Below are 57,162 nucleotides of genomic sequence, written 5' to 3'. Positions count from 1 at the left end.
TTTTATCGCATCGGCGGACATTCCCCGGTGCGGGTGGACGTGCGTATCATCGCGGCGACCCACCAGGATTTAGAGTCTTTGGTGCAAAAAGGGCAGTTCCGCGAAGACCTGTTCCACCGCCTTAATGTTATTCGTATTCATCTGCCACCGTTGTCACAGCGGCGGGAAGACATTCCACAATTAGCTCGGCATTTTTTGGCCCAAGCAGCTAAAGAGATTGGGGTAGAAGCGAAAATCCTCACCAAGGAAACTGCCGCAAAATTACAGCAGTTGCCGTGGCCAGGAAACGTCAGACAATTGGAAAACACCTGTCGTTGGCTGACAGTAATGGCGTCAGGGCAAGAGATCCTGCCACAAGACCTGCCACATGAACTGTTCAAAGAACCGATCGCGCAAGCCAGCGGCAATGGTAATTCGCTGGACTGGCAAAGTGCCTTACGTCTGTGGCTGGATCAGCGTCTATCTCAGGGAGAAAACGATCTGCTGACAGAAATCCAACCCGCGTTTGAGCGTATCTTGTTGGAAACCGCCTTGGAACATACACAGGGCCATAAACAGGAAGCCGCGAAACGCTTGGGTTGGGGACGGAACACGCTTACCCGTAAACTTAAAGAACTATCGATGGACTGATAATAAGACCTAGCCGGCGACGAACGCTGGCTAGGTTTTACCTGAGATATGCATTATTTGGTGAGGGCCCAGCTTAAAACCGATCACTCTTGCCGCGCTACAGCTTGAATCTATTTACGATGGTCACAAGTTGGCCGTTTACTTTTTCAATATCGGCGGCATTGGCTGAGGATTCCAACCCCACAGTTTCAAGTTCAGACACAATACCGCTGATGGTATTCATGTTGTGACTGACTTCTTTAGTAACACAGCTCTGCTCTTCAGCTGCTGTGGCGATTTGGCTACTCAGATCATTGATATTATTTATAAAAACAGTCAATGAATCCAAGCTGTTAGCTACTGCATCTGACTCTACAGCGGTTTCCTGGCAGCGTTTTTTTGTCTCTTCCATCGAATTAACGACTTGCAGGCTTCCCGACAACAGATTTTCGATTGCCTGTTCGATTTCGGCCGTACTTTCTTTAGTCCTATTGGCCAGTTCCCTTACTTCATCGGCAACCACGGCAAAACCACGCCCCTGTTCCCCGGCTCTCGCCGCCTCAATGGCAGCGTTTAATGCCAGCAAGTTAGTTTGCTCGGCTATCTTGCCGATAACGTTGAGTACAGTGCTGATCTCTGTCGTATGTGTATTCATTTCCTGCACATATTGAGACGCCTGTTCAACATCGGCGATGAGTGCTTTGACCGCCTGCTGAGATTTGGCAACAATGGTTTGAGACTCTGCACTCGTTTGATTGGCATCATCGGTCAGCTTAGCAGTGTTAGCAGCATCACCCGCCATCGAATTAGCCGTTGCGTCCATTTCCTCGATAGCCGTGGCAATCTGCTCAGTTTCTTGGACATGGCTATTCAACATGCCACTATTATTATCCGCTAATTTTTTTAATTGCCGAACATTTGCATGCAATGTCTCAGTGGAGTTTTTCACTTCACACATCATTTCTTGAAGATTGGCAATAAATGTATTTATTCCTTTGCAAATTTCGCCTATATCATCATTTGCCATAATCTTAAGACGTTGCGTTAAATCTCCATTACCACTTGATAAATTAGAGACCATTTGCCGTAGAGAAATAATTGGACGATATAGAAAATTAATAACAGCCAATGCAATTAAAACACATATAATGGTTGATATAACGGTTACCATTATTGCATGTTGCCGCGCTGTTTTTAGTGCAGCAAATGCGGTTTCTTTTTCTAAGCCGACTACCACATACCATTTTTTATCCCCAACATTGATACGCTGAGAGAAAAGAATTTTATCAGTACCATTCACTTGATATTCAACCATTGCATTATTATTGCTAACAACGTTCAGCGCGGCATCTTTAAACCAAGGGTAACTGGTGGCAGTTTTTCCTGTTTCCACTAACGTTGAAGATGATGCAAGCAAGGTGGTGTCTTGATTTAAAATCACAACGACTGCATCCTGCATTTCATCAGAAGGCTTAAATAATTGATTCAAAAATGATAATTTTAAATCTACCGAGACAACACCGCCTTTGATTTTCTTAACGATAGTAATCCAATAAACGCCGTCAGTTCCCAGATACGGTTCAGTGATAGTGACAGCAGAGGTAGCGAGAGCATCCTTATACCAAGGCCGTTCAGTCACATTTCCTTGATATTTATGATCGGGCCAATGATCGTCGGTCTGGTTCCAATAACCGTCACCGTTATCAAATGCCACAATGGCACTACCAGAGTTCATTGCGGCAGCAATTAATTTAGTGAGTGCGATTATTTCAGCTGTGGTGCCGTTAATTCCAGTGTCATGAAAGTTTTCGGATATTTTGCTAATACCATCCACTTTCTCGTTAATCATTGTTTCAATGACTTCAGCTCGGCCATTAACATAGTCTCGGCTTTGCTTGATAATATCATCCGTGAGGGCACTTTTTTGTTGAAAATAAGCAATAACGCTTGCTGCAGAAACGGATATAGCCACCAAGAACATAATGGCGATCATTAGTGTTCTTTTCAAACCCATATTCATCATCAAAGCCACCTCAGTATATAAGCTTGCCATCTTATAAATCACGGGATTTTGATACTCATACCGAGTATTTTTACACGAGTATCCCGTTTAGTTTAGGCCATATTGGGACGTGATGAGTTTGCTATAGTTTGAACATCATCAAATATATCGCATTAAGGTTATCGTTCTTCCACAACATCATCAGGATCTTGGTGAATGATCACTTCAGCACTGGGGAATGACTCAAGAATGCGATTTTCAGTTGCCACCGCGATTTCATGGGCATCATGTAGTGACAGATCGCCATCCAGTTCTAGATGTAACTGGATAAAAACCGTCTGACCAGACTGCCGAGTTCGTAGATCATGTGCCCCCAATACCCGTTTATCCTGGCGGGCAATGTCTAAGATTTGTTGGCGGGTTGCTTCGTCTAATTCTCGATCCAACAATGCTTGAATAGCACGATAGCCAAGTCCCCAAGATTGGTGGCCGATATAAAGGGCAATCAACACTGCAAACAGACCATCGGCCCACCACCAGCCATATTGTGCCAGTACCAGTGCGAGCAATACGGCGCCATTCAGAAACAGATCGGATTTATAGTGCAGCGAATCGGCTTCAACCACGCTGCTGGCAGTTGCAGCTAGCGCCTTTTTCTGGATTAACACCAGCGCCAGAGTCAGTACTATCGCGATAACCGATACGATGATCCCAACCGTTGCATGCTGCAATGGTTCTGGCGTTATCAAGCGCCCGCCACCATGCAACAACAGCAAGAAGGCGCTCCCCATAATAAAAGCGGATTGTGCCAGCGTCGCTAGATGTTCAGCTTTACCATGACCATAACGATGATCATGGTCGGCAGGGATCAGGGCGTAGCGAATGGCAATAAAATTAACCACCGATGCCATAACATCGGCAATCGAGTCCGTCACAGATGCCAGCATACTGGCCGAGCCAGACCACAGCCAAGCCAGTAATTTGATCACGATCAGCGTTGAAGCCGTTGCGATTGCGGCACGACTCGCCAGCTTTACCCAAAATGCGTAATGAGAACTTGGTGTCATCTAACAGGCTCAGAAAATTAACATTCACTGAGCCTATGTTAACAGAGTTTAGTCGTCTTGGTCTGTGTTCCACATGGGCATTTTTTCTAGCTGTTTTTTGAGGTTAGCCTGCTGTTCTGCCGTCAGCAGCTGGTAAATCTGATGATGCAGTTTCATACGTTGTAACTGCTGCTGTGTACGCCATTGCTGTTGCTGCTCAATCAGCTTTTTCGCCTTGGATTCATCAAATTTAGCGGCAGTCATCACCGCTTGCATAGCCTGATGCCGAGCGCTACGTTCTGCTTTCATGCTGTCGCGCTGGGCGTCAAAGAGTTTTTTAATGGCGGTTTTCTGCTCATCAGTCAGATCCAACTGATGCAGTGCAATAAACCCCATGTGATCCCACCCCATGCCCATGCCACGCTGGAAACCGCGGTGCATAGCGCCAGGCATTCGCTGCCCCATCATCCCCATACCTTGCCCGCGCATCATCCCCTGTCCCATATATTGTGGACAGGGACAAGTGGGCGCGGCTGACGGAGTCACATCGGCTTTATCGGCCTTGTCAGTATCTGCCGCAAAGGCGCCTGTTGCCCAAAGACTAGACGCTGCGACTAACGCTACCATACCGGTTTTAAGATGTTTAACCATTGCTCTATTCCTCCTATTGCGAAGCTATTCCCATAGTGAATACATTAATTTTATATCCTGCATCGTAATCGTGGATAATTAATGGGTAAATGACTGTAAATAAAACGTTATCCCGCTGAAAATCCGCATCTTTACCCAGACTTACACTGCATGACTACAATTGACTGAGAAATAGGTATACTGCTGAGCAGTATGCAAATGAGTGGCGTGAGGCAGGAAAATTCACTATGAGCCGAATTTTGTTGGTCGACGATGATTTGGCACTAGCAGAACTGCTGGGGCAATTGCTTGAACTGGAAGGTTTTGAGCTAACCATGGCCCACGATGGTCAAGTCGGGCTAGACATGGCGCTGGCAGAAGATTTCGATATTATTTTGCTGGATGTCATGCTGCCAAAACTAAGCGGTTTTGCGGTATTACAGGAACTGCGCACTAAAAAACAAACGCCAGTGTTGATGCTGACCGCTAGAGGCGATGAAATTGATCGCGTGATTGGCTTAGAACGCGGTGCCGATGACTATCTGCCAAAACCGTTTAATGACCGGGAACTGGTCGCCAGGATCCGCGCCATCATCCGTCGCGCCAACACACCGCTGCAAGAGCGACATCACAATAATGAACTGGCGTTAGGGGACATCAAAATGGATCCAACCCGTCAGGAAGCCTATTGTAATGAACAGTTGTTGATGCTCACCGGAACCGAGTTCAGCCTGTTATTTACGCTGGCACAGCAGGCGGGCGAACTGATCAGCAAAGATGAACTCAGTGAAAAGGTGCTGGGTAAAAAACTGATGCCCTTTGATCGCAGTCTGGATATGCATCTGTCTAATCTGAGAAAGAAATTGCCAGAACGTGCAGATGGTCGGCCACGGGTCAAAACAATCCGTGGTAAAGGTTATATCTGGCTCCCTTAATGTCTGCTTTCTTTCTACCTAACCGTCTGTTTATTAAACTGTTGCTAGGTTTCTGGCTGTGCAGCAGTTTAATTATTTTAGCGGTTGGCAGTCTGCCATTATTACAGCAGAATCATGAAGCGGGTGACATACCACCGCCGATAATGAATCTCCTGCAACGATCGGTAGAAAAACTGCAACGTGCCCCTGAACGCTTACACAATCGACAAGCACTGTTTGAGCCGCCTCGGCCACTGGAGGAACTCAGCCGCCAGGATGCAGCCACCGCGACCAAGTTCCCGAGACTTGACCCGCCCCGCCGCCGCAGGAATCTGGCAGAACAGCCGTTTCATCTGTTTGTGTTTGACGCCCAAGGACAACTGATTAACAGCCCTAAACTCCCACCTGCGGTACGGAATAATTTACTGATGATTGCGGCGCTGGAACGCAATAATCCACGGGCCTTCAGCTTTCGTGATGAAATGTTTTTCGGGCCAGTCCCTTTCAGTGCCAATGGCAATGACTACCGGCTATATGGTGGCTTGCCTGGGCCACATCGGCTGCCTTGGTTCTTCTTTTTATTGAACACAAGTTGCTAACGTTGTCACTGGCAATTCTATTGTCTGGGGTGTTATGTGCGCTGCTGGCATGGCATTTAGGTAAACCACTGAAGTCCTTAAAATTGAGCGCTAATGCCTTAGCTCATGGCGATCTCACCAACCGCGTGGATGATGCCACCTCTAAACGCCACGATGAGATAGGCGAATTAGGGATCGCCTTTAATAGTATGGCGGATGCCATCGAACGCATGGTCAACAGTCAACGGCGCTTGATTAGCGACATCTCGCATGAACTACGTACCCCTTAACCCGATTACAGCTGGCGCTAGCGTTAGCGCGTAAAAAAGGGGTCGCAGGAGAAGAAACTGAACGCATAGCTTATGAAGCAGATCAGCTGGGGCAGATGATTACTGAGTTATTGGAATTGTCGCGAGTCACCCTTAAGACACCAGAAGAACAAGTCACGGTAGGTTTGGCGGAATCCTTGAGCCAGGTGCTGGATGATGCGGAGTTTGAAGCCGCTCAGCGGGAAAAAACATCAATATCCAAATTCCGGAAGAGTTATTAGTGCCGCACTATCCTCGACCTTTATCGCGTGCCATTGAAAATCTGTTACGTAATGCCATCCGCTATGCCGCAACGGCAATCACCCTCAGCGCCCACGTGGAAAACCGCGAGGTGGTAATCATCATTGCCGATGATGGTCCAGGAATAGACGAACAGGAATTGCAGGCGATTTTTAAACCCTTTTATCGTCCGCAGTCCGCCCGCGATCGCGAAACCGGTGGCTGGGGATTGGGGCTAGCGATTACGGAAGCGGCGGTCACCGCACATCATGGCACTATCAACGCGCGCAATCGCCCCAGTGGTGGGCTTGAGGTTACCATGCGATTACCGCTGACAAGCCAAGCCTGAGCTGTCAGGCCCTTTTCGGACAAACCACCCGCAGGGGCCGCAAATGATACATCACGACCGCTGGATGACTAAAAAAGCCCACTTCCCACGGATTTTTACAGATAAACTGTTCTTTGATCTGTTCAAATAACGGGGAGTGCTTAGGGACTTGGTACATCTCGCCGCTAATGATGCTGTAGTTCCACTCAATCGCCACCTCAAAAGCAAACGTCGCTCGCCCATCGATAGCAAAATAACAGCGATTATCCCGGCTCAGTAGCTGCGCCTTAAACGTCTCTGGAAAGGTGATCAGGAAAATATCATCATCAACCGATGACAAAAATGCCATAACCGTTGAGTGCGGTTGGCGCTCTGCGCGCGTCAGCAATACGCCGATTTTATTATCTTGTTCGCGGAGATCCATCTGCGGTGCTTGTTGTAACGGTGACACAGGCAATTCGTCAGCTTGTCGCTCATCCAGTGGATACTGATAATCCGCAGCCCGATATTCCTTTACAACCGATGCGCCATAAAACACTTGGTACTCTTGCGCGCTTATCCTGACTTCGTGAGGCGCAACCTGACTGACCTTGCCTTTGTAGGACAATCGAAACACTTGCAGCTCCGCATCATATTCAGAGACACCAGTGCGATTATCCAGATGCAGTGTGACCCAAGCGCCAGCGTCCAATTGATGCCCTTTGGGAAAGGTCACAGTCAGTTCGGTATCACTGTGCACATGCACACCACAGATATAAACATCCATGCCATTGGTGGACGCGCCATATGTTCCCAAAACCCCCAATACCCGCTGACCAATCAGCTCTGAAAGCGTTCGCACTGCCATAATCCTGCTGGTTACCTCACTAAAACCAAAATCTTGCGGGCTAATATGACACGCTCATCAACAACAGGCGAGCTGTTACCTGCAAACAATTGCTTTTATAATGCCTAGGTTTTTTAGCAGTCGGCCACACTTATCATGTTTCACATCGCGTTATATGAGCCTGAAATCGCTCCAAATACTGGAAATATCATCCGCTTATGTGCCAATAATGGCAGCCAGTTACACTTAATTGATCCACTGGGATTTGATTTAGAAGAGAAAAAATTGCGCCGCGCCGGACTTGATTATCGCGACCTGACCTCAGTACACCGCTATGCCAACTTCGATGCGTTTAAACAGGCCATGGCGGGTAAGCGCATGTTTGCCTGCACCACCAAAGGCAGTCGCCCCCACTCAGAAGCACAATATCTGCCAGATGATGTACTGCTGTTTGGCCCCGAAACTCGCGGCCTACCGTTATCCATAATTGAATCACTCCCCGCCGCACAACGTATCCGCATTCCTATGGTGGCGAATAGTCGCAGCCTCAACTTGTCTAACGCCGTGGCCATCATCAGTTATGAAGCCTGGCGCCAACAAGATTACGGTGCCGCCCGCTAACGCTTCTCCGAACGCCACGATTTTGATAAGGTGCTGATTACCAGGCGCCTTATCAGGAAGTGGCGGAATGAGTAAACTGAAAAGCCGCATCAAAATCCAGCATCAGCTCAGTTTTGCCGGTGATTATAGTTGTGAAACCGTTGCGTTTTTCAACGAGCACATACTGGTACTGCGGCTGTGGGATCAACAAGCCAGCCAACCCTTGTTACAGTTTCGCCGCACCGAGGATCTGCAACTGCTGCTGTCGCTACCGCTAGCTGAATATGACGGCAGCCAGATCTTTTGCCGCTGGGGCGAAGGGCTGGCACTACTTGGCAAAACCGGACTGTGGTTTTGGCCAAGCATTGCCGAACAAGACGCCGAATTTTATCCGTTACATAACGGCGAAGTGCTACAGCAACAACTCAATGGCCAACAGTACCAATTTACGCCGTTACAAATGTTAGCCCTCGATGAGCAACAGTTGCTGCTGAGAATGAGTGGTGCCAATAATCGCAGTGGCCGTGCGATTTCTTGGCTGTTTGTCAACGAGGATGGTGACAGTCATATTGTTAACCGTTTCAAAGAACTCGATGACCCGGAGATCCTCCAGCTACCCGAATTGGCACAATCGTTACCCGAGCTTGCCGCGTTAGCGGTCAACGAGCACACCATTTGGGGATTGTGTTATCCAGCGCCTAGCGGCAAACAGCCAACTGCAAGCGCTAATATATTGGTGCCCTACCAATATCGGCTGCCTAAAAGCCTACTGGGTTCGTTATCAAAACTGCTAGGAGCGGGTCAAAAACGCGAACTGCTGCTGCAGCCGGGGCTACAGACACTTGCGGCCGGAAGAGCTTGTTTCAGTGAGAATCACCAGTGGTTATGGTTACAGCCTAAAGGCAAGAGTAGCTTAGAGTGTTATGCCATTGGCAGTAGCGTGAATCGGCATCAGCTTAGTCTAACGCCGGCGCAGAATCTCGGCGACATCAACAAACGTCAGGCACGCCTGAGTTTCTGGGACGCAACACAGTTTCTGGTACACAACAGTTCGCAGCTTAATCTATGTGAAGTGCTGTTGCCCGTTAAGAGTTGAGATATCAAGCAAGTTAAAGCAGACATTTTCTGAATAGCGCATAAAAAACGCCGACACATGGTCGGCGTTGCTCAGCCTGACACTATAGCTCAGTCACCAAAACCAACCGCTTTGATATCCAGTTGTGTTACCTGACCATACTTGGCGGCAATCGGCGCAATCTTGGCCGCATTACCAATCAGCACAAACTGTAACTTGTCTTGCGGGAAATAGGTATTGATCAGCCGTTTGGTATCCGCCACGGTTAGACTATCAACCCGTTGCTGAAAGTCATTGATATAAGAGGCATCAAAACCGTAGACATACATATCGGACAACAAACCTGCCAAAGCACCATTGGTTTCATAACGCGGTGGGAACTGTCCCTTAACGTAGGCTTTCGCCGATGCTAGCGTTGCCGCATCAATCCCCTGTGTCCATAATTTCTGGTAGGTTTTCAGCGCTAGATCAATGGCCTGCTCTGTTGATGATACCTTGGTAAAAGTGCTGATCCTAAACAAGCCGGCATCGCGAAAACTCTCGAAACCAGAGCGCGCACCATAAGTCAGCCCGGAGTTCACCCGCAGTTCATCGTTGAGCCACGAGGTAAAACGCCCACCAAGAATGGTGTTCACCACGGAAAGCCCCACATAATCTGGGTTGTTCCGGGCAATGCCCAGTCCGCCGATCAGGAAGGTGGTTTCAATCGCATCCGGCTTATCCACCAGCAGCACTCGCGACTGTGTCAAACTGGGTAACCCTTGACTTAAATCTGGCAATGTAACCGACTTTTGTGCGTGCCAATGACCAAATAACTGCTGCAATTTGGCTTTCATCTGCACCGGGTCAAAATCACCAACCACGCTGATCGCGGTGTTAGTCGGCTGATAAAAGCGCTGATAAAACGCTTTTACATCTGGCAGTGCTAGCGTTGCCAGCGAATTACGATCACCAGATGTGGCGTTACCATAGGGATGTTGGGCAAATATCAGCTTGTTGAAATAGCGATCAATTACCGATTTAGGGCTTTCTTTGGATTGCTCCAGTTCGGCAATGTTGCGCTGCTTGAGTTTGGCAAACTCCTGTTTATCGAACTGTGGCTGCAGCAGTACATCGGCCACCAAGCCCAGCATGATATCGGCATCCTTAGCCATAAAATCAGCACTGAGATAACTGCCTTCCAGATCACCACTAGTGCTGAGGCTGGCGCCGAGAAAATCTATCTGTTGTTCTAACTGCTGCTTGCTGTGTTTGCCCGCGCCTAACAGCAGCGAATCGGCCGTCATACTGGCAATACCGCCAATATTGTCATCGACACTGCCCGCGTTAACGACAGCATTAACGGTAATGAGCGGCACTTCTTTTGAGGCATCAGCATCAGCGTCAAGCCATTGTCCAGTTTGACCGTCTCATAGGCTGGCAGTTGGAATTTGCCGGTGTCTTGGCTGACAGCAATGCTAGTTACCGGAGTAGCATTGCTGGGTTGTGAAACTGACTGACATCCCGCCAGCATAAAAATGGTTACCGCTAACAGCGTCAATGGGGTTGTAAAATGTTGATTACTCATTTGTCTGCTTCCTCTTCAGCCGCCAGTACGCCAACAGTGCGGTTGACACGGCTGAGATAGCGTTGCGCTACTCGTTGAATATCTGCCAGAGAGACTTTGTTATAAGCGGCAGGCGCATCAAACAGTTTCTGATAACTGCCAAAAAACAGCTCATAGGTGCCGACAGTATCAGCCTTGCCGTTGATGGTTTCCATGGTGCGATAAAAGCCCATCAATTTGAGATTTTTCGCTTTTTCCAGTTCCTGCTGTGTCACCCCATTGCTGGCGATATGATTAATCTGTTCGATCAACGCATGTTCCAACTGGGTTTCGGTCACGCCCGGAGCCGCCACCGCCAAGACGTACAGCAGATTCGGGTCAAATGCCATGGGCATATAGGACTCGGCACCTAACGCCAACTGTTTATCTACCAAGCCGCGATACAAACGGGAACTGTTACCGTCACTGAGAATTGAGGTCAGCAGATCTAACGCATAATAGTCTTTATCATTGCTGGCCGGGACATGATACGCCAGCATGATATTAGGGGTGCTGACAGATGCTTTCTTGACAAAAATCCGCCGCTCACCCAACTGTTTAGGTTCCACTGTTTTGATCGGCTCTGGCGGTTTTTGCGCCGGAATTGGGGCAAAATACTCATTGGCTAGTTGCTGCACCGCGGCCAGTTTGACATCGCCGGCAATCACCACCACCGCATTGTTAGGGGCGTAATAGGTTTTGTGATAGTCCACCAGATCTTGTTGCGTCCAAGCCGCGATGTCAGATTCATGCCCAATCACCGGCCAGCTATAGGGATGCGCTAAAAATGCAACACCTTTAACGGGGCCTTGCAGTGCCTGGCCAGTTAGAGTTTTCCAGCCCGGTAGTACGTTCAGAAGCAACAACACCACGTTCGCTGGCCACCATTTTCGGATCAATATCCAGATTGGCAATACGATCGGCTTCCAGCTTAAAGATGGTTTCTAGCGCGTTGGCTGGGAACCAGTCGGTATATACCGTCACATTTTCAGTGGTGTAGGCATTGTTCGCGCCACCAGCGGCTTCCATCGTACGGTCAAACATCTTTGGCCCGTAATGTTTGGAGCCATTAAACATCATGTGTTCGAAAAATGCGAGATACCGGTAATGCCGGGCCGTTCATTGCGGGAACCGACCTTCCAGAATAGATACATATTGGCATTGGGAATGGAAGGATCCTCCAACACCATAATTTTCATGCCATTCGCCAGAGTAAAACTCTGAATATCTTTGGCGGTGGTCGCTTCTACTGTCGCGGCACTGCACAGGCCAAAGGACAACAGCAAAGCGGTCAGCTGACGCTTCATGGGGTGCTCCTGAGATAAGTATTCTCAGGTATCTTGTGGTGCCGATGTCAGAATGGCAAGTTCATCGCTGTTACAAGCAGGTGCTTTTTGTAAACAAGCGTGTAAACACCGTCATTAATCATCCACTTTCTTACGTTTGATAAGTTTCATCTTAGGCGCTTCCATTTTATGATCCTTAGCGGCCGCCTCTTTGGCTTGCTGCAAGTATTTGGCTTCCCGTTGCCCACGCTCATCAAACTGCTGTTGCGCTTTTTGGCGCTCAGCCTGTTCCCACGGTTCTGGCTGTTGCCGCATCAGCACTGCTTGTTCCCGAGTCGCGGTTTCATTCGCGGCGGCGCGGGCTTTCTGCAACTGCGCCGCCTCAGTTTGCTGCGCGACTTTACTTGCTTGTTCCGCCGCCTTTTGCCCAACCTGACTCAGTTCTGCCGCGGCAACCAACCCCGGCAACAGCAGCAACACGCCTAATAATGATTCACGCATCTTGTCACTCCGACAAAAACTCGTTATCTGACAATCATAGTCACACAACTTTGCGCTTGGATAAGTAATAATGATCTTTTTGCAATAAATCAAAAATTTGATTGAGGAATGCGCCAAAACTGTTTATTTTTTGCTACCCAGAAAATAGACAAGCGGCATAAGGATGTCTCCCGTAGGCGGGACAGCAGCGGAGCAGCGCGGATGATGGATTGGACACAAAAATTGGCGCAATTGCAGGTGGATGCCGCATTGCAACCGCAGTTGAAGATCTGGCAGAAGCAACCGCATGAGACTCCGCTGGCGCTATTCCGTAATGCCACCATCATTGCCGCCAATCAGGCTGCGCTAGACTACTTTGCTTGTTTACGTACCGAAATCCTGAATGCTGCATTATATGATTTTGCCCCTCGGCTGCAACTCAATGGTCAGAGCAGCATTGAGCAGGCACGGCGTTTATTTGAAGCCGCTGCCGACAAACCTCAAATGCAGGAATGGCTACACCTAAATCGCAACGGTAAAGAACTGCCCACCCGCCTTTATCTGTATCCCGTTAAATTAAATGACGATGTCTTAGTGCTGGCACGGTTTCAACACTTGGATCGCCGCAGCCAACCGCGACAACGTCGTACTGATGAGTTTGCAGCAATTCCACGCGGGGTTCTGTCCGGTATTCTAGAAGAGAGTGCCGAAGCCGTTGCCATCACCGATGAGCACAATCTCATCCTAGCTGCCAATAAAGCCTTGTGTCGGCTGTCAGGATACAGCACGGCGCAACTGCTGGGTAAGTCGCTGGAGGTGCTGGAAGTCACAGACGATATTCACCAGCAAGAATGCAGTGCCGCCCTGAAGGAACGCGACTTTTGGCAGGGGGAAATGTTCAAGCAAAAAGCCGATGGCAGCCAATTTTCGGCTTGGCAAAGCAGCCGCCGTATCATCGCCGATGGCAAACCCTATTTGGTGACGATTTTCAGTGATATCAGCGACCGTAAGCGCTTGGAAAGCCGCCTCACCGAACAGGCAATGTATGATGTCCTTACCGGCCTGCCCAATCGTCGTCATATGAAAAAGCTGCTGAATGAAGCGCTGGAATTTAACCATAAACACGCCGATAACGGGCGCTTAGGCGCACTGATGTTTCTGGATCTCAACGGCTTCAAACACGTCAATGACTGTTTTGGTCATTCGATGGGAGACCGGATTCTGCAACTGGTTGCGGCAAGACTCGAAGCAGGTTGCATTGAAATGGCCGACATCGCCCGTATGGGTGGTGATGAATTCACGCTAATTCTGACCGAATGCGAGAGCCGCAAAGAGATCCGTTGGTTCGCCGATCAGATAGTCAAACTGTTCGACACGCCGTTTGAGCTGGAAGGCCAGAAATTTTACCTCGGCACCAGCATAGGGATCAGCCTGTTTGATGGCGAACAGATCAACTCGTCACAGCTACTGAGCCAAGCGGATACTGCCATGTACTGCGCCAAACGCAGCGCTGACCACATCATGTTTTATGATAAGAGCATGAGCGACGCAGCCGAACATCGGCTAAAACTGCTGGGCGATTTGCGCCACGCCATGAGCTTGGGGCAGTTCAGCATCTACTATCAGCCCATTGTGCAGTTGAAAGATAACCACTTACTGGGCGCGGAAGCGCTATTACGCTGGCAAAAAACACCGCATGAGTTACTGGAAGCCGCTGATTTCGTACCATTGTTGGAAGAAACCGGGTTGATTGTCAGTGTGGGCAACTGGGTGCTGGAACAAGCCTGTTATCAGGCGGCCATGTGGCGCAAACATGATCATCCTGACTTCACTATTTCAGTGAATGTATCCCCCATGCAACTAGAGCATCTTGATTTTATCAGCCAGGTTAAAAAGGCGCTGAAAAGTGCCGGATTACCTGCTGACGCGCTAGCGCTGGAAATCACGGAATCCGCCCTGTTGCATTATCCCCAACAAGCGCGACAGACATTAGAAAAACTCCACAATTTGGGACTAAAAGTCACCATAGACGATTTCGGTACAGGTTTCTCGTCACTGAGCCGGTTGGGTAATATGCCAATCGATGGCTTGAAGATTGACCGGGAATTTGTTTGCCAACTGGATAACTCCCGTGGCCGCAAGTTATGCCATGCCATCGTTCAGTTAAGCCAAGCGCTAGAATTATCTTATGTGGTGGAAGGGATAGAAACCGAACAGCAAAAAGCAATATTGTTGAATATGGGGAAGGCCAGGCTCAGGGCTTCTTCTTTGGTTACCCGCTACACCCACAACAGTTTGCACTCGCGCATTTTCAACAGCACGTTGCTCGCTAGTCAGATAGCAAAAGACAGAAAGCTGCCAGCTTCAGGAATTTCCTGCATAGCTCCCCTGCAAAGCAATGTGCTGGCAGCCCTGACACACCAGATCTCGTTGTGGTGCGCGCACATTAGAAAAGCGTTAGCGTCTGAATGCCGTGATCTGGGCGGAATTTCACAATGTTAATTTGTCATGCCAGCCTGATTGCCCAATCCGTAAACAGTTACCGTGGATACCAGTACACAATCTGTACGACATTTTCCGCAAAATATCGGTAACTTTCACCAAATTTTAATACTTCCTTAAGATGTCGTTGGACATAATGCCCACGGTTATTTAATTCACGGTGACCAATAGTAGCCCGTTACGGGTCAATCCATGCACCGTGAAATCACAGGAGCCGTTATGTCCCGTTTGTTTGTGTGGCAGCATAAGTCCGGTGTTGTTGCGATTATTGGCACACTGCTAAGCGCGCTGGTTTTTTGTCTGGCACTGCTGATACTGCCATTAGTGTTACTGGCGGGTGCTGGGCTGTTGTTAGCATTGAGTCTGTTTGGTCGGCGCTACCTGAAACAGCACATGGCGAGAATGCAGCAGTATCGTGTGCGTGCCAGTAAACGGGATATCTATGATGCCGACCCGCACGTATGTCGCGATAATCCCAGCCAATGGCGTTGTAAAGGCCGGGTGTGGGAACATCAGGATTAGTCGGTTAATAACTCCTTTGCCCGTTGTAACGACCGCTGCTCCGCTTGCTCTTGACTGAGCGCCAGAGCCCGTTCTACTTGCTGCGCCAGAGATTGCCACAACGGCGTAATAATTTGTTGCTCGTGGGCATCTCCACGGCTCTTAGCCAATTTCAGCCAAGCTGCGGCTTCCACCACATCAATCCTAGCTAAACTGCCATCGGTTAGCGCAATAGCCAGTTCAATCATGGCCGGTACACTGTGGCCGTATCGAATGACCTGTCGTAAATAACTCTCAGCCTGGGACATATCACTGCCAAAGGCTTGCTCCTGATTCAGCATGTGCTGCGCGCGTGCTAACATGGCCTCTAGCTGCCCTTGTTCAGCCGCCTCCGCCAACCATTGCTCACTGCCCGCCAAATCGGCTTGGCAGCCCTCACCACGTGCTAGCATCAGTGACAGATGGTACTGCGCGTGAGGATAACCGCTTTGTGCCGCCTGTTTAATATGCTGGAATGCTGCGGGCAAATTTCCCTGTTGGTAACGTAGTACCCCCAGATTGGCCATGGCCTCGGTGTGTTCCTGTTCGGCGGCAGCCTTCAGGTATTGCTCGGCCAAGACGAGATCTGCCGTTATATCGCCACTGCCCACTAAGTAGAAATAACCCAACAGCGCCATCGCATCGACAACCCCCGCTTCTGCCGCTTCACGGATCAACTGCTGCCCAGCCGCTAAATCTGGCTCACCACTGTAACCGTGCAGCAATGCCACCCCATGTTCAAAACGGGCGCGAGGCTCTTGTGTGGCCGCCTGAGCAAACCAGTAAGCCGCTTTACTCAGATAATGTTTTGCCTGCTGTGGCGGTGGCAGCTCGCTATCTGCTAATGCTTGCTCTTGCTGCCGTGCCATCAACGCTTGGCTTTTGAAAGACATGCCGAGCAGATATTGCGCTTCACTGTCATCTTGCATCACCGCCCGGAAACACAGCTCTCGGCCACTCAAAGCATCATATTCATCAAACTGATACGCTGGTGCCGGGCACTGCCGCAACAGTGGATACACTAGCTCTACCAGCTTCAGCAGATCGCGAATTGCTTTCTGCGCCAGCTGCTGTAACTGTGGTTGATCCAGATGATATTTTTCGGGGTGAGCACCGCGGTTACCGTCCGCTCGCAAGCGATGCAATGCTCGGGTGATGCGTACATCAATCAGCCGCAAGCGGTTGAGCTGCTCAATCCTGTCGTAAAGATTCGGGCTGTCAAACACCACGGCCTTAGGTTCTGCTAGCAACGCTGTCAGTCTATGCGCAAAGCTTCGCACATGCAGCAATGACTGGGTCGGCACATCACTTACATAACGCTTGGCACTACGGTATTCTGTGGCCAGGGCATCCGATACACCGGCGACTAACTCGATATCGTTCACCCTGACTCCTGTGATTTAGGAAGGTTGACGGCTGACCCGATAGAGTCGGAACAACGCTACATTGACATAAAGACTGATAAAACCGGTGACACTTTCTACCACTAAGCGCAAGACCACTGGTGCATGTTCCACAGCCACAGAAATCATACTGCCCAGTAGCATCAGCGGGAAGTACAGCAACAACACTAACAATGTTCGACCGGTGATCTTCTGACTAAATACAAAACTGGCCTTAATGGCCTGCAATGGTGACAATCGCTCCACCACCACCATAAAGTTGACATAAGACAGGCGGGCAAACAGATACAAACTGATCCCCAACCCAATAACGCCAAGGGGCCCTAACGCCGACAGTATGACCACTGGCGCCGCAATTGCCATCCCGGAAAAGATCCCCGCCACCATCAGCCATGGTAGAAACGGCACGCTGTTTTTCAGCACGGACAAAGTGCTGGGTTGATAGCCTTCCGTGCGCAGTTCCATAAATAGCGTTAACGATGCAATCAGCAAGGAAAACACCAGAAACAGCAATAATGCCGCCAGTACATGCGGGGCGCCGATATGCGGCGCTTTGGGGTCCATTGCCGCGAACTCAGCGCCCAGCCACAACTGAATTCCAACCTGCAGCAGCAGAATAGGTAAGGTCAATGCCGCCAGTTGCAGCAGATGATTGCGGAAAAAATAGAAAGCTTCAGAAAGGATCGCAGACACGGACATGCAGCATTCTCAACAACAGTGATAACAGTATCGGATTTGCTGATTAGGATACCCAAAATCCCCCTTTAATGCACCGCAGAAATAAAGAGCAGCGGCGTTTTTACCGGAGGAAAAGCCGTGCATCACCTGCGCAGTTGTGCTTAGAATAAAAACCATTACCGAAATGAACAAAGGAATGACCCAAATGAAAGCGCCAATATTAACCCTCACAGCCCTACTGCTGACGGTACCGGCCCATGCTGGCTTGCTGGATAATATCAAGTCGCAGGTACAACAAACTGCCACTAACACCGCCACTGCGCCAGTTACCGATAATCAGAGTACCAGTCTGGTCAGCAGCGTGATGTCACAATTGAATCTGAACCAAACCCAAGCCGAAGGCGGGTTAGGCAGTCTGCTGAATCTAGCAAAATCCAACCTCGGCACCTCGCAGTTTTCACAGCTTGCTGACACGATTCCCAATGTTGATGGCCTGTTATCTGCCGTCCCTGCCACCGACAGCAAGTCTGGCATGAGCGGCTTACTGTCCAAAGCGGGTAATCTGGGGAGTTCACTGCAAGGTAGCGCCATGGTTTATGACGCTTTTTCAAAGTTGGGGATCTCTAAAGATCTAGTTGCCCCGATGGCCGAAATTCTCAAGAACTATCTGCAAACCAGTGGTGGTGAAGGCACCGCATCATTGCTGACGCAAGGACTCGGAGCCCTCCTGTAAAACACTATGTCCGGGAACTCAGGCAACGCAGGTCATTCTAACGTTTGAGCATTGCAGTAAGGAAATGACAGAATGATAGCCAAACTAAAGCAGTTTTTTAAAGAGTTGCAGGACACACCAGATCCACAGCAACAGACCCACAGCATCAATCTAGCGGCCGCCTGCATGCTGCTGGAAGTTGTGTATGCCGATGAGCATCTTGATGGTGCCGAGGCGCGACTGTTGCCCCATCTGCTAGAGCAAACCCTGGGCATCGCAACAACAGATGCCAGCGAATTAATCGATGAAGCGCGCCGTAACCGTAACGACGCGACTTCACTGTTTCAATTCACCTCGGTGATCAACGAGCACTTCACCTTGGAGCAAAAGCAGCAGTTAGTCTTATCTATGTGGCAGCTTGCTTACACCGATGGCGAATTGTGTCGTTACGAAGACCAGATTATTCGCCGCTGCGCCGATTTACTGTACTTGAAGCACTCGGAATTGATCCAACTGCGTAATCGCGCCATTGAGCGCCAGCACCACGATGAGTAACCACTAGCGCTAAGCCAGTAACAACTAGAGCAGCTGCCTTGCGGTTTCTTCACCAGCCCCTAGCATTTTTTCCAGTCGACTTGCCAGACCATCCATCTGCAAGCGTAATCCAAAGCGTTCGGTCTGCAGCGCTAACCAGCTGGTTCGTTGTGCATCGGCGCACTCATCCCAATGCAATGGCAGGTATTTCGCTAGCGCTAACACCAGCGCCAGTTTGGACGGTGATTTGGCTGATGGCGGATCGTCTTGATAACGTAACCCCGTCACCAGTTCATCCGAAAATCGCCATTCACTGGCCAGTTGCGCTGCCACGTCAGCGGGCACAGAGCCCAACAGATACAGGCTGATTTCTGCCTGCTCCGCGCCTTCTGCCACAGCAGCCTGCACCTGCCGCCATTTGATGGGTTCAGTCAGCGCCAACAACAATTCACCAATGTTGTGTAATAACCCACAAGTGAATGCCGTGTCATGACGTAACGACGCCCGTTTCCCCAACTCCTGGCAAAAGAATGCGACCTCGAAACTACGGCCCCAGAATTTGACTAAATCAACACCATTTACCGAAGGGATTGCTGAGGTGACGGCCGATGCTGTCACCAAGATCCGTAATGGTTGGATCCCCAGACGTATCACAGCTTCCTCAATGGAGCCGATTTCACGACTGCGGCCAAAGCGAGCGGAATTAGCCAAGCGCAGCAGTTTGGCGCAGATCAGCGCATCATGAGAGATTTTTTCCGCTAGCAGCCCCAGCTCAGCATCATCATTGTTGACGATTTCTAGAAGTTCACTCAGCGCTTTTGGTAGCCGTGGCAACTGCTCAACTTTTTGGATAATAGAGGCATTCCCCATGATGATTTTCCCCAGTTAAAAGTGCGACTTTAACTATAGGTCATCGTTGTTAAACTGCTGGGAAGAAATCAGCCCCAAAGCTTAAGCAGTAGTTATCGGTGGCAATGGTGGCCGCCGCAACTTCATTTGTAACCAGAGTAAAGGTAACAATACCAGCATCAAAATAATGGCATAGGCCATAGCCGTTGCTAACGCGACCCCAAGCAGTAGGCACATCAGACTACTCAGCCATGCCCACAGCCGATAGCGCTTACTCAGCAACCGTATTGCCGCTAACATCGACAGCAAGTAGATAACGACAAACACGCCATTTGCCCAAGAAATTAACTGATCTAACCGAGTATCGGTCAAAAAATTGGTCAGTAATACTAACGCCATCAGCGACAGCATCATTACCAGAGCGCGCACCGGCACCTGATACTGGTTACGCGGGGCAAACCAGCGCGGCGTAATGCCTTGTTCGCTAAAACTGCTGAGCAAACGGGCCACGCTGGCCGCATATACGTTGGTTGTTGCCAAACCACTGGCAATACCGAGAATACCGATGACCTGAGTACCATAACCGCCAAGCAAGCGGTCAAACGCGCCCATCATCGCTAACGGTGCCGCTGATGGTGCCAGTAACAACACCCAAGTACAGGCCAGGTAGATAGCTCCGACCAGCAAGGTTCCTATCATCATCGCCGGAATAAAATCCGTTCTTGGATTACGGAAATCGGCCGTCAGGTGGGTCATGGCTTCGACCCCGAGAAAACTCCAGAAAGCGATGCCCATCGCTTGCATTATTCCGTGGCTATTGAGTGCAGCTTCCGGCTGCTGATATTGGGCCGCATGACTGACACCGCTGCCGAACATCAACACAACCACCGCCACTATACACAAGGTCAAGGTGAACTGCGCTTTGGCCGATACCTGAATGCCACGCAGGTTGAGGCCTAGCAGCACTAACAACACCATCAGCTCACAAGCGAGCTGCCCCCACCCACTAATAGGCACCATTGCCTGAAAGAACTGGAAAGTCATCATAATGGCGGCAGGGGCACCAATAGGCACAATCAACAGAAAACTCAGTCCAACCGCGCGCCCCACAACCCGTCCAAAGGCTTTTTCCACAAAAAATGCCGGGCCAGCCGCGTGCGGGAAATGTGCCCCCAACTGAGCAAATACCACAGTGATGGGAATGATTGCCAGCGTCAACAACGCCCACGCCAACATAGCGCCGTGTCCCGCCATATTGACGGTCATCTGCGGCAAAATAAATACGCCTGTTCCGAGCAGAGTGGTGGCCATCAACCCCGCACCCTGCCAGCGCCCAATGGTTCCTGAAGTTGGATTCATCTGATAAATTAGCACCGAATGTGATAGCCGCAGTATAGCGATTCCGCCGCAGACAATCTGCGCCATTTCACCATAATAACCGCCGTATTGGCCGACGAACTGACGGCTATCTGCCACCATAGTCGGTAATTTCACAGGACAGACACCATGGATAAATTTGATCAGGCGATTATCACTGCATTACGGCAAAATGCTCGCAAGAGCGTATCGGCCATTGCTGACGAGGTCAGCCTGTCGCGTAGTGCCGTATCAGAACGCCTAAAAAAGCTGGAACAGAACGGTGTCATCCGCGGCTATCAAGTGTTACTCAGTGAGTCACAAAAAGAGGGCGTTAGCGCCTATTTTGAAATTCAACATCAGCACCGTACCTGTGCTGATATTGCCCATTTATTTCAAGCCGTACCTGAAGTGGTCACTTGTCATGGTATTTCTGGCGAAATGGATTTACTGGTTTACGTTAAAACGCCGTCAATGCAACGACTACACGAAATCCACGAAGCTATCGAATCTCATCCGGCCATCTGCAAAATCAAAACCCATGTGGTGATGAGTGAATGGATCAACAATCGGCCAGACTAATAGCTAAAATGGCATCATGCATTGATGCTGGGACGTCACCACTGGGAAAGGTCGATTTATCAGTTGACGCTAGGAGTTGAAATCCACATTCACTCAATGTGTGCAATGACTGTTTGCACGTGGTTGGTATATCGATGGGGTTTCGAGAGCGGACTCACTGAAGTGAAGGTTTTGTCCGCAGCCTCGGTAAGTAGCGTCAGCAATTGCAGAAAATCGGCTGCGCTGTGCTCTGCGCATGTAACAACCAATAAAAAGCCATCTGCGTGCTCAACAGATGGCAAACCCGTGGAGGTTCGGGTAATGTGTGGATAAAGAGCAAAATGGCGTCCTGCCCAATGACCTCCGTGTTTTACGGCATACATAACTGCCTTAAACTCGAATGCAGCTCTTTTTAGCTTTATTGTTATTCTCTAAGCTCACACATATTCATCAGGCGATAGTCATCTGACCTGCGTACAGAATAAAATGACGCAGCAGTATCACCCCAATCAAACTACAAGTCGCGGTTCCAGCAACATAGGCAAAACGACGCTTAGCGGTTGCTGTCATGAACAGATTCATTGCCAGCGGCACAGATAAGCCAACCAACAAGATACCGACCCAGAACACCACGCCCCAGAAACCGAAACCTAATGCATTGGCAGCGGCCACTTTGGCCTGACCACCCGTTAGCACTAACCCGAGGAAGAAGGTGAAGATGGCAACCATCTCAACCATGATCAGCGGGATTTCGATCTTATGGATCATATGTACTTCGCGGCCATCAGGATTGCCTTTCAGTAACACGCCACCCAACAGTGAAGCTGCGGCACCGGAAGACAGTGCTGATAACAAGAACAGAATTGGCAATACCGGGTTTTTCAGCATTGGATAACCAGGCAAGGCTGACAACAAGAAGCCTGTGTATGCCCCCAGCGCCAGTGCGAGGATAACCAATAATCCGGTAATGGTGGCTTCGCTGCGACTCAGGAATGCACTCAGTTTAAGCACCCAAGGGAAACGGCTACGGCACCAGTCGTCAATCACTGGACGGAACACCAACGCAATCCACAGGAACATGAACACCATGTAAATACACAGGATGATCACGCCCACTGACATAACGGAGGTCAGGTTGTAGAACACCATGATTTTCCAGAAATGCAGTGGTTTGGTCAGGTCGGTTACCAGAATTCCCAAGCCGGCCATCACAGTGACAGGCGCCACTAGACAAGCAGCCTGTACAAATCCAGACTTGTACGCAGCTTCACCGCGCAAGGTAAAGTTTTTCAACAGTACGGCGAAGAACATTGCGCCGCCTGAAACCCCGGCAAAAAACAGGTAAAAAGCGATTGGCCAATGCCAAATCAAGTGTTCAAAATGGAAAGGGCTCATACGTTTATCCCTCCCTGCTTAGCTTGAATACGGAACAACTTGGGATGAGTTCCCAAATCTCTCTTGTTGCGATAAACCGGATTTTCTTCCAGTGCTTTAACAATCTCTGAATTCGGATCATTCAGGTCGCCAAACACCAGCGCTTTAGTCGGGCAAGCTTCCACACATGCGGGCTTTTTGCCTTCTTTCAACTGGGTTTCACGGCAAAAATCACACTTATCAGCAGCTTTCGTTACTGGATTGATAAAGCGGATGTGGTAAGGGCAAGCAGCCAAACAATATTGACAACCCACACACTTCCAGGAGTTGACGCTGACAATACCGGTTTTCTCATCCTTAAATGCTGCACCAGTTGGGCATACATGCACACAAGGTGAATCTTCACACTGTTCGCAGGATTTACGGGTAAAGTGGTAGAACTGATTGGGATATTCACCAAATGGGCCAGTGCGGATGATTTCTAACCGCGCTACGCCTTCAGGCACCTTATTCACTTTACGGCAGTTATCGGCGCACGCATTGCAACCGATACATTTGTTTTCGTCATGCAGCATGGCGTATTTGATAGTACCAGTCTGTTGTTCACCAGCCACTTTGCCATTGGCCAACATGTACAGAGAGATACCGGCAATAACTGCCCCACTGCCTTGTAAAAATTGTCTTTTTGATTTATCCATCACGCACCCCCTACTTCGCATGACATTGACGGCACAACTGACTATGTTGCGTACCGGTCATTTTGGTCATTGGATCTTCCGCCGGGTGCAATTTGTGGCAGGCAGCGCAACTCACTTTATTGGCATGGACGTTATGGGTCCATTCGCCTGCTGCTAGCTTTTCCGGACGGTGACATCTGAGACAAGTCTTATTCTGATCTTGGGGAGCAATCTCAGGGTTTGGAGAAAAGACTCGGATGTCGTTGGGTTTGCGGGGATGGACGCCCTGTTCACCGTGACAGGTACTGCAAGTGAAGTGCATTTTGTCCTGTCCGTGAACCCCCAGCATTGTGCCATTGCGCTTGTGGCATTTTAGGCAGGGGCCATCGTTGATTTTCAGCGCGGTAGATGTTTCTGCATTGGCGGTACCAGTTGTGCCGTAACCCAACAGGCATGCCAATGTGGCAACACCGAGCACTGTGCGCCAAGTATTCCTGAACATAATTCGTACCTGATTATTAGTTTGTTATTTTTGAGAAGATTGGTGACAACCTGCTTCAGGTTGTCACCGACATCGGCTGTACACATCAGGCAGCCAAGGCCTGCATCAGATGTTGTTTATCCATAGGGCAGTTCCGCTTCATATCAATCAATCGGATGTTGAGTTTCTGAAGCAGTGGTTTGATTTCTGCACTAGATTTATCACTGAAGTCAGAAATCACCATTTTGATTTCGGATGAGTTCTGGTCAATCAGCACGTAATCCAGATACCCACGAGGTTTAGCTTCGTCTGCAGCAACTTCGATAACAACTTCCAAAGGTACATGACTGCAGATTTCATACTCACCTTTAGTCAGACTTTTCAGAGACTTCAGAAAGCCTAAGCTTTCGTTATCGAACAGACGATCTTTAATTTTTGCATGTATTGGTGCAGCAGTTTCTGACTTGAAAAACTTAATGCAAGTCATCACAAAAGTAACTGCGATAAAAGGAACTGCGATGAACAATACAAAATAAACAAACGCGTAACTGAGATATACAGATGCGGTGCTCATATTTACCTCCAACTATCATATTTTATTTATTTATTAGCGATTATTTCGCAATTAAATTATTGGCAGAAAGCGCAAGTATATTAGTGATCCGAATCACACAGAGCTGCCAGACATACTAGTAAATAGCAAAACCAAGAGATCAACTTGATTACCGTTTTGTAAAAATAAACAATAGGAAATATAGTTACTAAAAAACAGATATCTAATTATGTAAATTGCATTTTTTGAAACATGAAAATAAACTTAAGTCTTAAATTTATAAAGTCCAAATGAAATACATTTTTAAATGTGATTTGGCACAGCTTTTGGATTTTCTATTTTTCATTTTTTTCATTAAACTAATTGCAATAGAAAATTCCATAAAAGGAGTACTAACAATGAAACACATAGATTTTGAAAAACTCGACATGCTGAGTTTGATGATCATTGTTGGGTTATGTGAAAACAAGTCAGCTACCCATGTTTCAAAGATCCTTAATGTACCACAGTCTAAAATAAGCCGTTGTTTAAGAAACATAAGAACCATTTTTGGCAATGAACTATTTTATAGAAAAAAATATGGCTTAATCCCTAACGAATATGCCAAGCAGATCTACCCCATTGCAAAAGAAATAGTAGATCATGCTCACAGTTTTAATAACCTTGCGACGAATAAACAAAATAATGAGCGCTGGTTTGAAGTTGCCGTTCCAGATTTAGTCACCTATTTATATCCCAAAGCGTTAATGCAATCCATTCGCATTGAAGATAAACAGTTACACCTGAATATTGTACCGTGGAATAACAACACACTACAGGGAATTATGGATGGTGAAATTACCATGGGTGTTTGCTGTGATAGCCTAAAAGATTCGATGAAACTGCTTGAAAACGAATATGAGATTGAGCCAGTTAAACCGCTAACGGATCTATATCTTATCTGTAGTAACACTCATCCATTGTTACAACAGGAAATTACCTTGGAATCTATCGCTAAATATCCCTATGTAAAAACTGATCAAGGTTGTAACCCTTCTGCAACTTGTCCGTTTGAAGACTGGTGTCATCGTAATGATATTGCACTAAACATTGAGATTAACATTAGCAGCACTTCGTCCCTGTTTACTTATTTACAGGAAAGTCTGGCGGTGTGTTTAGTGCCCTATAAAGCTATCTACGATACCATTCCTGACGTTCCGTTTTTGCACGCTTGTAAATTGTCAGAAACCGAAGTCAGCAGGATTTCTACGGTTTCCCAGCCAAAGACTGTGAAGATGGTGGTACCGACAGATCACGACGATGCCGAACTTAACTGGCTGAAGCAAAAAGTTAGAGAAGTGACTGAATCGCTTCTATAAACCTTTTTAACTATCGGAACATGCATCGCACCAAGCAAACAGGTTACACTAACAGCCATCCACAATTGGGTGCCTGTTTATGCAAAAGAATCAACATGCCGAACTGAATTTGCTTTGGGGCGAACTCATCCTAGAAGAACTGGCGCGGCTGGGAGTACAACATGTGTGTATGGCTCCTGGTTCCCGTTCTACCCCTTTGACACTGGCTGCGGCCAAACAGAATAAACTGCAACAACATCTGCATTTTGATGAGCGCGGGTTAGGCTTTTACGCCATGGGACTGGCCAAAGCTAGTCGCGCCCCGGTGGCTGTCATTACCACGTCGGGAACCGCCGTGGCTAATCTTTTCCTGCGGTGGTTGAAGCTTGGCTGACGCAAGTCCCTTTGATTATTTTATCGGGAGATCGCCCGCCTGAATTAATTGGCTGCGGCGCTAACCAGGCGATTCACCAACCCGATATCTATGGTCAATATGCCCTGCCAGTTAACCTACCGACACCAGATCTATCTGTTGCCCCGCAGATGTTGCTGACTAGCGTAGATGAAGCAATCTGCAATCAGCAAGCGCCGGTGCATATCAACTGTATGTTCCGTGAGCCCCTGTATCCACAGGATTTAAACGCACCGCTGACACAGGAACTGAACCATTACCTGTTGCCATTGCAACGCTGGCAAAGCCATGACAGACCGTATAGCCAATATAGCCGCTTGATGTCGGGGCAATTACCGAGCCGCGATATGCTTAATCGTTTTGCACACGGCCAGGGCGTCATTATTGCCGGAACCTTGGACATAGCAGAACAGCCGGCATTGCTGACGGAACTGGCAGCCAAATTGGGCTGGCCACTGCTAACCGATGCCCAGTCACAACTACGGCAGCACCCGGCGGTCATTGGTAATATTGATCAACTGTTGCAACAGCCCAAAGCCAAAGCCCTGTTAGAACGTGCTGACCGGGTGTTGATATTTGGCGGCAGATTGCTGTCAAAGCGGTTAATAGCCTATTTAGAACAACAAGAGTGGCAAAGTTATTGGCAGGTATTGCCAGCACAGCAACGGCTGGATCCCAGTCATAAAGCGAAAGAAGTCTGGCTGACACCGCTGGCAGAGTTTGCAGCGCTCGGCTGGCCGCGCTCGTCTGCCGCTAATTGGGCACTGGCACTGGTCAACGCTAACGAACAGTTACACCAACTGTTCCGACAACAGATAGATGATGGCCCCTTTGGTGAAGCCCAAGTGGTCAGAGCCATTGCCGCCACGCAGCCAGGGAAGCAGCAACTCTTCATCGGGAATAGTCTACCGGTTCGCTTATACGATATGTTTGCCCCAGTGACGGCGGATGCAGCGCAAACCTATACCAACCGTGGCGCTTCCGGCATCGATGGATTGATAGCCACCAGTTGTGGTGTTGCTGCCCACCAGCAGCGGCCAACCACGCTAATCATCGGCGATATCTCGGCATTGCATGATCTGAACTCGTTGGCACTGGCGCGACAAGCCAAGGGGCCTTTGGTGCTGGTGATCCTCAACAACGATGGCGGCAGCATCTTTAACATCTTGCCAGTGCCAGATGAACAAGTGCGCCAGCGTTACTATCGCCTTGGACATGGACTGGAATTTGGTTATGGCAGCGCCATGTTCGGCCTGCCCTATAATCGAGTTGAAGATTTGCAGGCGTTTAACGATGCCTATCAAGAAGCGCTGGCGTATCACGGCGCCTCCGTGATTGAAGTCCGCATCAGTCAGACCCAGGCCAGCGAACAGATTGCGCAGCTAGGCCAGTGGGTGAGACAAAGCTGATGCTGGCCTATCAATGTACTGGCGATAAGCAGCAACCCAAGCTAGTGCTGCTGCATGGGTTCTTGGGCAATGGCAGCGACTGGTTGCCACTCTTACCCCAATTAAGTCAGCATTTTTACTGTATCGCCATCGACCTACCGGGACATGGCAACAGTGGCGCACAATTGGTACCTGAACCCGGCTTCAAGGCGACGGTCGAATTACTGTTGCAGACGCTAGATCATCTTGGGGTTAACCGTTTCCACCTGCTGGGTTATTCCTTGGGTGGGCGTATCGCCTTGCATGTAGCGCAAATGGTGCCACAGCGACTGTTAAGCCTGCACTTGGAATCCTGCCACCCAGGATTGCTGACCGTGGCCGACAAAGAACAACGCGCCGTTAACGATACGCAATGGGCTACCCGGCTAGCACAATTGCCGCTACCGCAGTTTTTAACGCTTTGGTATCAACAACCAGTATTTGCTGAGTTATCAGCAGATGAGCGGGCAAGATTAATCCAACGCCGCAGTCATCAGAGCCATGAGGGGCTGTTGGCAATGTTCCGCGCCACCTCCTTGGCGTGGCAACAGGATTTACATCAACTCCCGACCAGCTGTGGCTGTCCGGTACACTATTATTATGGCCAGCAGGATGCGAAATTTTCTGCACTGGCACAACGCTGGCAGACGCGAAGCAACATCCACTGTCATGCCATCGCGGCGGCTGGACATAACAGCCACCAGGCCAACCCTCAACAATTTCTGGCAGCACTGTTACCTGCTTTGGGTTCATCTGCGGAGGTTACCCCATGATCGCCGACTCCTTTGCACTCGCCCGTTACCATATTCCGTTGGAAGCCCCGTTACCGGTTGGGAAACAGCGCATAGAGCTGCGCCAAGGACTGGTACTTAAAGCCAGTGTTGGTGAACAGCAACACTATGTTGAAATTGCGCCGTTAAGCGGTTTGGATCGTGATGGTAGCCCGCTTAACGGTTTCAGCCATGAATCTGTGGATGAGGTGATTGCGGAAGCGCAACTGTTGTTACAGTCCGTGATAGAAGGCGGACATGATCTCATTGCTGCCAGCAACCTCACCCAACTGCCCTCGTTAGCATGGGGATTAAGCCTGTTAGCTGCCAAAATCAACGGGCAGCTACCGGTACATCATCCAGAATTTGAACCGATTCCGTTGCTGGTGCCCAGAGAAGGCGAACCCCTGGCCCTGACCAAGCAGCGGATTGCTGCGTTACCGGCACAGATCCGCCGGGTCAAAATCAAAGTGGCACAAACGTCCATGGCGGAAGAACTAGCACTGATCTATGCCGTGCTAGAACAGCGTCCCGAATTGAAACTGCGGCTGGATGCCAATCAGGGATTTGAACAGCAACAGGCAGAAAGTTTTTGCGCCTGTCTCCCCAAAGCGGCGATCGAGTATTTCGAAGAACCCTGCCGCATCTGGCAAAATAATCGATCATTGTATGCCAGTACCGGGATCCCATTCGCGCTGGATGAAACGCTGGCCAAAACCGCCGATTTTAAAGTGGCCGAAGACTCCTTTGAATACGGGCTGCGGGCACTGGTGCTCAAACCTATGTTGCTAGGCACATTGCAGCGGCTGCAAAGGCTCATCGAGGAAGCCAATGCATTGGGCATTCGCTGTGTGTTGAGTTCTTCGCTGGAAGCCTCATTGGGGATCCGTGATCTGTGCAAAGTAGCCGCCCTGTTAACCCCCGATGAAACACCTGGAGCCGACACGCTGTCCCCTTTAGCAAAGATCTGATCGTGGGTGATAACCACAAAAGCTGTTTGCAATTTTCCGCACTCAGCCCTGTATTCACCATCGAGAACTAAGCCATGTTATCGCCTTTGCACCAGAGCGCCCGCCAACATCCCGCCGCTATCGCCCTGATGGTCAATGGTCGAGGGCTCAGCTATCGCAACCTGAGTCAGCAGGTGTTAGCGTTGGGCATACAGTTGCGTGAAGCCGGGTTACAACCGGGCGATAAATTGGCCTGTATTGCTGGCAACGGCGCCGAGCTGGTGAAACTGTACTGGGCCTGTATCGATAACGGCTTGCTGTTCTGCCCCTTGTCACCGAAATTTCCTGACAGCCAACTCACTGGCTTATTGCAACGCTTTGCTATCCAGTATCTCTGGTGTCCAGATGATGCTCGTCAGTCGTTGTGGCAACAATGTCATAGACTTGTGCTCAATTTTAGTCTGAGCGCCACTCACGCGGCACCAGATATCATAGCGGAACATCCGGTTGATATCATTCTCACTTCCGGCTCCAGCGGCACGCCCAAAGCGGCGATGCATTCTCTGGCCGGGCATCTTGCTAACGCCGAAGGGAGCCGCAGTTTAATTGCCTTGCAAACCGACGATGGCTGGTTGGCTTCATTACCGCTGTTTCATGTTGGGGGACTGGCGATTATCAACCGCTGTGCCTTAGCGGCGGCAACTGTGGTATTACCGGACAGTAACCTGACCCTATCACAGCAACTAAAACGTGATCCCATCAGTCATCTGTCTCTGGTCGCTACCCAGTTGCAACAACTGCTAGATGATGCGCCCACCAGTCTGTTATTAATTAAGTATCTGTTGTTGGGAGGCAGTGCCATCAGTCAGTCATTACTGGATCGTCTGCAACCACTGGATATGCAGGTTTTTACCAGCTACGGCATGACAGAGATGGGCTCGCAGATTACCACTGGCCCAGTTCGCACTGATGGCAGCAGCGGTAAACTGTTACCCGGGCGCGAATTGCAGATCCGCGACAATATCATCTGGCTGCGGGGAGCAACGCTGTTTCTCGGCTATCTACAAGATGATGGCCGCGTCGATAAAGCTACTGACGAGGCGGGCTGGTTTTGCAGTAAAGACCGTGGTTTCTGGGACGAACAGGGGCGACTGCATATTCAAGGACGCGCCGATAACATGTTTATCTGCGGGGGCGAAAATATCCAGCCAGAAGAGGTTGAGGCAGCACTAAAACTGCATCCAGATATTCTTGAAGCGCTGGTATTTCCTGAGCCTGATGGCAAATTTGGTTACCTGCCGTCCGCGGTGGTGAAAACCCGCAGTGGACAATTGCCAGATGCCGCGGAGATCAAAGCATTTCTCAGTCAACATATGGCGTCATTCAAACGTCCTAGACGTTACTATGTTTGGCCCGCAACCGAACAGGCTGGACTAAAAGTGCAACGACAGCAGATCATTGCCCAAGTGGCAGGCACCGACCCGCACTAAAATCGAGGTTCTCATCATGTAAAAAGCCCGGCAGTTGCCGGGCTTTTTGATTATTCTGACTCAGTCTCAAATTTCCATACACGCCTTGAGCTTGTTCATGGCATTTTTTCCAACTGCCGGATACGTTCCGCAGAAACCTGATACTGGTCTGCCAAGTCCTGCAAGGTGGTTTTATCATCGTCCAACCAACGTGCTTTCAGGATATGCTGACTACGTTCATCCAGCGTTTTGATTGCTGCCAGTAAACGCGCTTGCGAATTAGCTTCCCAGTTGTCATTTTCCACTTGAGCCGCAACATCAGAAGAATGGTCTTCCAAGTACAAAGCGGGCGCAAAGTCGTGGTCGTCGTCTTGATCGTTGCTCATATCAAACGCCGCATCCTGAGCGGACATACGTGACTCCATCTCAGTCACATCGGCTTTGGATACGCCCAGACTATCAGCAACCATAGAGACTTCTTCATCGCTGAACCAGCCAAGACGCTGCTTAGCCTTACGCAGGTTGAAGAATAGTTTCCGTTGGGCTTTAGTGGTGGCAACCTTAACGATACGCCAGTTTTTCAGAACATATTCATGGATTTCCGCTTTAATCCAGTGCACAGCAAAAGAAACCAGACGCACGCCGACATCGGGGTCGAAACGTTTTACCGCCTTCATCAGACCTATGTTGCCTTCCTGAATTAAATCTGCCTGAGGTAAGCCATAACCGGCATAACCACGGGCAATATGCACCACAAAGCGCAGGTGCGACATAATAAGCCGCTTAGCTGCCTGCAGGTCACCTGTTTCCTGCAAACGCTTAGCCAGCGCATATTCCTCATCAGCTTCCAGCATTGGCATGCTGCTTACTGAATGAATATAGGCTTCGAGACTGCTGCTTCCCTGAGGAACCATCAGAGTCATTGATTGCGTTTGATCAGTCATTCACGCTCCCTTTCATTACTACAGTTCAATTAAAGGATTTCAACCGAACCTTTGCACTATCGGTTAATTGACATTATATGTCAACACAACTCAGTGTGGAGTGTTATTTTTGCTCCACTGATAGGACAATGCAAGCCCCAATTAGTTCACGGAAAAATCAGCTAGGTTCTATGGCACGCAGGTGCTGCCGCACCGATAAATAAGACCCCAGCCAACCGAGAAATGATGCAGCCAAAATCATCTGTAGCAATTCACTGAAACTCAGCGACTGTAGCTGCATGTTGCTGCCATAAAGCCCCATAAAGGTGGTTAACGCGCCGGACAGAAACCACACTAGCAGATTGATAATCAGCCAGGCTAAAGTGCCACCAATCACACCATACCAGATGCCAGTATACAAAAATGGCCGTTGAATAAAGGCTTCGGTTGCGCCCACCAGCTTCATGACTTCTATCTCACTGCGCCGATTCATAATAGCTAAGCGAATGGTATTCCCGATTACCAATACCACTGCGAGGATTAACAATGCAGCCAAGCCAAACACTGTGCGCTCCAGCACTTTCACCAGTGCCTGTAATTTCTCTAGCCATTCAATATCCAGCCGACCGAAACTGACTTCGGGTTCCTGTTCCAGCTTAGCTAACAGTTCTCTGGCCCCTACCGGTGTCGAGTAACGACTGGTAGGCGTCACGGTTACCACCGCCGGTAACGGGTTGTTATCCAGATAGGAAAGCGCATCACCAAACCCCGATTGCTGTTGAAACTCTGCCAACGCCTGCTCCCGAGTGATGTAGTTGATGTCGCTGATTTCAGGATAAACCTTGATGCGGGCGATCAGGCTTTGAATGCTCTGTTCGGAGCGAGCACCATCGATAAACAAAGAGATCTGCGCAGCGCTGTTCCAAGAGTGGGTAATATTTTCAGCATTCTTGACGAGCACCTGCAATGCAGCTGGCAGGCTTAGGCTAACGCCCAATACCGCCATCGTCATCAGCGATGACACTGGGGTACGCCACAGTTCACCCATACTGGCAGTTGCATGCTGGAGGTGACGGATAAAAAACATCACGATACGGCCGGAAAGCGGTAACTTGGAGCGGGTCAACGAAGAAGGGGACATGGCAACTCCTAATCGCTCAAAGGGTCAATAATATCGGCTTCGCCACCGAGCATGCGGCCCTGGCGCAATGTCAGGGTGCGATATTTCATGCGGGCAATCAAACCCAGATCATGCGTTGCAATCAGCACACTGGTCCCCGCATCATTAAAGGTCTCGAACAGCCGCAAAATATCCATCGACAATTTAGGGTCTAAGTTTCCGGTCGGTTCATCAGCCAGCAGCAACGCGGGTTTGTTGACAATGGCACGGGCGATGCCAACCCGTTGCTGTTCACCGCCGGACAACATAATGGGATTATGCCGTTCCTTACCATACAAACCGACCATATCCAGCGCCCCGGCAACCCGTTTGCGGATTTCGCCCAGCGAAAAACCTTCAATCACCAACGGCAGAGCCACGTTGTCAAACACACTGCGATCCATCAGCAGATGGTGGTTCTGGAAAATCATCCCTATCTGCCGTCGCAGATAGGGCACATGCTGGCGCTTGATGTGAGCAATATCGTGACCATTGATATACACCTTGCCAGCGCTGGCACGCTCGATCACTGTGATCAATTTGAGCAGGGTACTCTTGCCCGCGCCGGAATGGCCGGTGAGGAATGCCATTTCACCCCGTTGCAGGTGAAAGTTCACCTCGGTCAGCGCTTTCTGACCGCCGGGATAAATTTTACTGACCTGCTCAAATCGAATCATACTCAGCTATCCGTTTTCTCCTGACTGAACAGGGCATCGATAAAGTCCTTAGCGTTGAAGGTTCGCAGATCATCAATCTGCTCGCCAACCCCTATGTAACGGATAGGAATAGCAAATTTATCCGCAATGGCAAAGATTACACCGCCTTTGGCAGTACCATCCAGCTTGCTAATAGTGATACCAGATACGCCCACGGCTTCGTGAAATAATTGCGCCTGACTGATGGCATTCTGGCCAGTGCTGGCATCCAATGTGAGCATTATTTCATGTGGTGCGGCCTCATCCAGTTTCTTCATCACCCGCACCACTTTTTTCAGTTCATCCATCAGATGCGCTTTATTTTGCAGACGGCCTGCCGTGTCAGCGATCAGTACATCCACTTTACGGGATTTAGCGGCCTGCAACGCATCAAACAATACCGAGGCACTGTCGGCGCCTGTATGCTGGGCAATCACTGGGATATTATTCCGCTGGCCCCAGACTTGTAATTGTTCGACAGCAGCGGCACGGAAGGTATCGCCCGCGGCCAGCATCACGGACTTGCCTTGGCGCTGGTACTGTTTTGCCAGCTTGCCAATGGTCGTGGTTTTACCCACGCCGTTAACTCCCACCATCAGGATCACAAACGGCCCTGCGGTATTTTCCGGCACCAATGGTTGGCTCACAGGTTCCAGCGTTGCCAGCATCTCTTGCTGCATCAAGCTATATAGGGCTTCAGCATCTTTTAACTGTTTACGGTTGGCATGTTCGGTCAGGCTGGTAATCAGCTTGCTGGTGGTTTCCACACCAACATCGGCAATCAGCAGTTGTTCTTCCAGCTCTTCAAATAACGCATCATCAATTTTCTTGCCACGGAACAAACCGATAAAACCACTGCCGATATTCTCGCTGGTGCGCATCAGCCCACGTTTCAGCCGGGCAAACAGCCCTTCCTTGTGAGGTTTAGCCTGCGGTTCTGGCTGTGGGACCAACATTTCAGCATCTGCATCTGCATCAGCGGTTGCGGCAATGCTGTTATCAGCAGAAGTGTCTGTGGTGCTAGTGACAGCAACGGCATCATCGGCGGTGGTGATTGCCAATGCATCAACAGCAGGCGTGTCCTCAGCCTCCTCCGCAGCAACATCATCCGAATCCTGCTGCGCAGGCTCGCTGTCTGAATGCTCCGGTGTATCGGCCTCTGTTTGTTGGTCTGCTGCATCTGCCGCTACAGTTGTTGCTAATGGAGCGCTGCTATTGTCACTTTCTTCAACCGCGGCGGTATCAGCGGTTGCTGTCGCCGTTGTTGTGGAGGAAGATTCCTCTAGCTCTGGCTTGGTTTCAGCCGCAGTGTCTTTACGGAACCAGGAAAATAAACCTTTTTTTGCCATCAGTATTCGGTGCTCAATCTCTTGGGTGGGAGTTTCCAGGAGCCTCAGGGGCCACTGTTCAGTGGTCGCGGATTTACCGGTTGCCAGCATTTTCGCCTTCGGCGGCAACTTTGTTATAGAATAGCGACGCTTTCCTCCCTCATCAGCCTTAACTGGCTGTTAATGCTCTGCATTATGAAGGGGTTTAAAATATTCGGTACAGTCTACCACTTTATTTCTGTCGGCAACATCACGGGGGCACCATGGCCAGAAATCGTCCGGGCAGCGGTCAGGTAAGGATCATTGCAGGTCAATGGCGGTCACGCAAACTACCCATTCAGGATCTGGAAGGGCTACGCCCAACAACAGACAGAGTCAGGGAAACCCTGTTTAACTGGCTCAGTGGCTATCTTACTGGTGCCAGCGTGCTTGATTGTTTTGCCGGTAGTGGAGCGCTTTCATTAGAAGCGCTGTCGCGCTATGCCGCCTTTGCCCGAATTCATGAATTGCAGCGCAGTGCGGCGGAGCAACTCAAAGCCAATTTGACCACACTAAAATGTGACAACGCGGAAGTGCTTATTGGTGATACCTTACAGTTACTGAGCCGCCCGGCTGATCGCCGTTTTGATATTGTGTTTATCGATCCGCCGTTTCGTAAAGGGCTGGCAGCGCAGACCATGGCACTGTTGCAACAAGGATGGCTCAACGATGACGCGCTGATTTATGTGGAAGTTGAAGCCGAGCTGCATGATTTGCAAGTGCCCGCCCAATGGCAGCCCATCAAAGAAAAACAGGCGGGTCAGGTCAGTTATCGTTTGTATCGCTATCAGGAGCAGACATCATGAAAGCAAGTATTTTCATGGGCAAGCTGGTCACCGCCTTTGCATGGCTGCTGATGCTGTTCAACCTGCTACACCCGTTTGATGGCAAGATTGCCATCATTCTCAATATCTTATTAGGTGTTACCGCTATTATGCACTGCGTGCAGACGCTGCTCTTTCATACACTGTTCAGTCAGGCGTTGCCACTGCGCGCAAAAGACTATATCAACGCGTTTGTCTTTGGCGTATTTGCACTGTTGGACTATCGTCAGCAACTGCTACAGCGCAATGCTGACGAACATCGCCGACGCTGACGCTGTTACAAAAAGCCAATGGCTAATGGATACTTGTAAACCTTGCCTTCGCTGGCTTTAATGGCGGCCACAATGGTAAAGATCACGTTCAACAACACCAAGAGTCCAATCAGAAAGAAACCTATCAGCAAGAACGCCAAGACAACGGCAATGACATAATAAATCAGCATGCTGATTTGAAAATTCAAGGTATTACGGCCACAGGCATCCACAAAAGCTGAGTCTTCCCGTTTCATCAGCCACACAATAAGTGGCCCCAGAATATTACCAAAGGGGATCAGATAACCGGCAAACGTTGCCAGATGTACCAGCATTCCCATATCACGTTCCTGTTTTGGTAATTCGTACATATTGGCTTAATTTCCCTGTAAATTTTGTAATTGTGCTGGACCATGCAAGCGCTTGCGCCAGTCTTCCACAACCCCGCTATTCAAGCGTTTTTGCAGATTACGCTGCCAATCGGCGGCAAGACCTTCGGCGGCCAGCAAGGTTTCGTAAGCAGCGGCATCATAGTGTGGTGCAAAATATAATGCCATTGCCTGTGCCAGGCTGATAGCAGAGCGCCGCTCCAGTAATCGCAGTTGATCCTGTGGCCGGATGCAGCCCTCATCCAGAACTCGGTAAAACCAACCACACATGGCGCTATCTTGCATGGTCTGAGAAAAACTCGGCTGCTGGAACTGCACATTGAGTTTAAAACAGGGCGAACGCGGTTGCGTTACCTGGAGGCGCACGGCACCGATGGCAACAATATCGCCAATGAACAGATCCTGCTCACTCAACCCCAAGGATGAAATATTCTCGCCCATAGCCGGGGCGGCTCTCGTCGCATCGACTAATCCCAACTGTTGATAACGCTGATAATGTTGTTGTGGGAAATGGTGCAAGACTCTGTCAGCACCGCCATGGTTTTTGGCATCGGCTTGTGCATCATGCAGCACACCGGCATAACCGACCTGCAATAACGGCTGCGGTTTTTTAGCGTCAATACCACTTGGCAATCCTTCACGAAACACTAGGTTGTCACCGGCAAAAAGGCCACAGAGCTGATGTGGCGGCAATGCACTTACTGACATCTTAACACCTTGATGAACCAATACTTAATGTGTTGTTTTTACCATAGACGTTACTTATTAGCTACCAGCAACACCCGGTAAATGCGGCATAAAAAACCCCGTTGGGGAACGGGGTGAAAGGAATAACCAGCAAATGAGCGAACCTCGTAGTTGCAGCAAACGAAGGTTACGTTGACCATCATCTATTAAAGGCATGACAGGCGTATGACAGAAAAACAAAGCCCTGCATCATGCAGGGCAAAAAAACACTTAAAAAGGAAGAATGAAGGGAGAGTATGCAGACAATTGCATCAACACTCGCAGGGTATGCTATGGGGACTGCATGACAGCGACATGACGCCTGTATAGTGTTTTTGTGACATCAGCGATGCTTGTCATCCTGCAAATATTGTCGTAACGCAGGGCCAGGAACTGAGGTCTCCGATGCCACGGCATATGCGCCCCAAACCGCGGCTTCGCACATTGCCGCCGTAATCTCCAACCCCGACAATAAACCGTGGATCAGTCCCGCCGCATAAACATCACCAGCGCCAGTGGTGTCCACCACCGCCGCAGCAACGGCCGGGATCAGTGTTTCTCCCGCAGCACTGTATAGCCGCGCGCCCTGTTCGCCTTCGGTCACAATAAAATAGCGCAGTTCATCCCCCGCAATCTGCCGGGCAAACTGCCAGTAATCTAATGAGGTGCGCTCATGCATATCAGAATGAGACGACAACAGTACATGGCAGGGACGCTGCCGCTCATCCTTCGCCAGTTGCGCTACAACCAGTGTGTGCGCCAGCGCTGTTCGCGCCCAACTGACGGCGCCTTCTGCGGAGGTGTTGAGATATAGCGCATCCCAGTCTTGCCAACGTGGCGGCGTTGCTAACTGAAATGTTGGCCGTTGTGGCCGGATAATGGTGCGTTCGCCATCTGGCGTCATTACCAGCAAGATCTCACTGGTGCTGCCCTCATGCCGCTGCACCCGACGGCAATCCAGTCCCTGCATTCCCGCCTCGGCCAAGACCCAATCACCCAACTCGTCGCGACCGACCTGACTCACTAATGCGACTTTATGGCCCGCCCATTCCAAGCCGATCCCGGTATTGGCACCGCCACCGCCAAGACGACGGCCCCCATCTTGATAATGAAAACGTCCGCCAGTGCGTAATGGCTTGTTCAACAACAAGAGACGGTCACAGTTAAGATTGGCTATAAGCAGAATATTGGCCATATTTTCCCCAAGAAACACTTAAGCAACAGTATGTTGCAGAAATTCACGGACACGTGGTAGTTGTGCTGCGCCATCGCTCAGCCCCAAGCGATAAACCGCCGCTACTTTATCAATATCGCGCTCCAGCCGTGACAGTCCCAGCGGTGCCTTAGGCTGGATCACCAATGCCGTGCCCAGTTGTACCGCTTGCTGCAACTGCAACAATGCTTGGTTATAGCGTTGATGCCGCACCAATAACGCCTGAGCAACAGCGGGATAGCGTCGATAAACTCGTTTTGCCAGCCACGCAGGCTTAAAGGGAGATTTACGGTATGCGGCATCCTGGGTCAGGATCACTAGCTGTTTGCGAAAACCATCGGCCTGCGCCTGTTGCAACGGAATGGCTGCGGCAATACCACCATCCAGATACGGGATATTATTGAGCCACATCGGCGGCGATATAAACGGCAAGCTGGAGGACGCAATCAAGATATCCAGCAGCTGTTGATGACTGTGGAAATCCGCCATACCAAAAAATTCGGTGTTTCCGGTCAGGCAGTTAAATGCGCCGATCTTGAACTCTGCACCACTATTGAGAAAGGTATCAAAATCAAATGGCACCAGCTCATTAGCCATGCGGCGGTAGGCAAAATCCACGTTGATGTAGTTGCCGCCGCGCAGCCAATGGCTCAGCCCCATGTAGCGCTTATCATTAAGGAAATCTTGTTGGATCTGCAGGTTACGGCCGGCCTGTCGCGACAGATAGGATGCCGGATAAATCGCGCCAGCCGAGACCCCGACCAGATACGGAAACGTCAGCCCCTCGGCCAAAAAACTATCCAGTACCCCCGCGGTATACATTGCCCGCAGTCCGCCGCCTTCCAACACTAATGCGATTTGCTCCATTGCTGACCTCCTCACGTCACGGCAAGCAGCATACCCAAGCTAGCCTCGCTGGCAAACCTTTTGTACCGACATTGGATATTTTTCAACAGGTGTTAAGCTAGTGTTACATGAGTTTTCACTGTCACATGGAGAGAAATAGTGAAACGGCTGCTGATATATCTGATTTTTGCCTACGCCTGCTGGATGATCTGGCAACGCTTTGCTGGCCATCAAGCGAATGTTACGCCAACACCACAGTGGCAACAAACAGCCATCGAGGAGGCCAACAGCCGACTGCCGGCATATGGCGAGCGGATGTCGGAAACGCCGCAGTTTAAATGCGATGGGCGCCAGTACTGTTCACAAATGCGTTCACGGGCCGAAGCCGAATTTTTTCTGCGTCACTGTCCCAATGTCAAAATGGATGGCGACCATGATGGCATCCCTTGTGAACGCGACAGCCGCTGGTAAGCGCCAAGCCCTCATGCAACATTGGCCGATGGCGACTGACAACGGCCAATTTGTCTAGCCAACCCCAATTGTCATCCTTTATTGCTGCACCACATCACAATTAGCGCATTTGGTAACACAAATGATAATAGATATCATTTAACATTGATTCAAATTGTGTTACTTTTCGCTCATTCCGCCATCCTCAACTTGCTGGTGCCCGCACAATAAGGAATTTTCATGTGGTATGCCGCTTTAACTCTTACCATGTTGGCAGCAACGCTGTTGCTGTATTTGAGCAGTAAACAACAAGCGTTGTTACGCGAATCATTGCCTATCGCCCCTTATCGTTACCTGTCCTATGTACTGCTACTGGCAGCTTTAGCTGGCTGGAACCTGTTACTGAGTACCGCTGCGGCATGTTTCCTATGGCTGTTGCTACTAGGCAGTTTACTGGGATGGTTGCCCTTTTTATCGCTGTTACGCGGGAGCCCGTTGAAATGAGTGAACGCAGTAAGATCCGCCCTGACTGGTTTGGCAAAACGGTCTGTGGTTTGTTGCTCGGATTCAGTTTGGCACTGGCGCTGACCGGTTGGTTCGCGTGGTTCGGCCCAGGTGGCATTGACGCCCAGGACAAAAACCAATTCAACATGTGGCTGTTAACCTTCCTCTGGTTATGCCTGCTCAGCTTAGTGTATTTATTCCACTCCACTCGCCAAGCACTCTTGTGGCTTGGTGGTGCCAACCTGCTGGCCTGGGGCCTGCTGTTTTTGTTGAGGTAAACCATGCAAATCCGCAGTGATATTCTGAGGATCTATCAGAAAGTACATCTTTGGACCGGCATTACCGCTGGCATATTGTTGTTTATCTGCTTCTTCGCTGGGGCGCTGACCATGTTTAAACCCCAGCTGTCAGCTTGGGCATCACCGCCAAGCCATGTGTTACCCCAAATCCCCACAGCGCAGGCAGATAGACTGTTACAGCTAGCGTTGGCACAACATCCAGAAATCGCTAAAGGCTTCACGCTGCATCTCAATGACGACATGTACGCCCCGCTGACATGGTACAGCCGTGGTGGTGGCCGCAGACTCAATCTAGATACGCAGCAATGGCAAGCAACACTGGATGAAAATGGTCAGCTGTTGACTCAACAAGTGCAGCCAAGCCAACTCGGTTTATTGATCGATTTGCTGCACCGAACCGCTGGAATTCCCCATACCCGACTAGGAATTTCGGTGATGGGAGTGGCGTCTGTACTGTATTTCATGGCTCTGGTTTCCGGCGTTATCTTCTTACTGCCAACCTTGGTTAAAACCCTGTTTGCATTGCGGCAAAAGAAGGGGCCGAGCCGTTTCTGGCTGGACAGTCATAATCTGTTAGGGATTACAGCGCTGCCATTTCATATCGTGATTGCAGTCACTGTGGTAGTGTTTGCCTTTCACGATGTCTTTTACGATGCATTGGGTAAGTTCGTTTACGATAACCCGCCCGATATCATGCGCGGCGCGCCGTTAGCACAGCCGCTCAATATCTCCCATTTACCGCCACTCAGTGAAATTATTGCCACGGCTAACCAACATGCACCAGGACATGAAGCACGTTCGCTGATGTTTATCGGTTTAGATACCCCGCGTCCGGTGGCGAGAATCGAGATGTACAGTGAGCAAGCGTTGATGCGCGGACCGCTCGCCGACTTTTTATTCATGCAGCCCTATTCGTTGGCAACCCAATTCAGCACTTTCTCACCGACAGAAGGTGGCACCTGGGGACGTATCGTGGCGACATTTTTCGGACTGCACTTTGGTAGTTTTGGCGGCATGCCAGGACGTTGGCTCTACTTCTTTATGGGGCTCAGCGGTGCCATGTTGTTTTACAGCGGCAATCTGCTCTGGTTGGAAAAACGCCGTCAGCAGCAAAAGGGGCTGAATTACCACAACAACCGCGCAAAGTACGCCTGATGGCGGCGGCCACGGTCGGCTGTTGTCTTGGCTCAATGGTAGCCGTAGCAATAACCATGCTGGCGGGGAAATGGTTGTATCCGTGGGTTGCTAACATCAATTACGGTTACCTGTGGTGTTACTATCTGTGTTTTCTTGCCGCCGTGCTCTATAGCTTCTGGCGTGGGGCAGCCCGAGCGGCCATTCATCTGCTGCGCTTGGGGGCATTGGCCTGTATTGCGATACCCGTGACATCCATACTGGCCACCTTTACCCCATCATTAGGCATCTGGGCACCACACACTTTAGCAACCTTGATGGTCGATTTAATGGCACTGATATTCGCCTTCGGCTTTCTTTACAGTGCCCGGCTCACGCGACAACGAGCGCTGACTGGCCCAGCAGATAGCATCTGGGCTATCGCTGACCAGCGAGATACCACCACACAGGCTAATCGCTTGTCAGCTTACTGAAACTCTTCCGCAGTCCTGGCGTAACTGCCAGGACTCTGATTGAAATAGCGTTTAAATTCGCGGCTAAATTGTGCCGCACTTTCGTAACCCACACCGGAGGCGGCCTGCTTCACCCGCATGCCTTGCAGCAACAGTTCCCGCGCCCGATTTAAACGCAACTTTTTCAGATATTGGATGGGCGATGAAGCGGTGACTTCGCGGAAACAGCGATGAAACGCAGAACTGCTCATATTCACCAACTCGGCTAGATGCTCCACTTCAACCGTATCGCTGTAGTGTCGATGCATAAATTGCAACGCCTTGTCGATCCGTGCCAAACGGCTGTGCGCCGAAGCCAAAGCGTACAATGGTGCGGCATTCTCACTCAGTAAAATACGAAACAACAGCTCCCGCATTATGCCATCGCCCAAAACGGCGGCTTCCAGTGGTGACTGCAAAGCACATAGCAGTCGTTCAATGCAGCAGCTCAACAACTCACTGCTCTGGGCCAGAAAAACCGGGTTGACGCCCCCGCTCCTGAGTAAACGGTAACTGATAATGCTGATTGAGCTGCTGGATCACGCGGCTTAATTGCTGTGGTTCGATATCCACCATCATCACCAGTGTTGGCTCATCACTTGACGCAAAAGTCTCGCACTCCAGCGGCATGGGCACTGTCATTACTAACGGTTGCTGGGGGTTATACTCCAGCACTTTATCTTCAATAAACAGTCGCTTGCGCCCTTGTCCCACAATCATAATCCCTTGCCAGTAGTACATCGGCCGCCGACTGCGATAACTGTCTGCACGGAAAATGCGGATCCCGGGGATAGCGGTAGCAAAGGTGCCGCTCTTGGGCGCAAGCGTTGCCATCAAGCGCGCAATATTTGTCATCATTTACTCCTTACAGGCAGAAATCAGCAGTATTTAACCACTAAATACTCACTATTTCACAGTATGAAGCAGGAATAGGCATAAATCGGCCAGCAATGGGTATGGCGCTTCGCTGCCAGAGGACTACTATGGCCCCCATCAAACTATGCTTGGCAAAATGGAGACTGTGTCCATGTTTAACTTTGATTATCGTAACCCTACCCATATTGTTTTTGGTAAAGACCGCATTGCCGAAATCGACAAGCTAGTGCCACAACAGGCTCGGGTATTGGTGTTATATGGTGGTGGCAGCGTCAAAAAATTTGGCACGCTTGCGGCAGTCAAGCAAGCGCTTGCTAACCGCCAGGTCTTTGAATTTGGCGGAATTGAAGCCAATCCCCGTTATGAAACCTTGATGCGCGCCGCCGCTATTGCGAAAGCAGAAAACATCGATTTCCTGCTAGCCGTTGGTGGGGGTTCCGTGATGGATGGGACTAAGTTTATCGCGCTGGCAACCCATTTTGCCGGTGATGCTGCTAGCTTGCTGTGGAGTGGCACCGCCGCGGTCGACAGCAGTAAAATCTTACCGCTGGCCACGGTAGCGACGCTGCCAGCGACTGGCTCCGAGATGAATGCTTTTGCCGTGGTCAGCCACCCCAAAGGTAAATTCGGTATCACTCATCCGCAGTGTTATCCGCAATTTTCAGTACTGGATCCGAGCCTGACCTTCACGCTGCCGAAAATCCAGGTTGCTAACGGTGTTGTAGATGCGTTTGTGCACGTGTGTGAGCAATATGTGACTTATACCGCCGAAGCCCGAGTGCAGGATCGCTTTGCGGAAGGCTTACTGCGCACGCTCATTGAAGTCGGGCCCGTCACTGTGGCACAACCGCAGGATTACGATGCCCGTGCGAATCTAGTGTGGGCCGCCACCAACGCCCTCAACGGACTCATTGGCACTGGGGTACCGCAAGACTGGGCAACCCATATGATAGGCCATGAGCTGACTGCCCGTTTTGGCATTGATCATGCGCAAACATTAGCGATTGTGATGCCATCGTTGTGGCAGGTATGCCGCGAACAGAAACATGATAAATTGCTGCAATATGCTGAGCGCGTTTGGGATATCAAAACCGGCAGCGATGCCGAACGTATCGATATGGCGATTGCCAAGACCCGTGCATTCTTTGAAAGTCTGGGCATTAAAACTCGGCTCCGGGACTATGATGCAGCACAAGCGGATATTGACGACATCATCTCTGCCTTGGAAGCCCATCATATGGTCAAACTCGGAGAGCACCAGTCGATCACGCCCGCAGTTAGCCGCCAGATCCTTGAACAAGCTTGGTAACCAGTACTTGGGACTGACCGCATATTGCGGTTAATGATCGCTAATTGCATAAAAAAATCAGGGTCAACAGACCCTGATTTTTCATTTACCATTTACCGCTTACTTCGCTGCTTTTTTGGCTGGAGCGTTATCTGCTTGTGCCTGCCATCTCATGCCGCGCCCCATAAATCCTGGATGACCACCACAGTTACCTCGCATCGCAAAATGCTGGCCACGGCCACCGTTAGCGTGCATCTGTTGCATCCACTGCTGCCGGGCCTGAGGGTTATTACGCATGTTGTCACGCCATTTTTGCATTGCCTCAGGATCCTGATGTAACGCCTGCATGGTCTGATACTGTGGGTTATCGCTATTCATCATACCGGCACCATTCCCCCAGTATTGGGCTGATGCACCTGCGGAAATGACCAGAGCGGTTACTATCAAAGCGGCTTTAGTTAATGTTTTCATCTCAATACTCCTAATTGCTGTGTACGTCTGTATTACAGCAAGAAGTCGTCATCTATGTGTGTCGCAATTCCCTTCTTTTCTGACAAAGCGTCACAATCCCCACGACTGACAAACTTTGCCACACTTTCCCGCGCAATCTGTATATAGTAATGCTCAAGGGGTTTTATAAGAGGTTGAAATGGAACGGGCTTATCAAATACTTGTGGTGGATGACCACAAAGATATCCGCGACTTGCTACAACGTTTTCTACAACAGCACGGGCTGCGGGTCAGCACTGCGGCCGATGGCGCAGCCATGGAAAAATTGATGGCAACCCAGCGATTTGATCTGATTATTCTCGACCTGATGTTGCCGGGAAAAGACGGCATTACCCTCTGCCGCGAAATCCGCAGCAACAACAATGTGCCAATCATTATGCTGACAGCGCTGGGAGAAGAGATTGACCGTATTGTCGGCCTGGAAGTGGGCGCCGATGACTATGTTCCTAAGCCGTTCAACCCGCGCGAATTGCTGGCACGGATCAAATCTGTGCTGCGGCGCCATTTTGCCATTCCTACCATTGATGAACAGCTGAGTACCAGCCCCACGTTATATCGGTTCGCCGGTTGGCAACTCAATACCCTTTCCCGCGAGTTGAAAGATCCCCAAGATGCCTTAGTCGCCCTGACATCAACCGAATTTGCGCTGCTGCTGGCGTTTCTGGCACATCCCAATGTGGTACTGAGTCGAGAAGATATTTTACAACTGGTACAAGGCCGCGGGGCCGATGTTTATGATCGAGCCATCGACACGCTTATCAGCCGTTTGCGCAAGAAAATCGAACCGGATCCGAAGCAACCCAGGTTGATTAAAACCATCTGGGGCGGGGGTTATCAGTTCAGTTGTGAGGTCACACATGGTTAACTGGTATCAAAGGCAACCGCTGATTTACCAAATAGGGCTGGTGATCCTGATTGGCTTTGCCTTGAGTTTTTTGCTGACACTGTTTCTGTTGTCATACGATAAATCGCAACGACTTAATCAGTTGTCGGTGTCCGGCGCGGTACAGCGGGTGATTGCGGTTGCCGAGACATTACAGCAAACGCCAGCATCGCTGCACCCTTCCATCCTCAACGCCAGCAGTAGTTCCGACTTACAGCTGTCACTGACCGATGCGCCGAGGGTCACCACAGCCACCAGCCAAACTGATAACATGAGCCAACGGTTTGTTCAGCGCTTGTATGCCGCTGGCATCAAGGAAGCCAATCTAACGCTGGTTTCGCAGCCGCAACGGCCTTTGATGGATCTTTCCAGACATGACATGGAAGGCATGCGCGCCATGATGAATAATGGCGCGATGATGCGTGGTTCATCGACCATATCAGGCCGTAATGGGCCGCCGTTTGCTGGCCGGGGTCGCAATCTTAATTACAGTGCCACCATTGATGGCTCGGTCAAACTCGCCACTGGACAATGGCTGAATTTTTCTTCCGGCATCGAAACCGATATTACCCATTGGTCCAACAGCGTTCTCATTGCGCTGGTCAGCGTCATGCTACTGACCATTTTGCTGTCGTTACTGGTGATCCGCCGGGCCTTGACACCGATTGCGCAGTTGGGCAGCGCCGCCTTAGCCTTTGCCCGCAATAAACAGGTGCAGGAGGTCAACAATCATGCCCCGCGGGATCTGTTACCAACCATTAATGCCTTCAACGCCATGCAACAACAACTGACCGATTACATCAAGGAACGCACCCAGTTGCTCGCGGCAATCTCTCACGATTTACGCACGCCACTGACCAGCCTGCGGTTAAGGGCAGAATTTATTGAAGAGAGTGAAGATAAACAGCAACTGCTGCGCACCATCAATACCATGGAAAAAATGCTGACAGCGACCATGCGCTTTGCCAAAAACGATAGCAACCGAGAAGCACGGCAAATGACCAACATTGATAGTCTGTTACAGACAATTGTTGATGAATATGATGAAAGAGGGGTCGAGATTAACTATCAGGCACAGCATGGCTTAACTGGCAATATTCCGCCGGTGAGCGTGCGGCGCATGACCGAAAACCTGCTCAATAATGCTATCCAATATGCAGGAAACAACGCCCAGATAAGCCTGACATTAGCGCAAGATCATGAGCAATTGCGTATCTGTGTCGCCGATAATGGCGTTGGCATTCCCGCCGATAAAATGCAGGAAGTGCTGAAACCTTTTACCCGGCTCAGTGTAGCGCGAGACACCGACAGCTCCAATGTGGGATTGGGATTATCCATCACCCATTCACTGGCGACCGCTTATGGGGGTAACCTGCTGTTGCAGCCCAATCAACCTTCGGGGTTGCAAGCAACCATTGTTCTCTCGTTGCATTAAGGGCAATTCAGGCTGTTGTAATCTATATAAATATCGCTTTTGTGATCCTGCCGCTACCCAAACGCAGCACCAGATTGCAGTCTTGTGTACCTTAGTTAATTCGCGCCGGAGAGAAAGGATGCATAAGTCTGTCATCGCAACAGTGCTGCTGGCACTGACCATTACCGCCATCACCACAGTTACTACCCCGGCTGCGGCCTCAGTGCTGAATATCAGCCGTCCTTCGCAAGGCCAACTGGGGTTGGTTAGCGTCAATCCCTACGGTTATGCGCCGCTGACGGCGATTATTGGACTGGCAGGGAAACAACCAACCGACATGCAAGTAACGGTTTTAGGTAAGGGCAAAGCGGGCGTTGATATTCACTACAGTGTCGGTCACAGCCAACTGTTGACCTATGACGGTGTGCCGGTGTTTGGCTTGTACGCCAATTACCAGAATCGGGTGCGACTCAGTTACACCTTAGCCGGAAAAAGGTTGATGAAACCTACAACATCTTCACTCAACCGTTGCAAGGGATCAGCGTGGATAATGCAGTGGCGGCCTTTCCGACCATCAAACCGGTCACCGTTGCCAAAGGTTTTAAACAGCGCTTGTACTGGATAAACCATCTGGTCGCCGATCAGCATTCAGAATCGATGCAGTGGGCTAATGGTGGCGCACTAGAGTGGGATCGTTGGCCACTGGATTTCATTACCGATACCCAGGGTGAAGTTCGCTGGTATCTCGACCCGCATAAAATTCATGATCAGCAAGATATTGGCAAACGCGGCATTCTGATGGGCGTTCACCAAGTTGCTAACGGCGACATAATATTTTTGCAAGGGCAGCGCTATTACCGCATGGACTTGCTAGGGCGCATGGTATTTGAACGCTGGTTGCCCAAGGGTTACATCGACCTGTCCCATGACATGAAAGCCCTGCCGAACGGCCACTATCTGTTACGGGCAGCCAAACAAAACTACCATCGCGCTGACGGAAAAGTGGTAAATACCGTGCGTGACCAAATTCTGGAAGTCGATGAATATGGCCGTCTGGTCGATGTCTGGGATCTTAACCGCATCCTCGACCCGTTACGGGACAGTCTGATGAAAGCCTTAGATCCGCGCGCTGTGTGTCTGAATGTCGATCTGCAAGCCAAAGGCAACGAGCTGGAACCTGATGCGCCCTTTGGCGATCACATGGGCGTTGGCACCGGTCGCAATTGGGCGCATGTCAATTCGGTCGAATATGATGCCAGTGACGATGCCATTATCATCTCATCGCGCCATCAAGGGGTGTTTAAAATCGGCCGCGATAAACAGCTGAAATGGATTCTGGCACCACGCAAAGGCTGGAACAGCCAACTGGCAAGCAAACTCCTGACACCTGTGGATACCGATGGCAAGCCGCTGGACTGTGATGAAAATGGGGTGTGTCAACACAGCGATTTTGATTTTGGTTATGCCCAACATGCCGCCTACCTGGTGCCACAAAAAGGCACGCTAACCTTGTTTGATAACGGTGATGGCCGCCATCTCGCACAGCCGTTTTTTGCCAATCAGAAATACAGCCGCGCGGTGGAGTACCAGATTGACGAGCAAAAGCTCACCGTCCAGCAGCGCTGGGAATTTGGTAAAGACAAAGGCTATGACTGGTACAGCCCAGTGACATCCATCGTCCGTTATCAACCAGACACTGACAGCATGCTGATCTTCTTTGCCACCGGAAAATTACTGGAGCAGGAACTGACTGAACCCAGATTAGTCGAAGTGAAATACGGTACGCAGCAGATCGCCGTAGAACTGGATATGCTCGCGACCACACCGCAACAAGCATCGTATCGGGCATTAGTGATCCATCCAGAATTGGCATTCAGCCACTAACAACTGCCGCTAGTTTTAACCTTAGCGCTGCTGTCTTTATAAGACTTGCAGCGCTAGCCGTTTTCTTTTTAACGTTGGCCGTTACAATAGCCGACTTTTAACTTAACCCAGTTTTTACTGTTACTCTGGAACCCTTCATGGTCAGAACGTCGAGAAAATTTCTGTTAGCGTTTGCGGTGCTAATTCTCATCGCCGCTGCGGCAGCTACCTATCTTTGGCAAACGCCAGCTCATAATCCCGACGCCCTGTGGCACTTAATCAGTGAACGCTGTGTGCCAGATATGGAAGAACATGGTAAACCCGCGCCCTGTAGTGAAGTGAATGAATCCAAAGGCTATGTCACCCTGAAAGACCGGCATGGCATTCTGCAATATCTGCTGATGCCCGTAGACAAACTCTCGGGAATGGAAAGTCCTGAACTATTGCGCCCATTGACGCCTAATTTCTTCGCTATCGCCTGGCAACAACGCACCCTATCCAGCGCGCTGATGGCACAACAGCATCAAACCGTTCCAGATAGTGCGCTGTCATTGGCAATTAACTCCGAATATGGCCGCACCCAGAATCAGCTACACATTCACATTTCATGTCTGCGTCAAGATGTCAGGCAACAATTGAATGCCCTGATGCCGACACTCACGGCAAACTGGCAACAACATGAGCTTGGCCCCAATAGCTATTTATTGCGGACACTGACGTTACCGCAGTTACAAGAAGAGAGTGTATTTATCCGCCTGGCACAGGAGCTCCCTGATGCGGCTGACAATATGGGGCATTACGGCTTGGCACTGGCCGATTTACCCAACGGCCAACTGGTATTGATGGCAATTAAAGCCAACTGGTTCACCGCCAATAACGCTTCTGCCGAAGAATTACAGGATCATAGCTGCAAGATCCTGCAACCCAACAAGTAACTGCATTTCTGGCAGACTTTGTCTGAACGATAATGCCAGTTACAATTGCGCCTTCAACAAACAGGAGAATCTTTATGTATCGTTACTGTGGCTTGTTATTGTTGCTACTCTCCAGCCAGGTTCATGCCTGGGGATTTACTGGCCACAAAGCCTTTTGTGAAGCCGCCTATGATTTAACAGCTCCCGCCACCCAGAAAGCACTGGATGCTATTGCGGCCAAACAGGGGGATTATCATTCATTCGCTGAGGCCTGCACCTGGGCGGACGATATCAAAAAAGATCACCAGTGGGATTGGTCAAAGCACCTGCATTACATCAATGTCACGCGCAATGAAACAGACCTGCATAACGCCGACTGCAACAAGGGCTGTGTGCTGAGTGCTATTGCTGAACAACAAGCCAAGCTGAAAAAAGATCCGCAAGACTGGCAGGCGTTATTCTTCTTGGCACACTTTGTTGGCGATTTGCATCAGCCGTTACATGTCAGCTATGCCGATGATTGGGGTGGCAATAAAACCGAAGTCACCTTTTTCAATCAACCAGCCAATCTGCATGGCATCTTCGATTACGGCATCATTGAACATATGGTAGGTGACGATTGGCAAGGTTTTGGAGACCGCTTAGCCAAACTCGCCAACCAAGCTGATGCTAGTGGCACACCAGAACAGTGGGGAGATGAATCGCTCACACTGACTCGCGATATTTACGCCGGTTATCAACCTCATGAAATTCTCGGGCAAGCGTATGTGGAAAAATACGGCCCGATAATTGAGCAGCGGATTGAGCAAGGTGCCGTACGGTTGGCAAAAATACTCGACAATATCTACGCTCCCTAGTCTGCTATCACGGCATTTTCTGTTTGAATCCATGCCCGGCAATACCGGGCATTTTTATGGCACCCTCGCGGCCAACAACACTCAGGTTGCACCTTTCCCAACATAACCACAGTTCAACGACTATGATCCACATCAATTTTAATGTAAATGATAATCGTTATTGATCTCATTTTTATAAATCTCTATATTAGCTGGTGCTAAAAAGTGCAGACAAACTGCCATCGATAACACACATATAATCGGGAATTTTGTAATGAAAATAGCACCACGCCGCCACCGAAGGATTCGACTCGGCTCCCAGGTTCTGGGTTCTCTCACATTAGGTATGGCAATCTCCGCGCTGCCAGTATGTGCCACGGAACAACCACCCGCCGCCAACGAATCGCAGCACCATGAAGATAAAGCCAACGAGCACCATAAACCGCAACAGCCGCATCACGATAAGAAACTGGAACATATTGAGGTCAACGGTGACTATCAGGGATATAACACTCGCCGGGTACAATCCGGCAAATTCACTGAGGATCTGCTCAATAGCGCCAAAACCGTCACGGTGATCAATCAGGATCTGATGAAGGATATGGGCGCAGAAAGTTTTTCTGATGCACTGCGCGCCACACCGGGGATCACCTTGGGAACTGGCGAAGGGGGTAACCCGTATGGCGATCGGCCATTTATTCGTGGTTATGATGCGCAGTCATCGACCTTTATCAACGGTATGCGCGATGTGGGGTCACAGAGTCGCGAAACCTTTAATATCGAGCAAATCGAAGTGTTGAAAGGCCCAAGCTCTGTCTATAACGGTCGGGGGCCGTTGGTGGCAGCATCAATATCGTGACGAAAAAGCTCAGGCAGGTGACTTTATCAATGCTGACTTAGCCATCGGCACCGATGCGCTAAAACGTGGCACCTTAGATGTGAATACACAACTGAGCGATGAAGCCGCGTTCCGTATCAATATGATGAGCCACGATGCGGATACGCCCGGGCGTGACCAAGTATCCGGCAACCGCTGGGGGTCGCACCATCATTAACCTTCGGCCTGACAACCGCGACCCAGGTGACACTGGAATACTACCATTTTGAGAGCCACGATATTCCTGATTACGGGATCCCTTATGATCAGAGTTCCGGTCGTCCGGCCAAAGTAGATGAAGACAATTTCTACGGGCTGCTGAGTCGCGACTTTCGAGATAACAGTGATGACACGGCATCGGTGCTGATCACGCATGATTTCAACGATAAATTGCATTTCAGTTCCACATCGGTATACAGCCGAAACACCAACAACTATATCGTGACCAACCCTGATGACAGTGCCGGTAACGTTGCCAACGGTTATGTGTGGCGCAATACCAAATCGCGCAACTCGGTTACCAAAACGCTGGCAACGCAACTGCAATTGAGTGGAGAAGTCACTTTAGCCGGGATGCCTAACCGTTTTGCTATTGGCACCGAGTTGAGCAATGAACGCACCAGCAACCGCAACTATAGCGTCGATACCGGTAACGGCCGCAACGCTGGCTGTGATGATGCGATGTTAGCCAGTTATAACTGTACCTTGTTGTCAGCACCTAATCCTCACGATCCTTGGACAGGCACCATCAGCCTGAGCACAGATGCCACAGTAACAGAAACTGACACCCGTTCACTCTATGCCTTCAATACGCTGGAACTGAACGATGCTTGGTTTATCAATGGTGGTATTCGTTGGGACGATTACCAAACCAGCAGTGAAGCGGCGTCTGCCACCTTGGATAACGACAGCGACTTTTTCAACTATCAGTTGTCAGTGCTGTATAAACCCGCGGCGAACGGCAGTATTTACGCCGCGTGGGGAACCTCATCCAACCCGCCAGGAACCTCTAACGGGGATGGTAGTGATCGACTGGGCAGCAATAATGAAGATCTGCAACCGGAAGACACCAAGAGCTACGAGTTGGGCAGCAAATGGGAATTGTTCGATGGCCGCCTGTCGCTAAACGGCTCGATATTTCAGATTGAAAAAACAATGCCCGCGTTGCCACAGAAGCCGGACGTAGTGCACCGCAAGCCAATGTGGGCAAGCAAAAGGTCAAAGGCTTTGAGGTAGGGTTTTCCGGTGACATCTTGCGTCATTGGCATGGTTTCGGGGGCTATACCTATCTGGATGCCACTTTGGACAGTAACGGCTATAACAGCGAATATGACGGCAACCGATTCCCCAATACCGCCAAACACAGTGTCAGCCTGTTCAGCACTTATGATATTACTGAGCAGTTGACTGCCGGAGCTGGCGCTTATTACATGAGCAAAGTTTACGGTAATACCGCTAACACCTTGTGGATCCCTTCTTATTGGCGTTTTGACCTGATGTCGTCTTATCACGTCAACGATTACCTGACGCTGCGATTCAATGTGCAGAATCTTATGGATAAACGTTACTACGACAAAGCCTATGCCGCCCACTTTGCCAATGTGGCACCTGGACGCTTGGCGATGCTGAGCGCTGAAGTTCATTTTTAACTATTGAAACTGCGGCTTTCCGCTGGGGAAGCCGCCCTTACTATCTGGCAGATGGAGCCACATGATGTTAATTGAAATTCCCCATGTTTTTCCCAGCGACGAAGTCCGGCAACTCCGGCAACAACTGGATGCTCGTCCCTGGATAGACGGCAATCAAACCTCGGGAGAATTAGCCGCCACCCGCAAACGTAATCAGCAACTGAGTCAAGATGATCCGATTGCACAGGAAGTGGGGCAACGGATAATAGAGCGATTGCTAGCGCAGCCATTGTTTGTCTCTGCCGCACTGCCGTTAGAGTTCTATCCGCCACTGTTCAACCGCTATCAAGGCGGGCAGACATTTGGTTATCACATCGACAATGCGATTCGCGCCACAGACAATGGCATGCTACGCACAGACTTGTCTGCCACATTATTCCTCAGCGAACCAGAGAGTTACGAAGGGGAGAATTAGTAATTCAAGACACTTACGGCCAGCAAAGCGTTAAACTCAGTGCCGGTTCTTTGGTGCTGTATCCTGCCACCAGCCTGGCATCAAGTAACCCCCGTAACCTCGGGCGAGCGCACGGCAGCCTTTATGTGGCTGCAAAGTATGATCCGCGATGACGGGCAACGGCAAATACTGTGGCAACTGGATCAATCAATCCAGACACTTACCGCACAGCAAGCCGATGCGCAGCAAATCTTCAATCTCAGCGGTATCTACCACAACTTGTTGCGGCGCTGGAGTGAGCTGTAAGCCCTCGGCCATCAGGCATGAGCCACCGGATTGCGATGTTGTCCCGGTTTACGCAATAACATCAGCAGGTAGACAAATGACACTATCGCCATGGTCAGGAACAACAGACTGTCGGAATACTGCTGCATCAACAAGGCGATCAATGACGGGCCAACCAGGCTGCCAACGGTATAACTGAGCAACAGCGCCTGATTCATGGAAACCAGTTGCTGATGCGGCACCTTCTCGCAGGCCCAAGCCATAGCAACCGGATACAGGGTAAAACCCGCGGCACCGAGAATAAATAATGCGGGCGTCAACGCCGCATGCACCAGCATCGCCAACGCCCCCAGAATCAACACAAACACCTGTACCCGCAATACCATCAAACGACCATAGCGATCCGCCAGTCGTCCTATTGGCCACTGCCCAACAATGCCTGCACTGACCAGTAATGCCATCCAAAAACCCACCCGAGCATCATTCATGCCGAGATGATTCAGATAGAGCGGCATCAGTCCGTATAGAGATCCCAACACCACGCCAGAGATCAGGCAGCCGTGTACGCCGAGTCGTGCCTGAGATAATTTCAGCATGGGCAATACTTGCGGAGTCTGCTGTGATGATTCCTGAGTGTTAATAATGCGGGTAAAGAGCAGCGGCAACACTGAACTTAGCACCAACGCCAAGGCCCACGGCAGAACACTCATCAAGGCGGTTGGCAATTTAGTCAGCAGCAGTTGCCCAGCAACAGTGCCAAAGTAATACACCATCATGTAGGCCGCCAGCAGTCGGCCACGGTTGCTTGAGGTGCCGCTGCACATCAAAGCACTTTCCACCACCACCCAGATCATGGCACAGCCGACACCAGCAATAAAACGCCAGATAAACCAGCTGTAGAAACCTACCATCAGCCCAAGTCCGGCGCAGCCCAGCGCAAACAGCAAACTAGCAATGTAGTAACTGCGGTTAAATCCATAGCGGCTGATAAAGTGCCCCGCCAACACTGTGCCCAGCAAATTACCGGCAAAATAGGAGGAACTGACCATGCCAACCTGCCAAGTTGGCAGATTTTCATGCGCCAGCCATAAAGGCACCAAGGTATTCAGTACCGCAATCGCCAGTGTCAGCAACAGTAAGCCACTGAGCAACAACAGCACCGGTCGGGTATAGATAGACATGGAGTAAAACCACGGAGGGCACAATCAAAGTGCGCGCATTATTCCACCAGCGCACCGACAGTCAATCACCACTATGAGCACCATAATGACCGCAATAGCATCACGGACGAAAAATCTTACCGAAAATCCTCATTTAATAGTTATTAAATTGATTTTTATATATTTTTTATATGACCACTGACATATGACTGCTAGCTTTGTCCAAAAAATTTCATCAATACATTATTTCATGTGACTCAAAATAACGGCCAGATGTTCGGTGCTAACGGCAAATCAGGCCTCGGCGGTAACATAAAGTGCTGTCTGCACAGTTAGTTCATGTTATAACGCTAAGCCTTATTTGTTAAATATCTGCAACTTACTTGCGGCATAGCAGCTAATGGCATTATGAACGGTTCTCAACAGCCACCATCGGCACATTCACTACGCGGACAACAAGCCCAGTTTATTAAAGGCGCGATTGATATTATTCCCCTCTGTTTGGCGGTACTGCCATGGGGCATTCTCGCTGGTTCAATGGCCATTCAATCAGGGCTGGATGTGTGGCAAAGTCTGGGGATGTCGGCGATTATCTTTGCTGGGGCGGCGCAATTGGTCACCCTGAGCATGTTGATCTCTGGAGCCAACCTCTTCAGCATTATCGTCACCATCTTCTTTTTGACATCGCAGCATTTCATCTATGGGCTGACATTGCGTGAATTTGTCACCCAACTGAAACTCAAATACCGCCTGCCGATTGGTTTCTTGCTGACCGATGAGCTGTTTGCATTGAGTGTTCCCAAAGTCCGAGAACAAGCCTTGAGCGTCAGCTATCTGCTAGGGGTGGGCTGACGTTCTACCTGTTCTGGGTGCTAGTCAGTGCGTTAGGTATCTGGCTCGCGGCCTCTGTGCCCGATCTGGCAAAGTACCATCTGGATTTTTCCATCATCGCCACCTTTATTACGATTGTGGTGCCCATGGTCAAAAACCTCAGCACACTCGCCGGGGTGCTGTGCTCGTTACTGCTATCTGCGGCCTTGTCACTGGCACAGGTGGAAGGCGCTATCGTGATGGCGGGCATCGCCGGGATGATATTTGCCGTGATAGTTGCGCATCTGACGCATAAACCTGCGGAGGAAGCCCAATGAGTTGGTGGTTACTGCTAACGTTAGCATTCATCGTGTTTTTCAATCGTTATCTGTTTCTGGAACCCAGATTACCGCTACGTATCCCCAAGGTAGTGCGGGAAGCGCTATCTTATTCTGCCCCTTGCTTGTTGATTGCCATCTGTGCGCCGGTGATCTTGCTGGATCATGGAGAACTACGGCATTTTCCAGATAATCCTTATCTCTGGGGCGCCATCGTCTCGGTGATTATTGCCTACTTTGTCAGACATATGCTCAGCGCTGTTGCGCTCAGTTTGTTAGCTTTTTATCTACTGAACTGGTGGTAATTTTTGGTGAATATTCAAGCATATCTTTGGACTTTCCCCTGTAATCTTGCTAGTTTTGCGGCCGGATCACCTCAATAGCCAGGGAGTATCATGAGCAGCGCCACCAGCAGTAAAGTTGCTAACGACTGGAATGCTTTGATTTCTGAGACAAATCCAAACTGTATTCGACTTAATCGACAACTCGTTGCCATACATAGCAGCGAGCTGGCAACACAATTCTATCGCCATATGTTGGATGCCGAAGATGCCTCCGTCTTTCTGTCCCATGACCAAGTGAAGACTCGGTTACATGGTTCTTTGCAGCAATGGCTGGTCACGCTGTTTAACATTGATGAACAATATGATCTCGCTGCTACCA

At 50.0% G+C, this 57,162-nt stretch carries 58 protein-coding genes and 6 pseudogenes (2 of these 64 cut by a window edge); 37 read left to right on the top strand and 27 right to left on the bottom strand.

Features of this window, described 5'->3' with window-relative positions; genetic code table 11:
• Positions 1-630: the final stretch of a nitrogen regulation protein NR(I) gene (glnG, locus tag KHX94_RS09995; RefSeq protein ID WP_213680533.1), read on the top strand. 774 nt of this gene lie to the left of the window's left edge; the window shows 630 of its 1,404 coding nt (coding positions 775-1,404); the start codon falls outside the window, past its left edge; it ends in the stop codon at positions 628-630.
• Positions 631-727: 97 nt separating this feature from the next.
• On the opposite strand, the gene KHX94_RS09990 is transcribed toward glnG, so the two are convergent.
• From KHX94_RS09990 to KHX94_RS09980, 3 genes are all read right to left on the bottom strand, one after another.
• Positions 728-2,632: a methyl-accepting chemotaxis protein gene (locus tag KHX94_RS09990; protein WP_213680532.1), complete on the bottom strand. Its 1,905-nt coding sequence runs from the start codon at positions 2,630-2,632 to the stop codon at positions 728-730.
• Between the two features lie 158 nt (positions 2,633-2,790).
• Positions 2,791-3,678, bottom strand: coding sequence for a cation efflux pump FieF (fieF, locus tag KHX94_RS09985; protein WP_213680531.1), 888 nt, complete (start codon positions 3,676-3,678; stop codon positions 2,791-2,793).
• 48 nt (positions 3,679-3,726) lie between these two features.
• Positions 3,727-4,308 carry a Spy/CpxP family protein refolding chaperone gene (locus tag KHX94_RS09980; protein WP_213680530.1) on the bottom strand — a complete coding sequence of 194 codons (582 nt, stop codon included), beginning with the start codon at positions 4,306-4,308 and terminating at the stop codon, positions 3,727-3,729.
• A gap of 227 nt (positions 4,309-4,535) precedes the next feature.
• Here KHX94_RS09980 and KHX94_RS09975 point away from each other — a divergent pair, with 227 nt between their 5' ends.
• On the top strand, positions 4,536-5,222 hold the full coding sequence (locus tag KHX94_RS09975) for a response regulator (RefSeq protein WP_213680529.1): 687 nt from the start codon (positions 4,536-4,538) through the stop codon (positions 5,220-5,222).
• Positions 5,222-6,676: pseudogene (locus KHX94_RS09970) on the top strand (ATP-binding protein). The gene KHX94_RS09975 and the pseudogene KHX94_RS09970 overlap by 1 nt, the downstream one beginning before the upstream one ends.
• Positions 6,677-6,680: 4 nt before the next feature.
• On the opposite strand, the gene KHX94_RS09965 reads toward KHX94_RS09970, so the two are convergent.
• A complete protein-coding gene (locus KHX94_RS09965; protein ID WP_213680528.1) occupies positions 6,681-7,502 on the bottom strand; it encodes a pyridoxamine 5'-phosphate oxidase family protein in 822 nt (273 codons plus the stop codon).
• Positions 7,503-7,637: 135 nt separating this feature from the next.
• Between KHX94_RS09965 and KHX94_RS09960 the strand changes: the two genes are divergently transcribed.
• Both KHX94_RS09960 and KHX94_RS09955 read left to right on the top strand, forming a co-directional pair.
• Entirely contained in the window at positions 7,638-8,102 is a 465-nt protein-coding gene (locus KHX94_RS09960; RefSeq protein WP_213680527.1) for a tRNA (cytidine(34)-2'-O)-methyltransferase, read from the top strand.
• 67 nt (positions 8,103-8,169) lie between these two features.
• A complete protein-coding gene (locus KHX94_RS09955; protein ID WP_213680526.1) occupies positions 8,170-9,177 on the top strand; it encodes a hypothetical protein in 1,008 nt (335 codons plus the stop codon).
• Positions 9,178-9,266: 89 nt separating this feature from the next.
• Here KHX94_RS09955 and KHX94_RS09950 read toward each other — a convergent pair.
• The 3 genes and pseudogenes from KHX94_RS09950 to KHX94_RS09940 all read right to left on the bottom strand — a co-directional run bounded on the left by KHX94_RS09950 (position 9,267) and on the right by KHX94_RS09940 (position 12,528).
• Positions 9,267-10,723, bottom strand: a pseudogene (locus KHX94_RS09950) (M16 family metallopeptidase).
• Positions 10,720-12,048, bottom strand: a pseudogene (locus tag KHX94_RS09945) (M16 family metallopeptidase). The pseudogenes KHX94_RS09950 and KHX94_RS09945 overlap by 4 nt, the downstream one beginning before the upstream one ends.
• A 114-nt stretch (positions 12,049-12,162) precedes the next feature.
• Positions 12,163-12,528 (bottom strand): hypothetical protein, encoded by a 366-nt coding sequence (locus KHX94_RS09940; protein ID WP_213683272.1) that lies wholly within the window; start codon positions 12,526-12,528, stop codon positions 12,163-12,165.
• 201 nt (positions 12,529-12,729) lie between these two features.
• Here KHX94_RS09940 and KHX94_RS09935 point away from each other — a divergent pair, with 201 nt between their 5' ends.
• Positions 12,730-15,009 (top strand): putative bifunctional diguanylate cyclase/phosphodiesterase, encoded by a 2,280-nt coding sequence (locus KHX94_RS09935; protein WP_280529644.1) that lies wholly within the window; start codon positions 12,730-12,732, stop codon positions 15,007-15,009.
• A gap of 219 nt (positions 15,010-15,228) precedes the next feature.
• Positions 15,229-15,531 (top strand): hypothetical protein, encoded by a 303-nt coding sequence (locus tag KHX94_RS09930; protein WP_213683271.1) that lies wholly within the window; start codon positions 15,229-15,231, stop codon positions 15,529-15,531.
• On the opposite strand, the gene KHX94_RS09925 is transcribed toward KHX94_RS09930, so the two are convergent.
• Entirely contained in the window at positions 15,528-16,934 is a 1,407-nt protein-coding gene (locus KHX94_RS09925; RefSeq protein WP_244859400.1) for a DUF4145 domain-containing protein, read from the bottom strand. The genes KHX94_RS09930 and KHX94_RS09925 overlap by 4 nt on opposite strands.
• A 15-nt stretch (positions 16,935-16,949) precedes the next feature.
• Positions 16,950-17,651, bottom strand: a complete 702-nt coding sequence (locus KHX94_RS09920; protein ID WP_213683270.1) for a hypothetical protein — start codon at positions 17,649-17,651, stop codon at positions 16,950-16,952.
• Positions 17,652-17,826: 175 nt separating this feature from the next.
• Here KHX94_RS09920 and KHX94_RS09915 point away from each other — a divergent pair, with 175 nt between their 5' ends.
• The gene (locus KHX94_RS09915; protein WP_213683269.1) at positions 17,827-18,363 is read left to right on the top strand and encodes a DUF2780 domain-containing protein; all 537 of its coding nucleotides are present in this window, start codon (positions 17,827-17,829) and stop codon (positions 18,361-18,363) included.
• Between the two features lie 72 nt (positions 18,364-18,435).
• On the top strand, positions 18,436-18,897 hold the full coding sequence (locus tag KHX94_RS09910; protein WP_213683268.1) for a tellurite resistance TerB family protein: 462 nt from the start codon (positions 18,436-18,438) through the stop codon (positions 18,895-18,897).
• Positions 18,898-18,921: 24 nt separating this feature from the next.
• On the opposite strand, the gene KHX94_RS09905 is transcribed toward KHX94_RS09910, so the two are convergent.
• On the bottom strand, positions 18,922-19,746 hold the full coding sequence (locus KHX94_RS09905; RefSeq protein ID WP_213683267.1) for an HDOD domain-containing protein: 825 nt from the start codon (positions 19,744-19,746) through the stop codon (positions 18,922-18,924).
• A gap of 81 nt (positions 19,747-19,827) precedes the next feature.
• Positions 19,828-21,084, bottom strand: a complete 1,257-nt coding sequence (yjeH, locus tag KHX94_RS09900; RefSeq protein ID WP_213683396.1) for an L-methionine/branched-chain amino acid transporter — start codon at positions 21,082-21,084, stop codon at positions 19,828-19,830.
• Positions 21,085-21,231: 147 nt separating this feature from the next.
• Here yjeH and KHX94_RS09895 point away from each other — a divergent pair, with 147 nt between their 5' ends.
• Positions 21,232-21,663 (top strand): Lrp/AsnC family transcriptional regulator, encoded by a 432-nt coding sequence (locus KHX94_RS09895; protein ID WP_213683266.1) that lies wholly within the window; start codon positions 21,232-21,234, stop codon positions 21,661-21,663.
• A 429-nt stretch (positions 21,664-22,092) separates the two neighbouring features.
• Here KHX94_RS09895 and nrfD read toward each other — a convergent pair whose 3' ends face one another.
• The 4 genes from nrfD to KHX94_RS09875 form a co-directional block, all read right to left on the bottom strand.
• Positions 22,093-23,037, bottom strand: coding sequence for an NrfD/PsrC family molybdoenzyme membrane anchor subunit (nrfD, locus tag KHX94_RS09890; protein WP_213683265.1), 945 nt, complete (start codon positions 23,035-23,037; stop codon positions 22,093-22,095).
• Positions 23,034-23,714 (bottom strand): 4Fe-4S dicluster domain-containing protein, encoded by a 681-nt coding sequence (locus KHX94_RS09885; RefSeq protein ID WP_213683264.1) that lies wholly within the window; start codon positions 23,712-23,714, stop codon positions 23,034-23,036. The genes nrfD and KHX94_RS09885 overlap by 4 nt, the downstream gene beginning before the upstream one ends.
• A 10-nt stretch (positions 23,715-23,724) precedes the next feature.
• A complete protein-coding gene (locus tag KHX94_RS09880; protein WP_213683263.1) occupies positions 23,725-24,195 on the bottom strand; it encodes a nitrite reductase in 471 nt (156 codons plus the stop codon).
• A gap of 85 nt (positions 24,196-24,280) precedes the next feature.
• Complete coding sequence (locus tag KHX94_RS09875; protein WP_213683262.1) at positions 24,281-24,748, bottom strand: hypothetical protein; 468 nt, start codon at positions 24,746-24,748, stop codon at positions 24,281-24,283.
• 377 nt (positions 24,749-25,125) lie between these two features.
• On the opposite strand from KHX94_RS09875, the gene KHX94_RS09870 reads away from it, so the two are divergent.
• From KHX94_RS09870 to menE, 5 genes and pseudogenes are all read left to right on the top strand, one after another.
• Positions 25,126-26,085, top strand: a complete 960-nt coding sequence (locus KHX94_RS09870; protein ID WP_213683261.1) for a LysR family transcriptional regulator — start codon at positions 25,126-25,128, stop codon at positions 26,083-26,085.
• Positions 26,086-26,164: 79 nt separating this feature from the next.
• Positions 26,165-27,885: pseudogene (menD, locus tag KHX94_RS09865) on the top strand (2-succinyl-5-enolpyruvyl-6-hydroxy-3-cyclohexene-1-carboxylic-acid synthase).
• Complete coding sequence (gene menH, locus KHX94_RS09860) at positions 27,885-28,676, top strand: 2-succinyl-6-hydroxy-2,4-cyclohexadiene-1-carboxylate synthase (RefSeq protein WP_213683395.1); 792 nt, start codon at positions 27,885-27,887, stop codon at positions 28,674-28,676. The pseudogene menD and the gene menH overlap by 1 nt, the downstream one beginning before the upstream one ends.
• Positions 28,673-29,644, top strand: coding sequence for an o-succinylbenzoate synthase (gene menC, locus KHX94_RS09855; protein ID WP_213683260.1), 972 nt, complete (start codon positions 28,673-28,675; stop codon positions 29,642-29,644). The genes menH and menC overlap by 4 nt, the downstream gene beginning before the upstream one ends.
• 74 nt (positions 29,645-29,718) lie before the next feature.
• On the top strand, positions 29,719-31,113 hold the full coding sequence (gene menE / locus KHX94_RS09850) for an o-succinylbenzoate--CoA ligase (protein ID WP_213683259.1): 1,395 nt from the start codon (positions 29,719-29,721) through the stop codon (positions 31,111-31,113).
• A gap of 66 nt (positions 31,114-31,179) precedes the next feature.
• Here the strand turns inward: menE and rpoH are convergent.
• From rpoH to ftsY, 4 genes and pseudogenes are all read right to left on the bottom strand, one after another.
• Positions 31,180-32,036, bottom strand: a pseudogene (gene rpoH, locus KHX94_RS09845) (RNA polymerase sigma factor RpoH).
• Between the two features lie 157 nt (positions 32,037-32,193).
• Positions 32,194-33,156 carry a permease-like cell division protein FtsX gene (ftsX, locus tag KHX94_RS09840; RefSeq protein ID WP_213683258.1) on the bottom strand — a complete coding sequence of 321 codons (963 nt, stop codon included), beginning with the start codon at positions 33,154-33,156 and terminating at the stop codon, positions 32,194-32,196.
• Between the two features lie 8 nt (positions 33,157-33,164).
• Entirely contained in the window at positions 33,165-33,851 is a 687-nt protein-coding gene (gene ftsE, locus KHX94_RS09835) for a cell division ATP-binding protein FtsE (RefSeq protein ID WP_213683257.1), read from the bottom strand.
• A gap of 2 nt (positions 33,852-33,853) precedes the next feature.
• Complete coding sequence (ftsY, locus tag KHX94_RS09830; protein WP_213683394.1) at positions 33,854-35,218, bottom strand: signal recognition particle-docking protein FtsY; 1,365 nt, start codon at positions 35,216-35,218, stop codon at positions 33,854-33,856.
• 242 nt (positions 35,219-35,460) lie between these two features.
• Here ftsY and rsmD point away from each other — a divergent pair, with 242 nt between their 5' ends.
• Complete coding sequence (gene rsmD / locus KHX94_RS09825; RefSeq protein WP_213683256.1) at positions 35,461-36,042, top strand: 16S rRNA (guanine(966)-N(2))-methyltransferase RsmD; 582 nt, start codon at positions 35,461-35,463, stop codon at positions 36,040-36,042.
• Positions 36,039-36,332, top strand: coding sequence for a DUF1145 domain-containing protein (locus tag KHX94_RS09820; RefSeq protein WP_213683255.1), 294 nt, complete (start codon positions 36,039-36,041; stop codon positions 36,330-36,332). Before rsmD ends, KHX94_RS09820 begins: the two co-directional genes overlap by 4 nt.
• A gap of 5 nt (positions 36,333-36,337) precedes the next feature.
• Here KHX94_RS09820 and KHX94_RS09815 read toward each other — a convergent pair whose 3' ends face one another.
• The 4 genes from KHX94_RS09815 to KHX94_RS09800 all read right to left on the bottom strand — a co-directional run bounded on the left by KHX94_RS09815 (position 36,338) and on the right by KHX94_RS09800 (position 39,506).
• On the bottom strand, positions 36,338-36,682 hold the full coding sequence (locus KHX94_RS09815) for a DUF4870 domain-containing protein (protein ID WP_213683254.1): 345 nt from the start codon (positions 36,680-36,682) through the stop codon (positions 36,338-36,340).
• Positions 36,683-36,688: 6 nt separating this feature from the next.
• On the bottom strand, positions 36,689-37,408 hold the full coding sequence (locus tag KHX94_RS09810; RefSeq protein ID WP_213683253.1) for an MOSC domain-containing protein: 720 nt from the start codon (positions 37,406-37,408) through the stop codon (positions 36,689-36,691).
• Between the two features lie 361 nt (positions 37,409-37,769).
• Entirely contained in the window at positions 37,770-38,621 is an 852-nt protein-coding gene (locus KHX94_RS09805) for a PfkB family carbohydrate kinase (protein WP_213683252.1), read from the bottom strand.
• Positions 38,622-38,639: 18 nt separating this feature from the next.
• Positions 38,640-39,506, bottom strand: coding sequence for a patatin-like phospholipase family protein (locus tag KHX94_RS09800; RefSeq protein ID WP_213683251.1), 867 nt, complete (start codon positions 39,504-39,506; stop codon positions 38,640-38,642).
• 138 nt (positions 39,507-39,644) lie between these two features.
• Between KHX94_RS09800 and KHX94_RS09795 the strand changes: the two genes are divergently transcribed.
• From KHX94_RS09795 to KHX94_RS20430, 5 genes are all read left to right on the top strand, one after another.
• Positions 39,645-39,956, top strand: coding sequence for an excalibur calcium-binding domain-containing protein (locus KHX94_RS09795; RefSeq protein ID WP_244859399.1), 312 nt, complete (start codon positions 39,645-39,647; stop codon positions 39,954-39,956).
• Between the two features lie 219 nt (positions 39,957-40,175).
• Complete coding sequence (locus tag KHX94_RS09790; protein ID WP_213683250.1) at positions 40,176-40,439, top strand: hypothetical protein; 264 nt, start codon at positions 40,176-40,178, stop codon at positions 40,437-40,439.
• Positions 40,436-40,717, top strand: a complete 282-nt coding sequence (locus KHX94_RS09785; protein WP_213683249.1) for a hypothetical protein — start codon at positions 40,436-40,438, stop codon at positions 40,715-40,717. Before KHX94_RS09790 ends, KHX94_RS09785 begins: the two co-directional genes overlap by 4 nt.
• Before the next feature lie 3 nt (positions 40,718-40,720).
• On the top strand, positions 40,721-41,893 hold the full coding sequence (locus KHX94_RS09780; protein ID WP_244859398.1) for a PepSY-associated TM helix domain-containing protein: 1,173 nt from the start codon (positions 40,721-40,723) through the stop codon (positions 41,891-41,893).
• Positions 41,893-42,345, top strand: a complete 453-nt coding sequence (locus KHX94_RS20430; protein WP_244859397.1) for a hypothetical protein — start codon at positions 41,893-41,895, stop codon at positions 42,343-42,345. Before KHX94_RS09780 ends, KHX94_RS20430 begins: the two co-directional genes overlap by 1 nt.
• Here the strand turns inward: KHX94_RS20430 and KHX94_RS21085 are convergent.
• Together KHX94_RS21085 and KHX94_RS20420 are read right to left on the bottom strand one after the other, a co-directional pair.
• Positions 42,339-42,815 carry a helix-turn-helix domain-containing protein gene (locus KHX94_RS21085; protein WP_280529643.1) on the bottom strand — a complete coding sequence of 159 codons (477 nt, stop codon included), beginning with the start codon at positions 42,813-42,815 and terminating at the stop codon, positions 42,339-42,341. The genes KHX94_RS20430 and KHX94_RS21085 overlap by 7 nt on opposite strands.
• A 4-nt stretch (positions 42,816-42,819) precedes the next feature.
• Complete coding sequence (locus tag KHX94_RS20420) at positions 42,820-43,221, bottom strand: AraC family transcriptional regulator (RefSeq protein WP_280529642.1); 402 nt, start codon at positions 43,219-43,221, stop codon at positions 42,820-42,822.
• A 169-nt stretch (positions 43,222-43,390) separates the two neighbouring features.
• On the opposite strand from KHX94_RS20420, the gene KHX94_RS09770 reads away from it, so the two are divergent.
• Positions 43,391-44,548 (top strand): iron-containing alcohol dehydrogenase, encoded by a 1,158-nt coding sequence (locus tag KHX94_RS09770; protein ID WP_213683248.1) that lies wholly within the window; start codon positions 43,391-43,393, stop codon positions 44,546-44,548.
• A gap of 99 nt (positions 44,549-44,647) precedes the next feature.
• Here the strand turns inward: KHX94_RS09770 and KHX94_RS09765 are convergent, their stop codons facing one another.
• Entirely contained in the window at positions 44,648-44,998 is a 351-nt protein-coding gene (locus KHX94_RS09765) for a hypothetical protein (protein WP_213683247.1), read from the bottom strand.
• Between the two features lie 178 nt (positions 44,999-45,176).
• Between KHX94_RS09765 and KHX94_RS09760 the strand changes: the two genes are divergently transcribed.
• The 10 genes and pseudogenes from KHX94_RS09760 (at position 45,177) to KHX94_RS09730 (ending at position 54,212) form a co-directional block, all read left to right on the top strand.
• A complete protein-coding gene (locus KHX94_RS09760) occupies positions 45,177-45,902 on the top strand; it encodes a response regulator (protein WP_213683246.1) in 726 nt (241 codons plus the stop codon).
• Positions 45,895-47,355 carry a sensor histidine kinase gene (locus KHX94_RS09755; protein WP_213683245.1) on the top strand — a complete coding sequence of 487 codons (1,461 nt, stop codon included), beginning with the start codon at positions 45,895-45,897 and terminating at the stop codon, positions 47,353-47,355. Before KHX94_RS09760 ends, KHX94_RS09755 begins: the two co-directional genes overlap by 8 nt.
• A 118-nt stretch (positions 47,356-47,473) precedes the next feature.
• The gene (locus KHX94_RS20415) at positions 47,474-47,959 is read left to right on the top strand and encodes an aryl-sulfate sulfotransferase N-terminal domain-containing protein (RefSeq protein ID WP_244859396.1); all 486 of its coding nucleotides are present in this window, start codon (positions 47,474-47,476) and stop codon (positions 47,957-47,959) included.
• A complete protein-coding gene (locus tag KHX94_RS09750; protein WP_244859395.1) occupies positions 47,878-49,218 on the top strand; it encodes an aryl-sulfate sulfotransferase in 1,341 nt (446 codons plus the stop codon). Before KHX94_RS20415 ends, KHX94_RS09750 begins: the two co-directional genes overlap by 82 nt.
• A gap of 137 nt (positions 49,219-49,355) precedes the next feature.
• On the top strand, positions 49,356-50,132 hold the full coding sequence (locus tag KHX94_RS09745) for a CDP-diacylglycerol diphosphatase (RefSeq protein ID WP_213683244.1): 777 nt from the start codon (positions 49,356-49,358) through the stop codon (positions 50,130-50,132).
• 74 nt (positions 50,133-50,206) lie between these two features.
• Complete coding sequence (locus KHX94_RS09740) at positions 50,207-50,968, top strand: S1/P1 nuclease (RefSeq protein ID WP_213683243.1); 762 nt, start codon at positions 50,207-50,209, stop codon at positions 50,966-50,968.
• Between the two features lie 253 nt (positions 50,969-51,221).
• The gene (locus KHX94_RS20410; RefSeq protein ID WP_244859394.1) at positions 51,222-51,806 is read left to right on the top strand and encodes a TonB-dependent receptor plug domain-containing protein; all 585 of its coding nucleotides are present in this window, start codon (positions 51,222-51,224) and stop codon (positions 51,804-51,806) included.
• 222 nt (positions 51,807-52,028) lie between these two features.
• The gene (locus KHX94_RS20405; protein WP_280529641.1) at positions 52,029-53,060 is read left to right on the top strand and encodes a TonB-dependent receptor; all 1,032 of its coding nucleotides are present in this window, start codon (positions 52,029-52,031) and stop codon (positions 53,058-53,060) included.
• Entirely contained in the window at positions 53,027-53,473 is a 447-nt protein-coding gene (locus KHX94_RS21080) for a TonB-dependent receptor domain-containing protein (protein ID WP_280529640.1), read from the top strand. Before KHX94_RS20405 ends, KHX94_RS21080 begins: the two co-directional genes overlap by 34 nt.
• 64 nt (positions 53,474-53,537) lie before the next feature.
• Positions 53,538-54,212, top strand: a pseudogene (locus KHX94_RS09730) (Fe2+-dependent dioxygenase).
• An 11-nt stretch (positions 54,213-54,223) separates the two neighbouring features.
• Here the strand turns inward: KHX94_RS09730 and KHX94_RS09725 are convergent.
• Positions 54,224-55,372: an MFS transporter gene (locus tag KHX94_RS09725; protein WP_213683242.1), complete on the bottom strand. Its 1,149-nt coding sequence runs from the start codon at positions 55,370-55,372 to the stop codon at positions 54,224-54,226.
• A gap of 387 nt (positions 55,373-55,759) precedes the next feature.
• Between KHX94_RS09725 and KHX94_RS09720 the strand changes: the two genes are divergently transcribed.
• The 4 genes from KHX94_RS09720 to KHX94_RS09705 form a co-directional block, all read left to right on the top strand.
• The gene (locus KHX94_RS09720; RefSeq protein ID WP_213683241.1) at positions 55,760-56,203 is read left to right on the top strand and encodes an AzlC family ABC transporter permease; all 444 of its coding nucleotides are present in this window, start codon (positions 55,760-55,762) and stop codon (positions 56,201-56,203) included.
• 17 nt (positions 56,204-56,220) lie between these two features.
• Positions 56,221-56,499: a hypothetical protein gene (locus KHX94_RS09715; protein ID WP_213683240.1), complete on the top strand. Its 279-nt coding sequence runs from the start codon at positions 56,221-56,223 to the stop codon at positions 56,497-56,499.
• On the top strand, positions 56,496-56,804 hold the full coding sequence (locus tag KHX94_RS09710; RefSeq protein WP_213683239.1) for an AzlD domain-containing protein: 309 nt from the start codon (positions 56,496-56,498) through the stop codon (positions 56,802-56,804). The genes KHX94_RS09715 and KHX94_RS09710 overlap by 4 nt, the downstream gene beginning before the upstream one ends.
• A gap of 90 nt (positions 56,805-56,894) precedes the next feature.
• Positions 56,895-57,162: the start of a diguanylate cyclase gene (locus KHX94_RS09705; RefSeq protein ID WP_213683238.1), read on the top strand. It continues 1,136 nt past the right edge of the window; the window shows 268 of its 1,404 coding nt (coding positions 1-268); the start codon lies at positions 56,895-56,897; its stop codon lies beyond the right edge, outside the window.

The sequence above is a fragment of the Shewanella dokdonensis genome (genome assembly GCF_018394335.1).
GTDB lineage: Bacteria > Pseudomonadota > Gammaproteobacteria > Enterobacterales > Shewanellaceae > Shewanella > Shewanella dokdonensis.
The sequence above is the reverse complement of the archived record's forward strand: the minus strand, read 5'-3'. Positions and strand labels throughout refer to the sequence as shown.

Bases quoted from the DNA above. Each gene is read 5' to 3' on its own strand.
- KHX94_RS09990 (WP_213680532.1), bottom strand. From the start codon at position 2,632: ATGATGAATATGGGTTTGAAAAGAACACTAATGATCGCCATTATGTTC.
- fieF (WP_213680531.1), bottom strand. From the start codon at position 3,678: ATGACACCAAGTTCTCATTACGCATTTTGGGTAAAGCTGGCGAGTCGT.
- KHX94_RS09980 (WP_213680530.1), bottom strand. From the start codon at position 4,308: ATGGTTAAACATCTTAAAACCGGTATGGTAGCGTTAGTCGCAGCGTCT.
- KHX94_RS09975 (WP_213680529.1), top strand. From the start codon at position 4,536: ATGAGCCGAATTTTGTTGGTCGACGATGATTTGGCACTAGCAGAACTG.
- KHX94_RS09965 (WP_213680528.1), bottom strand. From the start codon at position 7,502: ATGGCAGTGCGAACGCTTTCAGAGCTGATTGGTCAGCGGGTATTGGGG.
- KHX94_RS09960 (WP_213680527.1), top strand. From the start codon at position 7,638: ATGTTTCACATCGCGTTATATGAGCCTGAAATCGCTCCAAATACTGGA.
- KHX94_RS09955 (WP_213680526.1), top strand. From the start codon at position 8,170: ATGAGTAAACTGAAAAGCCGCATCAAAATCCAGCATCAGCTCAGTTTT.
- KHX94_RS09940 (WP_213683272.1), bottom strand. From the start codon at position 12,528: ATGCGTGAATCATTATTAGGCGTGTTGCTGCTGTTGCCGGGGTTGGTT.
- KHX94_RS09935 (WP_280529644.1), top strand. From the start codon at position 12,730: ATGATGGATTGGACACAAAAATTGGCGCAATTGCAGGTGGATGCCGCA.
- KHX94_RS09930 (WP_213683271.1), top strand. From the start codon at position 15,229: ATGTCCCGTTTGTTTGTGTGGCAGCATAAGTCCGGTGTTGTTGCGATT.
- KHX94_RS09920 (WP_213683270.1), bottom strand. From the start codon at position 17,651: ATGTCCGTGTCTGCGATCCTTTCTGAAGCTTTCTATTTTTTCCGCAAT.
- KHX94_RS09915 (WP_213683269.1), top strand. From the start codon at position 17,827: ATGACCCAAATGAAAGCGCCAATATTAACCCTCACAGCCCTACTGCTG.
- KHX94_RS09910 (WP_213683268.1), top strand. From the start codon at position 18,436: ATGATAGCCAAACTAAAGCAGTTTTTTAAAGAGTTGCAGGACACACCA.
- KHX94_RS09905 (WP_213683267.1), bottom strand. From the start codon at position 19,746: ATGGGGAATGCCTCTATTATCCAAAAAGTTGAGCAGTTGCCACGGCTA.
- yjeH (WP_213683396.1), bottom strand. From the start codon at position 21,084: ATGAATCCAACTTCAGGAACCATTGGGCGCTGGCAGGGTGCGGGGTTG.
- KHX94_RS09895 (WP_213683266.1), top strand. From the start codon at position 21,232: ATGGATAAATTTGATCAGGCGATTATCACTGCATTACGGCAAAATGCT.
- nrfD (WP_213683265.1), bottom strand. From the start codon at position 23,037: ATGAGCCCTTTCCATTTTGAACACTTGATTTGGCATTGGCCAATCGCT.
- KHX94_RS09885 (WP_213683264.1), bottom strand. From the start codon at position 23,714: ATGGATAAATCAAAAAGACAATTTTTACAAGGCAGTGGGGCAGTTATT.
- KHX94_RS09880 (WP_213683263.1), bottom strand. From the start codon at position 24,195: ATGTTCAGGAATACTTGGCGCACAGTGCTCGGTGTTGCCACATTGGCA.
- KHX94_RS09875 (WP_213683262.1), bottom strand. From the start codon at position 24,748: ATGAGCACCGCATCTGTATATCTCAGTTACGCGTTTGTTTATTTTGTA.
- KHX94_RS09870 (WP_213683261.1), top strand. From the start codon at position 25,126: ATGAAACACATAGATTTTGAAAAACTCGACATGCTGAGTTTGATGATC.
- menH (WP_213683395.1), top strand. From the start codon at position 27,885: ATGCTGGCCTATCAATGTACTGGCGATAAGCAGCAACCCAAGCTAGTG.
- menC (WP_213683260.1), top strand. From the start codon at position 28,673: ATGATCGCCGACTCCTTTGCACTCGCCCGTTACCATATTCCGTTGGAA.
- menE (WP_213683259.1), top strand. From the start codon at position 29,719: ATGTTATCGCCTTTGCACCAGAGCGCCCGCCAACATCCCGCCGCTATC.
- ftsX (WP_213683258.1), bottom strand. From the start codon at position 33,156: ATGTCCCCTTCTTCGTTGACCCGCTCCAAGTTACCGCTTTCCGGCCGT.
- ftsE (WP_213683257.1), bottom strand. From the start codon at position 33,851: ATGATTCGATTTGAGCAGGTCAGTAAAATTTATCCCGGCGGTCAGAAA.
- ftsY (WP_213683394.1), bottom strand. From the start codon at position 35,218: ATGGCAAAAAAAGGTTTATTTTCCTGGTTCCGTAAAGACACTGCGGCT.
- rsmD (WP_213683256.1), top strand. From the start codon at position 35,461: ATGGCCAGAAATCGTCCGGGCAGCGGTCAGGTAAGGATCATTGCAGGT.
- KHX94_RS09820 (WP_213683255.1), top strand. From the start codon at position 36,039: ATGAAAGCAAGTATTTTCATGGGCAAGCTGGTCACCGCCTTTGCATGG.
- KHX94_RS09815 (WP_213683254.1), bottom strand. From the start codon at position 36,682: ATGTACGAATTACCAAAACAGGAACGTGATATGGGAATGCTGGTACAT.
- KHX94_RS09810 (WP_213683253.1), bottom strand. From the start codon at position 37,408: ATGTCAGTAAGTGCATTGCCGCCACATCAGCTCTGTGGCCTTTTTGCC.
- KHX94_RS09805 (WP_213683252.1), bottom strand. From the start codon at position 38,621: ATGGCCAATATTCTGCTTATAGCCAATCTTAACTGTGACCGTCTCTTG.
- KHX94_RS09800 (WP_213683251.1), bottom strand. From the start codon at position 39,506: ATGGAGCAAATCGCATTAGTGTTGGAAGGCGGCGGACTGCGGGCAATG.
- KHX94_RS09790 (WP_213683250.1), top strand. From the start codon at position 40,176: ATGTGGTATGCCGCTTTAACTCTTACCATGTTGGCAGCAACGCTGTTG.
- KHX94_RS09785 (WP_213683249.1), top strand. From the start codon at position 40,436: ATGAGTGAACGCAGTAAGATCCGCCCTGACTGGTTTGGCAAAACGGTC.
- KHX94_RS09780 (WP_244859398.1), top strand. From the start codon at position 40,721: ATGCAAATCCGCAGTGATATTCTGAGGATCTATCAGAAAGTACATCTT.
- KHX94_RS20430 (WP_244859397.1), top strand. From the start codon at position 41,893: ATGGCGGCGGCCACGGTCGGCTGTTGTCTTGGCTCAATGGTAGCCGTA.
- KHX94_RS20420 (WP_280529642.1), bottom strand. From the start codon at position 43,221: ATGATGACAAATATTGCGCGCTTGATGGCAACGCTTGCGCCCAAGAGC.
- KHX94_RS09770 (WP_213683248.1), top strand. From the start codon at position 43,391: ATGTTTAACTTTGATTATCGTAACCCTACCCATATTGTTTTTGGTAAA.
- KHX94_RS09765 (WP_213683247.1), bottom strand. From the start codon at position 44,998: ATGAAAACATTAACTAAAGCCGCTTTGATAGTAACCGCTCTGGTCATT.
- KHX94_RS09760 (WP_213683246.1), top strand. From the start codon at position 45,177: ATGGAACGGGCTTATCAAATACTTGTGGTGGATGACCACAAAGATATC.
- KHX94_RS09755 (WP_213683245.1), top strand. From the start codon at position 45,895: ATGGTTAACTGGTATCAAAGGCAACCGCTGATTTACCAAATAGGGCTG.
- KHX94_RS20415 (WP_244859396.1), top strand. From the start codon at position 47,474: ATGCATAAGTCTGTCATCGCAACAGTGCTGCTGGCACTGACCATTACC.
- KHX94_RS09745 (WP_213683244.1), top strand. From the start codon at position 49,356: ATGGTCAGAACGTCGAGAAAATTTCTGTTAGCGTTTGCGGTGCTAATT.
- KHX94_RS09740 (WP_213683243.1), top strand. From the start codon at position 50,207: ATGTATCGTTACTGTGGCTTGTTATTGTTGCTACTCTCCAGCCAGGTT.
- KHX94_RS20410 (WP_244859394.1), top strand. From the start codon at position 51,222: ATGAAAATAGCACCACGCCGCCACCGAAGGATTCGACTCGGCTCCCAG.
- KHX94_RS09725 (WP_213683242.1), bottom strand. From the start codon at position 55,372: ATGTCTATCTATACCCGACCGGTGCTGTTGTTGCTCAGTGGCTTACTG.
- KHX94_RS09720 (WP_213683241.1), top strand. From the start codon at position 55,760: ATGAACGGTTCTCAACAGCCACCATCGGCACATTCACTACGCGGACAA.
- KHX94_RS09710 (WP_213683239.1), top strand. From the start codon at position 56,496: ATGAGTTGGTGGTTACTGCTAACGTTAGCATTCATCGTGTTTTTCAAT.